63 protein-coding genes (2 of these 63 only partly in view) are annotated in these 54033 nt (G+C 63.3%); 50 read left to right on the top strand and 13 right to left on the bottom strand.

Features of this window, described 5'->3' with window-relative positions; all coding sequences use genetic code 11:
• The 32 genes from rplD to FJ414_RS21110 form a co-directional block, all read left to right on the top strand.
• A protein-coding gene (gene rplD / locus FJ414_RS21265; protein ID WP_140646283.1) for a 50S ribosomal protein L4 crosses the window boundary here: on the top strand, window positions 1-602 show its 3' portion. Its footprint begins 19 nt before the window's first position; the window shows 602 of its 621 coding nt (coding positions 20-621); the start codon falls outside the window, past its left edge; its stop codon occupies window positions 600-602.
• Window positions 599-892, top strand: a complete 294-nt coding sequence (locus FJ414_RS21260; RefSeq protein ID WP_040983033.1) for a 50S ribosomal protein L23 — start codon at window positions 599-601, stop codon at window positions 890-892. The genes rplD and FJ414_RS21260 overlap by 4 nt, the downstream gene beginning before the upstream one ends.
• A gap of 22 nt (window positions 893-914) precedes the next feature.
• A complete protein-coding gene (gene rplB, locus FJ414_RS21255) occupies window positions 915-1748 on the top strand; it encodes a 50S ribosomal protein L2 (protein WP_140646282.1) in 834 nt (277 codons plus the stop codon).
• A gap of 16 nt (window positions 1749-1764) precedes the next feature.
• The gene (gene rpsS, locus FJ414_RS21250) at window positions 1765-2043 is read left to right on the top strand and encodes a 30S ribosomal protein S19 (protein WP_015317982.1); all 279 of its coding nucleotides are present in this window, start codon (window positions 1765-1767) and stop codon (window positions 2041-2043) included.
• Between the two features lie 2 nt (window positions 2044-2045).
• Window positions 2046-2435 carry a 50S ribosomal protein L22 gene (gene rplV, locus FJ414_RS21245; RefSeq protein WP_006205462.1) on the top strand — a complete coding sequence of 130 codons (390 nt, stop codon included), beginning with the start codon at window positions 2046-2048 and terminating at the stop codon, window positions 2433-2435.
• The gene (rpsC, locus tag FJ414_RS21240) at window positions 2435-3169 is read left to right on the top strand and encodes a 30S ribosomal protein S3 (RefSeq protein WP_095765512.1); all 735 of its coding nucleotides are present in this window, start codon (window positions 2435-2437) and stop codon (window positions 3167-3169) included. The genes rplV and rpsC overlap by 1 nt, the downstream gene beginning before the upstream one ends.
• A gap of 27 nt (window positions 3170-3196) precedes the next feature.
• The gene (gene rplP / locus FJ414_RS21235; protein ID WP_027170364.1) at window positions 3197-3610 is read left to right on the top strand and encodes a 50S ribosomal protein L16; all 414 of its coding nucleotides are present in this window, start codon (window positions 3197-3199) and stop codon (window positions 3608-3610) included.
• Window positions 3611-3622: 12 nt separating this feature from the next.
• On the top strand, window positions 3623-3823 hold the full coding sequence (rpmC, locus tag FJ414_RS21230; protein ID WP_137934271.1) for a 50S ribosomal protein L29: 201 nt from the start codon (window positions 3623-3625) through the stop codon (window positions 3821-3823).
• 11 nt (window positions 3824-3834) lie between these two features.
• On the top strand, window positions 3835-4074 hold the full coding sequence (gene rpsQ, locus FJ414_RS21225; RefSeq protein ID WP_023675136.1) for a 30S ribosomal protein S17: 240 nt from the start codon (window positions 3835-3837) through the stop codon (window positions 4072-4074).
• Window positions 4075-4156: 82 nt separating this feature from the next.
• Entirely contained in the window at window positions 4157-4525 is a 369-nt protein-coding gene (gene rplN, locus FJ414_RS21220; RefSeq protein ID WP_006205457.1) for a 50S ribosomal protein L14, read from the top strand.
• Between the two features lie 12 nt (window positions 4526-4537).
• Entirely contained in the window at window positions 4538-4852 is a 315-nt protein-coding gene (gene rplX, locus FJ414_RS21215; RefSeq protein WP_095765510.1) for a 50S ribosomal protein L24, read from the top strand.
• Window positions 4845-5423 (top strand): 50S ribosomal protein L5, encoded by a 579-nt coding sequence (gene rplE / locus FJ414_RS21210; RefSeq protein ID WP_095765509.1) that lies wholly within the window; start codon window positions 4845-4847, stop codon window positions 5421-5423. Before rplX ends, rplE begins: the two co-directional genes overlap by 8 nt.
• A 26-nt stretch (window positions 5424-5449) precedes the next feature.
• Window positions 5450-5755 carry a 30S ribosomal protein S14 gene (gene rpsN / locus FJ414_RS21205; RefSeq protein ID WP_042642199.1) on the top strand — a complete coding sequence of 102 codons (306 nt, stop codon included), beginning with the start codon at window positions 5450-5452 and terminating at the stop codon, window positions 5753-5755.
• A 12-nt stretch (window positions 5756-5767) separates the two neighbouring features.
• Window positions 5768-6166 (top strand): 30S ribosomal protein S8, encoded by a 399-nt coding sequence (gene rpsH / locus FJ414_RS21200; protein ID WP_042642201.1) that lies wholly within the window; start codon window positions 5768-5770, stop codon window positions 6164-6166.
• 90 nt (window positions 6167-6256) lie between these two features.
• Window positions 6257-6790: a 50S ribosomal protein L6 gene (gene rplF / locus FJ414_RS21195; RefSeq protein ID WP_140646281.1), complete on the top strand. Its 534-nt coding sequence runs from the start codon at window positions 6257-6259 to the stop codon at window positions 6788-6790.
• A 138-nt stretch (window positions 6791-6928) separates the two neighbouring features.
• Complete coding sequence (gene rplR / locus FJ414_RS21190) at window positions 6929-7291, top strand: 50S ribosomal protein L18 (RefSeq protein WP_140646280.1); 363 nt, start codon at window positions 6929-6931, stop codon at window positions 7289-7291.
• Between the two features lie 148 nt (window positions 7292-7439).
• Entirely contained in the window at window positions 7440-8003 is a 564-nt protein-coding gene (rpsE, locus tag FJ414_RS21185; protein ID WP_032933400.1) for a 30S ribosomal protein S5, read from the top strand.
• Window positions 8004-8028: 25 nt separating this feature from the next.
• Window positions 8029-8226 carry a 50S ribosomal protein L30 gene (gene rpmD, locus FJ414_RS21180; RefSeq protein ID WP_027170355.1) on the top strand — a complete coding sequence of 66 codons (198 nt, stop codon included), beginning with the start codon at window positions 8029-8031 and terminating at the stop codon, window positions 8224-8226.
• Between the two features lie 22 nt (window positions 8227-8248).
• Window positions 8249-8722 carry a 50S ribosomal protein L15 gene (gene rplO / locus FJ414_RS21175; protein ID WP_140646279.1) on the top strand — a complete coding sequence of 158 codons (474 nt, stop codon included), beginning with the start codon at window positions 8249-8251 and terminating at the stop codon, window positions 8720-8722.
• Between the two features lie 258 nt (window positions 8723-8980).
• Window positions 8981-10321, top strand: a complete 1341-nt coding sequence (gene secY / locus FJ414_RS21170) for a preprotein translocase subunit SecY (RefSeq protein ID WP_140646278.1) — start codon at window positions 8981-8983, stop codon at window positions 10319-10321.
• Window positions 10318-10908: an adenylate kinase gene (locus tag FJ414_RS21165; protein WP_140646277.1), complete on the top strand. Its 591-nt coding sequence runs from the start codon at window positions 10318-10320 to the stop codon at window positions 10906-10908. The genes secY and FJ414_RS21165 overlap by 4 nt, the downstream gene beginning before the upstream one ends.
• 233 nt (window positions 10909-11141) lie before the next feature.
• Window positions 11142-11510, top strand: a complete 369-nt coding sequence (gene rpsM / locus FJ414_RS21160) for a 30S ribosomal protein S13 (RefSeq protein ID WP_140646276.1) — start codon at window positions 11142-11144, stop codon at window positions 11508-11510.
• Between the two features lie 141 nt (window positions 11511-11651).
• Window positions 11652-12041: a 30S ribosomal protein S11 gene (rpsK, locus tag FJ414_RS21155; protein ID WP_006205444.1), complete on the top strand. Its 390-nt coding sequence runs from the start codon at window positions 11652-11654 to the stop codon at window positions 12039-12041.
• Window positions 12042-12138: 97 nt separating this feature from the next.
• Window positions 12139-13149: a DNA-directed RNA polymerase subunit alpha gene (locus FJ414_RS21150; RefSeq protein WP_040983001.1), complete on the top strand. Its 1011-nt coding sequence runs from the start codon at window positions 12139-12141 to the stop codon at window positions 13147-13149.
• A gap of 104 nt (window positions 13150-13253) precedes the next feature.
• Window positions 13254-13685, top strand: coding sequence for a 50S ribosomal protein L17 (gene rplQ, locus FJ414_RS21145; RefSeq protein WP_140646275.1), 432 nt, complete (start codon window positions 13254-13256; stop codon window positions 13683-13685).
• Window positions 13686-13878: 193 nt separating this feature from the next.
• Window positions 13879-15366: a DegQ family serine endoprotease gene (locus FJ414_RS21140; RefSeq protein ID WP_140646274.1), complete on the top strand. Its 1488-nt coding sequence runs from the start codon at window positions 13879-13881 to the stop codon at window positions 15364-15366.
• A 47-nt stretch (window positions 15367-15413) separates the two neighbouring features.
• Entirely contained in the window at window positions 15414-16724 is a 1311-nt protein-coding gene (locus FJ414_RS21135) for a replication-associated recombination protein A (protein WP_140646273.1), read from the top strand.
• Window positions 16725-17022: 298 nt separating this feature from the next.
• Window positions 17023-17847, top strand: coding sequence for an aspartyl/asparaginyl beta-hydroxylase domain-containing protein (locus FJ414_RS21130; RefSeq protein WP_140646272.1), 825 nt, complete (start codon window positions 17023-17025; stop codon window positions 17845-17847).
• A gap of 151 nt (window positions 17848-17998) precedes the next feature.
• Complete coding sequence (locus tag FJ414_RS21125) at window positions 17999-18979, top strand: RluA family pseudouridine synthase (RefSeq protein ID WP_140646271.1); 981 nt, start codon at window positions 17999-18001, stop codon at window positions 18977-18979.
• A gap of 43 nt (window positions 18980-19022) precedes the next feature.
• Window positions 19023-19898: a DMT family transporter gene (locus FJ414_RS21120; RefSeq protein ID WP_140646292.1), complete on the top strand. Its 876-nt coding sequence runs from the start codon at window positions 19023-19025 to the stop codon at window positions 19896-19898.
• Between the two features lie 103 nt (window positions 19899-20001).
• A complete protein-coding gene (locus FJ414_RS21115; RefSeq protein ID WP_140646270.1) occupies window positions 20002-20793 on the top strand; it encodes an ATP12 family chaperone protein in 792 nt (263 codons plus the stop codon).
• A 195-nt stretch (window positions 20794-20988) separates the two neighbouring features.
• Window positions 20989-22878 (top strand): MFS transporter, encoded by a 1890-nt coding sequence (locus FJ414_RS21110; protein ID WP_140646269.1) that lies wholly within the window; start codon window positions 20989-20991, stop codon window positions 22876-22878.
• 82 nt (window positions 22879-22960) lie between these two features.
• On the opposite strand, the gene FJ414_RS21105 is transcribed toward FJ414_RS21110, so the two are convergent.
• Window positions 22961-23152 carry a DUF2735 domain-containing protein gene (locus FJ414_RS21105; RefSeq protein WP_140646268.1) on the bottom strand — a complete coding sequence of 64 codons (192 nt, stop codon included), beginning with the start codon at window positions 23150-23152 and terminating at the stop codon, window positions 22961-22963.
• A 313-nt stretch (window positions 23153-23465) separates the two neighbouring features.
• On the opposite strand from FJ414_RS21105, the gene FJ414_RS21100 reads away from it, so the two are divergent.
• Window positions 23466-24503, top strand: a complete 1038-nt coding sequence (locus FJ414_RS21100; protein ID WP_140646267.1) for a glutamine synthetase beta-grasp domain-containing protein — start codon at window positions 23466-23468, stop codon at window positions 24501-24503.
• A 120-nt stretch (window positions 24504-24623) separates the two neighbouring features.
• Here FJ414_RS21100 and FJ414_RS21095 read toward each other — a convergent pair whose 3' ends face one another.
• Both FJ414_RS21095 and FJ414_RS21090 read right to left on the bottom strand, forming a co-directional pair.
• Entirely contained in the window at window positions 24624-25790 is a 1167-nt protein-coding gene (locus tag FJ414_RS21095) for a P1 family peptidase (protein WP_140646266.1), read from the bottom strand.
• A gap of 30 nt (window positions 25791-25820) precedes the next feature.
• Window positions 25821-26423 (bottom strand): TetR/AcrR family transcriptional regulator, encoded by a 603-nt coding sequence (locus FJ414_RS21090; protein ID WP_140646265.1) that lies wholly within the window; start codon window positions 26421-26423, stop codon window positions 25821-25823.
• A gap of 146 nt (window positions 26424-26569) precedes the next feature.
• On the opposite strand from FJ414_RS21090, the gene FJ414_RS21085 reads away from it, so the two are divergent.
• Window positions 26570-27994: an APC family permease gene (locus tag FJ414_RS21085; protein WP_140646264.1), complete on the top strand. Its 1425-nt coding sequence runs from the start codon at window positions 26570-26572 to the stop codon at window positions 27992-27994.
• 160 nt (window positions 27995-28154) lie between these two features.
• Here FJ414_RS21085 and glnA read toward each other — a convergent pair whose 3' ends face one another.
• Window positions 28155-29564 (bottom strand): type I glutamate--ammonia ligase, encoded by a 1410-nt coding sequence (gene glnA, locus FJ414_RS21080; protein WP_140646263.1) that lies wholly within the window; start codon window positions 29562-29564, stop codon window positions 28155-28157.
• Between the two features lie 46 nt (window positions 29565-29610).
• Window positions 29611-29949 (bottom strand): P-II family nitrogen regulator, encoded by a 339-nt coding sequence (locus tag FJ414_RS21075; protein ID WP_018428041.1) that lies wholly within the window; start codon window positions 29947-29949, stop codon window positions 29611-29613.
• 348 nt (window positions 29950-30297) lie between these two features.
• On the opposite strand from FJ414_RS21075, the gene FJ414_RS21070 reads away from it, so the two are divergent.
• On the top strand, window positions 30298-31815 hold the full coding sequence (locus FJ414_RS21070) for an NAD(P)H-hydrate dehydratase (protein WP_140646291.1): 1518 nt from the start codon (window positions 30298-30300) through the stop codon (window positions 31813-31815).
• Window positions 31812-33818, top strand: a complete 2007-nt coding sequence (locus FJ414_RS21065) for a hypothetical protein (RefSeq protein ID WP_140646262.1) — start codon at window positions 31812-31814, stop codon at window positions 33816-33818. The genes FJ414_RS21070 and FJ414_RS21065 overlap by 4 nt, the downstream gene beginning before the upstream one ends.
• Before the next feature lies 1 nt (window position 33819).
• Here FJ414_RS21065 and waaF read toward each other — a convergent pair whose 3' ends face one another.
• The 4 genes from waaF to FJ414_RS21045 all read right to left on the bottom strand — a co-directional run bounded on the left by waaF (window position 33820) and on the right by FJ414_RS21045 (window position 37844).
• Complete coding sequence (gene waaF / locus FJ414_RS21060; RefSeq protein WP_246672455.1) at window positions 33820-34893, bottom strand: lipopolysaccharide heptosyltransferase II; 1074 nt, start codon at window positions 34891-34893, stop codon at window positions 33820-33822.
• A 6-nt stretch (window positions 34894-34899) separates the two neighbouring features.
• Window positions 34900-35841, bottom strand: coding sequence for a glycosyltransferase (locus tag FJ414_RS21055; RefSeq protein ID WP_140646261.1), 942 nt, complete (start codon window positions 35839-35841; stop codon window positions 34900-34902).
• 58 nt (window positions 35842-35899) lie between these two features.
• Window positions 35900-37432: an acyl-CoA carboxylase subunit beta gene (locus tag FJ414_RS21050; RefSeq protein WP_140646260.1), complete on the bottom strand. Its 1533-nt coding sequence runs from the start codon at window positions 37430-37432 to the stop codon at window positions 35900-35902.
• Between the two features lie 64 nt (window positions 37433-37496).
• Window positions 37497-37844 (bottom strand): hypothetical protein, encoded by a 348-nt coding sequence (locus FJ414_RS21045; protein ID WP_140646259.1) that lies wholly within the window; start codon window positions 37842-37844, stop codon window positions 37497-37499.
• Between FJ414_RS21045 and FJ414_RS21040 the strand changes: the two genes are divergently transcribed.
• Window positions 37843-39267 (top strand): DEAD/DEAH box helicase, encoded by a 1425-nt coding sequence (locus FJ414_RS21040; RefSeq protein WP_140646289.1) that lies wholly within the window; start codon window positions 37843-37845, stop codon window positions 39265-39267. The two genes, FJ414_RS21045 and FJ414_RS21040, sit on opposite strands and share 2 nt — an antisense overlap.
• 72 nt (window positions 39268-39339) lie before the next feature.
• Here FJ414_RS21040 and FJ414_RS21035 read toward each other — a convergent pair whose 3' ends face one another.
• Window positions 39340-40329 (bottom strand): alpha/beta fold hydrolase, encoded by a 990-nt coding sequence (locus FJ414_RS21035; RefSeq protein ID WP_140646258.1) that lies wholly within the window; start codon window positions 40327-40329, stop codon window positions 39340-39342.
• Window positions 40330-40398: 69 nt separating this feature from the next.
• Entirely contained in the window at window positions 40399-41247 is an 849-nt protein-coding gene (locus tag FJ414_RS21030; RefSeq protein WP_140646257.1) for an SDR family NAD(P)-dependent oxidoreductase, read from the bottom strand.
• 191 nt (window positions 41248-41438) lie between these two features.
• Between FJ414_RS21030 and FJ414_RS21025 the strand changes: the two genes are divergently transcribed.
• The 6 genes from FJ414_RS21025 (at window position 41439) to FJ414_RS21000 (ending at window position 45962) form a co-directional block, all read left to right on the top strand.
• The gene (locus tag FJ414_RS21025; protein WP_095765481.1) at window positions 41439-42473 is read left to right on the top strand and encodes a cysteine synthase A; all 1035 of its coding nucleotides are present in this window, start codon (window positions 41439-41441) and stop codon (window positions 42471-42473) included.
• Window positions 42473-43216: an alanyl-tRNA editing protein gene (locus FJ414_RS21020; RefSeq protein WP_140646288.1), complete on the top strand. Its 744-nt coding sequence runs from the start codon at window positions 42473-42475 to the stop codon at window positions 43214-43216. The genes FJ414_RS21025 and FJ414_RS21020 overlap by 1 nt, the downstream gene beginning before the upstream one ends.
• 32 nt (window positions 43217-43248) lie before the next feature.
• A complete protein-coding gene (gene sseA / locus FJ414_RS21015) occupies window positions 43249-44100 on the top strand; it encodes a 3-mercaptopyruvate sulfurtransferase (RefSeq protein ID WP_140646256.1) in 852 nt (283 codons plus the stop codon).
• The gene (locus FJ414_RS21010) at window positions 44100-44663 is read left to right on the top strand and encodes a GNAT family N-acetyltransferase (RefSeq protein WP_140646287.1); all 564 of its coding nucleotides are present in this window, start codon (window positions 44100-44102) and stop codon (window positions 44661-44663) included. The genes sseA and FJ414_RS21010 overlap by 1 nt, the downstream gene beginning before the upstream one ends.
• 129 nt (window positions 44664-44792) lie before the next feature.
• Entirely contained in the window at window positions 44793-45350 is a 558-nt protein-coding gene (locus FJ414_RS21005) for an OmpA family protein (protein WP_140646255.1), read from the top strand.
• Between the two features lie 144 nt (window positions 45351-45494).
• Entirely contained in the window at window positions 45495-45962 is a 468-nt protein-coding gene (locus FJ414_RS21000) for a DUF1203 domain-containing protein (protein WP_140646254.1), read from the top strand.
• A gap of 424 nt (window positions 45963-46386) precedes the next feature.
• Here FJ414_RS21000 and ald read toward each other — a convergent pair whose 3' ends face one another.
• Entirely contained in the window at window positions 46387-47502 is a 1116-nt protein-coding gene (ald, locus tag FJ414_RS20995) for an alanine dehydrogenase (protein WP_140646253.1), read from the bottom strand.
• Window positions 47503-47704: 202 nt separating this feature from the next.
• On the opposite strand from ald, the gene FJ414_RS20990 reads away from it, so the two are divergent.
• A complete protein-coding gene (locus tag FJ414_RS20990; RefSeq protein ID WP_140646252.1) occupies window positions 47705-48178 on the top strand; it encodes an Lrp/AsnC family transcriptional regulator in 474 nt (157 codons plus the stop codon).
• Here FJ414_RS20990 and FJ414_RS20985 read toward each other — a convergent pair.
• Window positions 48175-48831 (bottom strand): 5-formyltetrahydrofolate cyclo-ligase, encoded by a 657-nt coding sequence (locus FJ414_RS20985; RefSeq protein WP_140646251.1) that lies wholly within the window; start codon window positions 48829-48831, stop codon window positions 48175-48177. The two genes, FJ414_RS20990 and FJ414_RS20985, sit on opposite strands and share 4 nt — an antisense overlap.
• Window positions 48832-49004: 173 nt before the next feature.
• Here FJ414_RS20985 and FJ414_RS20980 point away from each other — a divergent pair, with 173 nt between their 5' ends.
• The 6 genes from FJ414_RS20980 to kdsA all read left to right on the top strand — a co-directional run.
• Window positions 49005-50270, top strand: coding sequence for an NAD(P)/FAD-dependent oxidoreductase (locus tag FJ414_RS20980; RefSeq protein WP_140646250.1), 1266 nt, complete (start codon window positions 49005-49007; stop codon window positions 50268-50270).
• Between the two features lie 140 nt (window positions 50271-50410).
• On the top strand, window positions 50411-52399 hold the full coding sequence (locus FJ414_RS20975) for a bifunctional 2',3'-cyclic-nucleotide 2'-phosphodiesterase/3'-nucleotidase (RefSeq protein WP_140646249.1): 1989 nt from the start codon (window positions 50411-50413) through the stop codon (window positions 52397-52399).
• A gap of 144 nt (window positions 52400-52543) precedes the next feature.
• Window positions 52544-52672, top strand: a complete 129-nt coding sequence (locus FJ414_RS32015) for a hypothetical protein (RefSeq protein WP_264296002.1) — start codon at window positions 52544-52546, stop codon at window positions 52670-52672.
• A 101-nt stretch (window positions 52673-52773) separates the two neighbouring features.
• Window positions 52774-53064 (top strand): Dabb family protein, encoded by a 291-nt coding sequence (locus tag FJ414_RS20970; protein ID WP_140646248.1) that lies wholly within the window; start codon window positions 52774-52776, stop codon window positions 53062-53064.
• Between the two features lie 70 nt (window positions 53065-53134).
• Window positions 53135-54019, top strand: a complete 885-nt coding sequence (locus tag FJ414_RS20965; RefSeq protein WP_140646247.1) for a VOC family protein — start codon at window positions 53135-53137, stop codon at window positions 54017-54019.
• Window positions 54016-54033 carry the beginning of a 3-deoxy-8-phosphooctulonate synthase gene (gene kdsA / locus FJ414_RS20960; RefSeq protein ID WP_140646246.1) on the top strand. It continues 828 nt past the right edge of the window, so the window shows 18 of its 846 coding nt (coding positions 1-18); the start codon lies at window positions 54016-54018; its stop codon lies off the right edge, out of view. The genes FJ414_RS20965 and kdsA overlap by 4 nt, the downstream gene beginning before the upstream one ends.

The following is a 54033-nucleotide window of genomic DNA, read 5'->3' as shown; positions in this document are numbered from 1 at the left end:
CGCTGGGCGGCAAGGACGCCGGCAAGGTGAAACTCTCCGAGGAGATTTTCGGCCTTGATCCGCGCGAAGACATCCTGCAGCGCGTCGTGCGCTGGCAGCTTGCAAAGAAGCAGCAGGGCACGCACAAGGCCAAGGGCCGCGCCGAAATCGCGCGCACCGGCGCCAAGATGTACAAGCAGAAGGGTACGGGCCGCGCCCGTCACCACTCGGCTCGCGCTCCGCAGTTCCGCGGCGGCGGCAAGGCACACGGCCCGGTCGTTCGCAGCCATGAGCACGAGCTGCCGAAGAAGGTCCGTGCGCTTGGCCTCAAGCACGCTCTCTCGGCCAAGGCCAAGAGCGCTTCGCTGATCATCGTCGACGAGCTGAAGCTCACCGAAGCCAAGACCAAGGCGCTGGTGGCGAACCTCGAGACGCTGGGGCTGACCAACGCCCTGGTTATCGGCGGCGCCGAGCTTGACCAGAACTTCAAGCTGGCCGCGACCAACATTCCCAACATCGACGTGCTGCCCATCCAGGGCATCAACGTCTACGACATTCTGCGCCGCGGCACGCTGGTCCTTTCGAAGGCCGCCGTCGAGGCTCTCGAGGAGCGCTTTAAATGACCGACCTCCGTCACTACGACGTGATCGTCTCGCCGGCGATCACCGAAAAGTCGACCATGGCTTCCGAGCAGAACCAGGTCGTCTTCAACGTCGCCAAGAAGGCGTCGAAGCCGGAAATCAAGGCTGCCGTGGAAGCTCTCTTCGGCGTCAAGGTGACGGCTGTGAACACGCTCGTCCGCAAGGGCAAGATCAAGCGCTTCCGCGGCACTGTTGGCCGCCAGGGCGACGTCAAGAAGGCGGTTGTGACGCTGGCCGACGGCCAGTCGATCGACGTCGCGACGGGTCTCTGAGCAAGGCCGCGAGGACAGGACAATGGCACTTAAGAAATTCAACCCGGTAACGCCGAGCACCCGCCAGCTGGTCATCGTCGACCGCTCGGGCCTCTACAAGGGCAAGCCCGTCAAGGGCCTGACCGAAGGCCTGACCAAGTCGGGCGGCCGCAACAATTACGGCCGCATCACGGCCCGCTTCATCGGCGGCGGTCACAAGCGTTCGTACCGCATCATCGACTTCAAGCGTAAGAAGTACGACGTCGTCGGCACGGTCGAGCGTATCGAATACGATCCGAACCGCACCGCCTTCATCGCGCTGATCAAGTATGACGACGGCGAGCTGTCCTACATCCTGGCCCCGCAGCGTCTTGCTGCCGGCGACAAGATCGTGGCCGGCGAAGCGGTCGACGTGAAGCCGGGCAACGCGATGCCGCTGGCCGCGATGCCGGTCGGCACGATCGTCCATAACATCGAGCTGAAGCCGGGCAAGGGCGGCCAGGTCGCCCGTTCGGCTGGCGGTTACGCCCAGCTCGTCGGCCGTGACCAGGGCATGGCGATCCTGCGCCTCAACTCGGGCGAGCAGCGTGTCGTGCACGGCTCCTGCATGGCCACCGTGGGTGCCGTGTCGAACCCCGACCACGGCAACATCAATGACGGCAAGGCCGGTCGCACCGTGTGGCGCGGCAAGCGCCCGCACAATCGCGGCGTGACCATGAACCCGGTTGACCATCCGCATGGCGGCGGCGAAGGCCGCACCTCCGGTGGTCGCCATCCGGTTTCCCCGTGGGGCAAGCCGACCAAGGGCAAGAAGACGCGGTCCAACAAGGCGACCGACAAGTTCATCCTGCGCTCGCGTCATCAGCGCAAGAGCTAAGAAGAGGTAACGCCAAGTGACTCGTTCGATTTGGAAAGGCCCCTTCATCGACGGCTACCTTCTCAAGAAGGTGGACAAGGTTCGTGAAGGTGGTCGCAATGAGGTGATCAAGATGTGGAGCCGTCGCTCCACCATCCTGCCGCAGTTCGTCGGCCTCACCTTCGGTGTCTACAACGGCCAGAAGCACGTTCCCGTCTCGGTGAACGAGGACATGGTCGGTCACAAGTTCGGTGAATTCGCTCCGACCCGGACCTATTACGGTCACGGCGCGGATAAAAAGGCGAAGAGGAAATAATCATGGGCAAGGCCAAAGCTCCGCGCAGGCTTGCTGATAACGAGGCGCGTGCCGTTCTGCGCACGATCCGCATCAGCCCGCAGAAGCTCAACCTGGTTGCCGCGCTGATCCGCGGCAAGAAGGTCGCGACAGCGCTTTCCGACCTCGAATTCTCGGCCAAGCGGATTTCCGGCACGGTCAAGAAGACGCTGGAATCGGCGATCGCCAACGCGGAAAACAATCACGACCTCGATGTCGACGCTCTGATCGTGGCGGAAGCCTATGTCGGCAAGTCGATCGTCATGAAGCGTTTCCACGCTCGTGGCCGCGGCCGCGCCAGCCGAATTGAAAAGCCGTTCTCGCACCTCACGATCGTCGTTCGTGAAGTCGAGGAAAAAGGGGAGGCCGCATAATGGGCCAGAAAGTCAATCCGATCGGGCTGCGTCTCGGCATCAACCGTACCTGGGATTCGCGCTGGTTCGCGAACACCGGCGAGTACGGCCAGCTGCTGCACGAGGACCTCAAGATCCGCAAGTATCTCGAGAAGGAACTCAAGCAGGCCGCGATCTCGAAGGTCGTGATCGAGCGTCCGCACAAGAAGTGCCGCGTCACCATCCACGCCGCGCGTCCGGGCCTCATCATCGGCAAGAAGGGCGCCGACATCGAGAAGCTTCGCAAGAAGCTGACCGAGATGACGAAGTCCGAAACGCACCTCAACATCGTCGAAGTGCGCAAGCCGGAAATCGACGCCACGCTGGTCGCCCAGTCGATCGCCCAGCAGCTCGAGCGCCGCATCGCGTTCCGCCGCGCCATGAAGCGTGCCGTTCAGTCGGCCATGCGTCTCGGCGCCGAAGGCATCCGCATCAACTGCTCCGGCCGTCTCGGCGGCGCCGAAATCGCGCGCATGGAGTGGTACCGCGAAGGCCGCGTGCCGCTGCATACGCTGCGCGCCGATGTCGACTACGGCACGGCCGAGGCGAACACGGCCTACGGCATCTGTGGCGTCAAGGTGTGGGTGTTCAAGGGCGAGATCCTCGAGCATGACCCGATGGCTTCCGAGCGCCGTGCAACCGAAGGCGATGCCGCGCATGGTGGCGGCGGTGCTGGCGGTGAGCGCGAACGCGGCCGCCGTCGCGAGAACGCCTGAGACATTTGAGAATTTGGAGTTAGAACGATGCTGCAGCCAAAGCGCACAAAGTTCCGCAAGCAGTTCAAGGGCCGTATCCACGGTACCGCCAAGGGCGGCACCAATCTGGATTTCGGCGGTTTCGGGCTGAAGGCGCTTGAGCCGAACCGCGTCACCGCGCGCGAGATCGAGGCGGCCCGCCGCGCGATCACCCGCGAGATGAAGCGCGCCGGCCGCGTCTGGATCCGGGTGTTCCCGGACCTGCCGGTCACCTCGAAGCCGACCGAAGTCCGCATGGGTAAGGGCAAGGGCGCCGTCGACTACTGGGCGGCGCGCGTCAAGCCCGGCCGTATCATGTTCGAGATCGACGGCGTCAGCGAGGAGACCGCTCGTGAAGCGCTGCGTCTCGGCGCCGCCAAGCTCTCGGTCAAGACGCGCTTCGTGCAGCGCATCGCAGAATAAGGACAGGCGATCATGAAAGCCGAAGACATCCGGACCAAGACCCAGGATCAGCTGACCGACGACCTGGCGGCCCTCAAGAAGGAGCAGTTCAACCTGCGCTTCCAGAAGGCCACCGGCCAGCTCGAGAAGACCGCGCGCGTGAAGCAGGTCCGCAAGGACATCGCGCGCATCAAGACCATCGCCGCGGAAAAATCCGCGGCCAAGAAGGCTTAAGGACGAGAACCATGCCAAAGCGCATCCTGCAGGGCACCGTCGTCAGCGACAAGAACGAGAAGACGGTCGTGGTCAAGGTCGAGCGTCGCTTCACCCATCCGGTGATGAAGAAGACCGTGCGCATGACCAAGAAGTACAAGGCGCACGACGAGAACAACGCCCACAAGGTCGGCGACCAGGTGTTCATCCAGGAATCGAAGCCGATTTCCAAGGACAAGCGCTGGGTTGTCGTCTCTTCGGATCAGGCTTGATCCGGGCGAACGAACCGAATTTTGGACAGACCGGGGAGGGGTGAAGAACCCGTCCCGTTAGAAAAGAAGAAGGCGGCCAGTCATGATTCAGATGCAAACAAACCTCGACGTCGCGGACAATTCCGGCGCCCGTCGTGTCATGTGCATCAAGGTGCTGGGCGGCTCGAAGCGGAAATATGCCTCCGTCGGCGACATCATCGTGGTGTCGATCAAGGAAGCCATTCCGCGCGGCCGCGTTAAGAAGGGCGATGTGATGAAGGCGGTCGTGGTTCGCACGGCCAAGGACATCCGCCGCCCGGACGGCAGCGTGATCCGTTTCGACAAGAACGCGGCCGTTCTCGTCGACAATAAGAAAGAGCCGATCGGCACCCGTATCTTCGGACCGGTTCCGCGCGAATTGCGCGCCAAGAACCACATGAAGATCATCTCGCTCGCGCCTGAAGTGCTGTAAGGAGCCGGACCAATGCAAAAGATCAAAAAAGGCGACAAGGTCGTCGTGCTTGCCGGCAAGGACAAGGGCCGTTCGGGCGAAGTCCTGTCGGTGCAGCCGAAGGAAGACACCGCGGTCGTCCGCGGCGTGAACCTCATTCGCCGTCACCAGAAGCAGACCCAGTCCCAAGAGGCCGGGATCATCACCAAGGAAGCGCCGATCCACCTGTCGAATATCGCGCTGGCCGACCCCAAGGACGGCAAGCCGACCCGCGTCGGCTTCACCATCCAGAAGGATGGCAAGAAGGTGCGCGTCGCCAAGCGTTCGGGAGAAGTCATCAATGGCTAAGGCTGAAACCAAGCAGGCAACTGCCAAGAACGAGCCGCGCCTCAAGAAGGTCTACAACGAGACCATCCGCAAGGCGATGCAGGAGCAGTTCGGCTACGACAACGACATGCAGGTTCCGCGCATCGACAAGATCGTGCTGAACATGGGTGTCGGGGAAGCAACCGCAGACTCCAAGAAGCCCTCGGTCGCGGCCGAGGATCTCGCGCTGATCGCCGGCCAGAAGGCCGTCGTCACCCGCGCCCGCAACTCGATTGCCGGCTTCAAGGTGCGCGAGAACATGCCGATCGGCGCCAAGGTCACGCTGCGCAAGGAACGCATGTACGAGTTCCTGGACCGCCTCGTGAACATCGCGCTGCCGCGCGTTCGCGACTTCCGCGGACTGAACCCGAAGAGCTTTGACGGCCGTGGCAACTATGCCATGGGCATCAAGGAGCACATCGTGTTCCCGGAGATCAACTACGACAAGGTTGATCAGGTCTGGGGCATGGACGTCATCGTTTGTACGACGGCGAAGACGGACGACGAGGCAAGAGCACTGCTCAAGGCCTTCAACTTCCCCTTCCGCCAGTAACGGCAGCGAAAAAGGAAACATCTGAAATGGCAAAGACCAGCTCAGTCGAGAAGAACAACCGGCGCCGCAAGCTCGCCGACCAGTATGCCGCCAAGCGCACGGCGCTCAAGGCCATCATCATGGATCAGTCCAAGCCGATGGAAGAGCGTTTTCGCGCCCAGTTGAAGCTTTCGGCGCTGCCGCGCAACTCGGCCAAGATCCGCATCCGCAACCGCTGCGAAGTGACGGGCCGTCCGCGCGCCTATTATCGCAAGCTGAAGCTTTCGCGTATCGCGCTTCGCGATCTGGGCAATACCGGCCAGATCCCGGGCCTGGTCAAGTCGAGCTGGTAAGGAGACACTGAGATGTCATTGAGCGATCCTCTCGGCGATATGCTGACCCGCATCCGCAACGCCTATGGCCGCAAGAAGTCGAGCGTTTCGACCCCGGCCTCGCGTCTGCGCGCCCGCGTCCTCGAAGTGCTGAAGTCGGAAGGCTATATCCGCGACTACAGCCAGACCGATTTCGAAAACGGCAAGTCCGAAATCGAGATCGAGCTGAAGTATTTCGACGGCGCTCCGGTCGTGCGCGAAATCGAGCGCGTCTCGAAGCCCGGCCGCCGCGTCTATGTCTCGGCCAAGTCGATCCCGCAGGTCGCCAACGGCCTCGGCATCGCCATCCTTTCGACGCCGAAGGGCGTCATGGCCGACCATGAAGCGCGCGAGCAGAATGTCGGCGGCGAGATCCTCTGCCAGATCTTCTGATCCGGCGCGAGATTGATGAATGGGCTTCGGTTCTCGGGATCGCGCCCGGGAACTGGAACCTGAAACGAAAGAAGTGACGAGGACAACAAAATGTCTCGTATCGGAAAGAAACCCGTTTTGCTGCCGCAGGGCGTGACCGCGTCCGTCAACGGCCAGACCGTGACGGCGAAGGGCCCCAAGGGCGAGCTGAAGTTTGTGGTGAACGACGAAGTGCTGGTCAAGATGGAGAACAACGAGATCTCCGTCGAGCCGCGCGACCAAACCAAGAACGCCCGCTCCAAGTGGGGCATGTCGCGCACGCAGATCGTCAACATCCTGCAGGGCGTGAGGGACGGCTTCGAGAAGAAGCTCGAGATCACCGGCGTCGGCTATCGCGCGGCATTGCAGGGCAAGAACCTGCAGCTGGCGCTCGGCTTCAGCCACGACGTGGTGTATCAGACGCCGCAGGGCATCACCATTACGGTGCCGAAGCCGACCGAAATCACCGTCTCGGGCATCGATAAGCAGCAGGTTGGCCAGGTCGCCGCCGAGATCCGCGAATATCGCGGCCCCGAGCCCTACAAAGGCAAGGGCGTGCGCTATGCCAACGAGCGCATCGTGCGCAAGGAAGGCAAGAAGAAGTAATAGGCGTGGCCCCGAAAAGTTGCAGACTTTTCGCAAAGGGCCAAGCCGCAGAAGTGTAACGCCGCGGGGAGCGGCCGCGGGAGGCTTGGCCTACCGCACAGGGTTGCCCCCGTTTTCTGAAGGCAAGGAACTGACATTATGGCAAGTCCCAAAGAAACTATCCAACGCCGCGCGCAGCGCGTGCGCCGCCAGCTGAAGAAGGTCGCCGGCGAGCGTCCGCGGCTTTCGGTGCACCGCACCTCGAAGAACATTTACGTCCAGGTCATCGACGACGCCAACGGCCACACGCTGGCCGCCGCCTCGACGCTGGAGAAGGACCTCAAGGGTTCGCTCAAGACCGGCGCCGACACCTCTGCCGCCGCCGCGGTCGGCAAGCTGATCGCCGAGCGCGCCACAAAGGCAGGCGTCAAGGAAGTCGTCTTCGACCGCGGCCCGTATATCTATCATGGCCGCGTCAAGGCGCTGGCCGAGGCTGCCCGCGAAGGTGGTCTCAGCTTCTAATGCATGATCCCAAACCGGGAAGTCCGCGCAGCGAAAAGTTGCAGACTTTTCGGGTAAGATCATGCAAAGGAAAAATTCGCCGCTGACGACCCCAAGCGGCGTCGGCAAACAGCAACCCGTGCTTCCGGAAAAGAACAAGGACTAGGATATGGCACAGGAACGTAGAGAAGGCGGCCGCGGCCGCGAGCGCGAAGAGCGTGACGACGGCATGGTGGACAAGCTCGTCCACATCAACCGCGTCGCCAAGGTGGTGAAGGGCGGCCGTCGTTTCGGCTTTGCCGCTCTCGTCGTCGTCGGCGACCAGAAGGGCCGCGTCGGCTTCGGCCACGGCAAGGCGCGCGAAGTGCCGGAAGCGATCCGTAAGGCGACCGAGTCGGCCAAGCGCGACATGATCTTCGTGCCGCTGCGTTCGGGCCGCACGCTGCATCACGACGTCGAGGGCCGTTGGGGCGCTGGGCGCGTTCTGCTGCGCGCCGCCAAGCAGGGTACCGGCATCATCGCCGGCGGCCCGATGCGCGCCGTCTTCGAGACGCTCGGCATGCATGACGTGGTCGCCAAGTCGATGGGGTCGTCGAACCCCTACAACATGGTTCGCGCCACCTTCGACGCGCTGAAGAGCCAGATGCATCCGAAGGATGTGGCTGCCGCGCGTGGCATCAAGTACTCGACCCTTCAGGCCCGCCGCGGCACCGCCGTTGCGGCTGAAGAATAGTCGACGCTGACCAGGGATTTCGATCATGGCCAAGAAAGCTACCAAGACCATCACCGTCGAGCAGATCGGCTCGCCGATCCGCCGGCCGAAGGAGCAGCGCGCGACGCTGGTCGGCCTCGGCCTGAACAAGATGCACAAGCGGCGCACGCTGGAAGATACCCCTTCGGTGCGCGGCATGATCGCCGCCGTCCAGCACCTCGTCCGCGTCGTGGACGAGGCCTGAACGGAAGCGCAGGAGAAGAAACATGAAACTCAACGATCTGCGTGACAAGGACGGCGCCACGCACTCCAGGAAGCGCCTCGGTCGCGGCATCGGCTCCGGCTCGGGCAAGACGGCCGGTCGCGGCGTCAAGGGCCAGAAGGCCCGCTCGGGCGTCGCCATCAACGGCTTCGAGGGCGGCCAGATGCCTCTCTACCGGCGCCTGCCGAAGCGTGGCTTCAACAACATCTTCGCCAAGAGCTTCACCGTCGTGTCGCTGGCTCGTATCCAGGCCGCGATCGATGCCAAGAAGCTCGACGCCAAGGCGACCGTTACGGCCGAGGCCCTGGTTGCCGCCGGCGTCATCCGCCGCGCCAAGGACGGCGTGCGTGTGCTGTCCGACGGCGAACTCAAGGCCAAGCTCTCCTTCGACGTCGCCGGCGCCTCCAAGGCCGCGATCGAGAAGATCGAGAAGGCCGGCGGTTCGGTGAAGCTGCCGGAAGCGGCCGCCGCCGAGTAACGGCCAGTTGAAGCGCGGCCGGCCGGGATGATTTCGCATTTTCCGTCGAACCGCGCTTTGACCAGATGAATTGGGCGGCCGCGTCAACGCGGCCGCTTGCATGTTTACGGTCCGGAGCTTATCTCGTGGGCTTCGGTGACACGCGCCGCCTGAGCTGCGGGCATCGAGCGTGACATGGAAATCAAACGAAGTAGAGCATGATATCGTCCGAAAACCGCTCCACACTTTTCGGCATCATGGTCTAGCGGAGAATCAGGCATGGCCTCGGCTGCTGAACAACTAGCCTCCAATCTGAATTTCGCGGCCTTCGCCAAGGCCGAGGACCTCAAGAAGCGCATCTGGTTCACCATCGGCGCGCTGCTCGTCTACCGCCTCGGCACCTATATCCCGCTTCCCGGCATCAATCCCGACGCTTTCGCCCAGGCCTTCTCCTCGCAGAGCAAGGGCGTGCTCGGCATGTTCAACATGTTCGCCGGCGGCGCCGTGCAGCGCATGGCGATCTTCGCGCTGGGCATCATGCCCTACATCTCCGCCTCCATCATCATGCAGCTGATGACCTCGGTCATCCCTTCGCTGGAGACGCTGAAGAAGGAGGGCGAGCAGGGCCGCAAGATCATCAACCAGTACACGCGCTACGGCACGGTGCTCCTGGCGCTGGTCCAGGCCTACGGCATTTCGGTCGGCCTCGAGGGCGGCAACGGCATCGTCAACGATCCCGGCATGTTCTTCCGCATCTCGACCGTCGTCACGCTGGTCGGCGGCACCATGTTCCTGATGTGGCTCGGCGAGCAGATCACCGCACGCGGCATCGGCAACGGTATTTCGCTGATCATTTTCTCCGGCATCGTCGCCGGCCTGCCCCGCGCGATCTCCGGCACCCTGGAACTCGGCCGCACCGGCGCGCTGTCGACGGGCCTCATCCTCGCGATCATCGTGCTGGCCATCATCGTCATCGCGCTCATCGTCTTCTTCGAACGCGCGCAGCGCCGCCTGCTCATCCAGTATCCGAAGCGCCAGGTCGGCAACCGCATGTTCCAGGGCGATACCTCGCATCTGCCGCTGAAGCTCAACACCTCTGGCGTCATCCCGCCGATCTTCGCGTCCTCGCTGCTGCTTCTGCCGGCAACCGTCGCGGGCTTCTCGCAGGCGACCAACCTGCCGGCCTGGGCCAGCACGATCCTCGCTTCGCTCGGTCACGGCCAGCCGCTCTACATGATCTTCTATGCGGGCATGATCGTCTTCTTCGCCTTCTTCTACACGGCGATCGTCTTCAACCCGAAGGACACGGCCGACCAGCTCAAGAAGCACTCCGGCTTCATCCCGGGCTATCGTCCGGGCGAGCGCACCGCCGATTATATCGACTATGTTCTGACGCGCATAACCGTCATCGGCGCCATTTACCTGGTGCTGGTCTGTCTGCTGCCGGAGTTCCTGATTTCGGCGACTGGCGTACCTTTCTACCTCGGTGGCACATCGCTTCTGATCGTGGTCAGTGTCACGCTCGACACGGTGGCGCAGATTCAGGGTCACCTGATCGCGCACCAGTATGAGGGGCTGATCAAGAAGTCGAAGTTGCGCGGGGGGAAGAGGAGCAGATGAGGCTGATATTGCTTGGGCCGCCAGGAGCGGGCAAGGGGACGCAAGCACAAAGACTGGTAGAAAAACACGGCATCCCTCAGCTCTCGACGGGTGACATGCTGCGTGCCGCCGTCCAGGCCGGAACCGAGGTCGGCAAGCGTGCCAAGGCGGTGATGGATGCCGGTGAGCTGGTCTCGGATGCGATCGTCAACGCCATCGTCGCCGAACGCATCGATCAGCCGGATTGCGCCAAGGGTTTCATCCTCGACGGTTATCCGCGCACGCTGGTCCAGGCAGACGCGGTCGAGGCGATGCTCGCCGAGCGCGGCATAGCGCTCGACACCGTCATCGAGCTCGTCGTCGACGACAAGGCGCTCGTAGGCCGGATCGTCAAACGCGCCGACGATGCCAAGGCCGCCGGCCAGCCAGTGCGCAAGGACGATAACCCGGCGGTGTTCGAAGAACGCCTGCGCGAATACTACAAGAAAACGGCGCCGCTGATCGGCTACTACTACGCCAAAGGCAAGCTCAAGACCGTCGACGGCATGGCCAGTATCGATGCGGTGACCGCCGAGATCGGCAAGGTCCTCGCGGCTGCGGCGAAGTAGGCCGGGCCGACAATTGAAGATTGCGCTTGGCGACAATTGAAGATTGCGCTTGACTGGAATAGGCCGCTGGGGTATGGCGGCCCGTCTTCCTATCAGGCATGGACTTTGCTTGCCCTTGCGGGCAAGGCGGTCGCTTTGAACCAGGAAACTCCCGCAAGGGCCGGCCTCCACCGGACGCGGGGCAACATCGACAGCGCCGGGCATGCCCGGCCCACATGGAGAAAGAGAAGAAAATGGCTCGTATAGCCGGCGTCAACATTCCGACCAACAAGCGCGTCGTCATCGCGCTTCAGTACATTCACGGCATCGGCAAGAAGTTTGCCCAGGAGATCGTCGACAAGGTCGGCATCCCGGCGGACCGCCGTGTCAACCAGCTGACCGACGCGGAAGTGTTGCAGATCCGCGAGGCGATCGACCGCGATTACCAGGTCGAAGGCGACCTGCGCCGCGAAGTCTCGATGAACATCAAGCGGCTCATGGACCTCGGCTGCTACCGCGGCCTGCGTCACCGCCGCTCGCTGCCGGTCCGCGGCCAGCGCACGCATACCAATGCGCGCACCCGCAAGGGTCCGGCCAAGGCGATCGCCGGCAAGAAGAAGTAATTTAGGGGAGTAAGGGAGTAGGGCAGTAAGGCAATAGGGATTGTGTTTTCCATACTCCCTTACTGCCTTACTCCCCTACTGCCTTCCCAAGGTGGAGCCGCTGGCATTACGGCGGTGTAGAGATCAACTGAAAGGACTACCATGGCCAAGGAAGCCGCTCGTGTTCGCCGTCGCGAACGCAAGAACATTTCGTCGGGCGTTGCCCACGTCAATTCGACCTTCAACAACACCATGATCACCATCACCGACGCGCAGGGCAATTCGATTGCCTGGTCATCGGCTGGCGCGCAAGGTTTCAAGGGTTCGCGCAAGTCGACCCCGTTCGCCGCCCAGATGGCTGCCGAGGACGTCGCCAAGAAGGCCCAGGAACACGGCATGCGCATGCTCGAGGTCGAGGTCTGCGGACCCGGCTCCGGCCGTGAATCGGCGCTCCGCGCGCTGCAGGCGGCGGGCTTCACCATCACCTCGATCCGTGACGTGACGCCGATCCCGCACAATGGCTGCCGTCCGCGCAAGAAGCGCCGCGTCTGATTTTTAAGCGCCGCGCGAACGCCACGGCGTTCCTCCGCGGTTTTCCGTGTCGCCCGCCACGATTGGATGGTGGCGGGGCAAAGGAAGGAAGACATTTATGATCCAGAAAAACTGGCAAGAACTGATCAAGCCGAACAAGATCGAGTTCTCGTCGAAGAAGAAGACGCTGACCACGCTGGTGGCCGAGCCGCTCGAGCGCGGCTTTGGCTTGACGCTGGGCAACGCGCTGCGGCGCGTGCTTCTGTCTTCGCTGCGCGGCGCGGCCGTCACCGCCGTGCAGATCGACGGCGTGCTGCATGAATTCTCGTCCATCGCCGGCGTGCGCGAGGACGTGACCGACATCGTGCTCAACATCAAGGAAATCGCCATCCGCATGGAAGGCGATGGTCCCAAGCGCATGGTCGTTCGCAAGCAGGGCCCGGGCGCCGTGCTCGCCGGCGACATCCAGACCGTGGGTGACGTCGAGATCCTCAACCCCGACCACGTCATCTGCACGCTGGACGAGGGCGCCGAGATCCGCATGGAGTTCACCGTCGACACCGGCAAGGGCTATGTGCCGGCAGAGCGCAACCGCGCCGAGGACGCGCCGATCGGCCTGATCCCGGTCGACAGCCTCTACTCGCCGGTCAAGAAGGTCTCCTACAAGGTCGAGAATACCCGCGAGGGCCAGGTGCTCGACTACGACAAGCTGACCATGACCATCGAGACCAACGGCTCGATCTCGGGCGAGGACGCGGTGGCTTTCGCCGCCCGCATCCTGCAGGATCAGCTTGCGCTCTTCGTCAACTTCGACGAGCCGCAGAAGGAAGTCGCCGCCGAAGCCGTCACCGAGCTCGCCTTCAACCCGGCGCTGCTCAAGAAGGTCGACGAGCTCGAGCTTTCGGTGCGTTCGGCCAACTGCCTGAAGAACGACAACATCGTCTATATCGGCGACCTGATCCAGAAGACCGAAGCCGAGATGCTGCGCACCCCGAACTTCGGCCGCAAGTCGCTGAACGAGATCAAGGAAGTGCTGGCGGCCATGGGCCTCCATCTCGGCATGGAAGTGCCGGACTGGCCGCCGGAAAACATCGAAGACCTCGCCAAGCGTTACGAAGACCAATATTGAGCATGAATTCCAAGGATCGGCGGCGAGAGCCGCTCGATCCGACGGTCATGCGGAAAACCATCAGAGGCCGTGGCCTCTTGAACAACTGAAGAAGGAAAAGAGCCATGCGCCACGGTTTCAAAGGCCGTCGCTTCGCCCGCAGCGTAAGCCACCGCAAGTCAATGTTCGCCAACCTCGCCGTGTCTCTGATCGAGCACGAGCAGATCCTCACCACCCTGCCGAAGGCGAAGGACCTGCGTCCGATCGTCGAGAAGCTCGTCACGCTCGGCAAGCGCGGCGACCTGCACGCCCGTCGTCAGGTCATCGCCCAGATCGGCAATGAAGGCGTCGTCAAGCGCCTGTTCGAAACCCTCGCCCCGCGCTACGCCACCCGCAACGGTGGCTATCTGCGCATCATGAAGGCGGGCTTCCGCAAGGGCGACAACGCCGCGATGGCGGTCATCGAATTCGTCGACCGCGACACCTCGGCCAAGGGCGCCGCCGACCGCGCCCGCCTCGAGGCCGAGGGCGCCAACGAGGAAGCCGCGGCCGCCTGAGGTCAAGCGTTTTCGTCAATGACTTCAAGGGGCCTGCGGGCCCCTTTTTGCATTTGCCGGAGGGGCGGCAGGCGTGCGGATTTTTCGCCCTTGCGCGAACGCTTTTGCGCGACAAGTGTCGCATTTGTGTGCATTAGCCTTTCATTCTGCACAATCGTCGGGACAATGGCGCCCTATCCGGAGGGATTCGAGAATGCACCTCAAACGACTGTTTCTTGTTGCCGCGCTGGCGGTCTTCGCCGCGGCACCGGCCGCAAGACAGGCTTTTGCCGAGGATGCCGCCAAGCCGGCCGATCCGGGCCTCTCCGATGTGCTGACCGATCTCCTGCATGGCGTCGAGGGCGAGAACGGCACGTCCGGCCCCGACAAGCGCGTGCCGTTCGGCCGCGAGGAGGTGCAGCTCTCCTTCGCGCCGCTGGTCAAGCAGACGGCCCCGGCCGTCGTGAATGTCTATGCTTCGCAGACCGCAAAGGTGACGTCGCCTTTCGAGGGCGATCCCTTCTTCGAGGAGTTCTTCGGCCGTGCCCAGCCGCGCGCGCAGTCCTCGCTGGGCTCCGGCGTGCTGGTCGATCCGAGCGGCGTCATCGTCACCAACTTCCACGTCATCAAGGATGCGGACGAGGTGAAGGTCGCGACCGCCGACGGACGCGAGTTCACCTCCAAGGTCATGCTCAAGGACGAGACGCTCGATCTCGCCGTGCTCAAGATCTCGGCCGACAAGCCGTTCCCGGTGATTGCCATCGGCGATTCCGACGCGCTCGAGGTCGGCGACCTGGTGCTCGCCATCGGCAACCCGTTCGGCGTCGGCCAGACCACCACCAGCGGCATCGTCTCGGCGCTTGCCCGCAGCCATATCGGCGTCTCCGATTCGGGCTATTTCATCCAGACCGATGCCGCCATCAATCCCGGCAACTCGGGCGGCGCGCTGATCAACATGGGCGGCCAGCTGGTCGGCATCAACACCGCGATCTACAGTCGCAGCGGCGGCTCGATCGGCATCGGCTTCGCCATTCCCTCGAACATGGTGCGCGCCTTTGCCGACGCCGCCAAGGCCGGGCTCGACTTCTTCGAGCGCCCCTATATCGGCGCCGAGTTCGAAATGGTGACGCCGCAGATCGCCGAATCTCTCGGCATGGAGAAGCCGACCGGCGCCCTGGTGTCGTCCGTGGACGCGACCGGGCCCGCGGGCAAGGCCGGCTTGAAGCCTGGCGACGTCATCCTGTCGCTCAACAACACGCCGGTTGAAAGCATCGAGGCGCTCGACTATCGCATGGCGACGCTGTCGATCGGCACCAAGGCGACGTTTGCCGTGCTGAGCAAAGGGCAGCAGGCGACGTTGGAGATTCCGCTGGAGCGCGCGCCGGAAGGCGCCAAGCCCAGCGAAGTCACCTTGCGCGGCCGCAGTCCCTTTTCCGGCGCCAAGGTCACGGAGCTGTCGCCCCGGCTTGCCCAGCGCCTTGGCCTTCGCACGGATATCAAGGGCGTCACCGTCATCGATATCAGCCGCGATTCGCCGGCCGCCGATTTCGGCTTCCAGCCCGGCGATATCGTGCGCGAGGTCAACGGCACCACCATCGACACTGCGGCGACGCTGGCGCAGGTTGCTCAGCAGGACACGCGCTGGTGGCGCTTTACCGTCGAGCGCGGCGGGCAGATACTGCGCCAGGTGTTGCGCTACTGAGGCGGTCTTCCCATCTTTGAAGATCGCTTTTCAACCAAAAGACATGCATGGCCGATCTGTTCAGTTCCGATGAACCGGAGAAAGTGGCGCCCGGGCGACCGCTTGCCGACCGGTTGCGCCCCAAAAACCTCGGCGAGGTCGTGGGCCAGGAGCATCTGACGGGTCCCGACGGCGCCCTGACCAGGTTGATCGATTCCGGTTCGCTCGGCTCGATGATCTTCTGGGGGCCGCCCGGCACCGGCAAGACGACGGTGGCGCGGCTGCTCGCCGGCGAGACCAATCTTGCCTTTGAGCAGATTTCGGCCGTGTTTTCCGGTGTCGCGGACCTCAAGAAAGTCTTCGAGGCAGCGAAGCTGAGGCGCGCCAATGGCCGCCAGACGCTGCTCTTTGTCGACGAGATCCATCGCTTCAACCGCGCCCAGCAGGACGGTTTTTTGCCGGTGATGGAAGACGGCACCGTGGTGCTGGTCGGCGCCACGACAGAGAACCCGTCCTTTGAGTTGAATGCAGCACTTCTGTCGCGAGCGCGTGTGTTGGTGTTCCGTTCGCTGGGCGAGGAAAGCATCGCCAAGCTTCTGGCCCGGGCGGAAGAAACCGAGGGCAGGGCGCTGCCGCTCGATGAAGAAGCGCGCGCCATGCTGATCCGCATGGCGGATGGCGACGGCCGCGCCTCGCTGACGCTCGCCGAGGAAGTCTGGCGCGCCGCCAAGAAGGGCGAGGTGTTCGGCCCGGAGGGCCTGCAGCGCGTCATCCAGCGCCGCGCCCCGATCTACGACAAGGGCCAGGACGGCCATTACAATCTGATCTCGGCGCTGCACAAATCGGTGCGCGGCTCCGACCCGGATGCCGCGCTCTACTATCTTGCCCGCATGTTCGATGCCGGCGAGGATCCGCTCTATCTCGGTCGCCGGCTCGTGCGCATGGCAGTGGAGGATATCGGGCTCGCCGATCCACAGGCGCTTGTCGTCGCCAATGCGGCCAAGGACGCCTATGACTATCTTGGTTCGCCCGAGGGCGAGCTCGCCTTCGCACAGGCCGCCGTCTATCTCGCCACGGCGCCGAAATCGAACGCGGTCTACACCGCCTTCAAGGCTGCGACCGCGGCCGCTAAGGAGTTCGGCTCGCTGCTGCCGCCCAAACACATCCTTAATGCGCCGACCAAGTTGATGAAGCAGGAGGATTACGGCGCCGGCTATCGCTACGACCATGACGAGCCGGACGCGTTTTCAGGCCAGGACTATTTTCCGGAGAAGATGGGCCGGCGCACTTTCTACGATCCGCCGGAGCGCGGTTTCGAGCGCGATATCCGCAAGCGGTTGGAATACTGGGCAAAGCTGCGCGGCGAACGGAGCAGCTGAGTTGCGCGGCCCGGCGGTCGGCACGCTTCGTCGCGAAGCCGCGCCATGGCGAAAGCGTCGTCGGCTTCGAATTCCTGATTGACGATCCGATCCCTAGGGAAAGATGGGACGAGCTTGGTTTGCCGGTCGTGCATTGAGTTGAAGTGGAGTAACATACTCCAAATATTCGTCCGGGCCGACCACCGGGACCGTGCGCGGCATTGTGCCGGGAAACAAAAAATCTTATCAAGACGCACGGCGGGCGGGGGTCGCCGTGATTTGGCAAACGGAACAGGATCGCGCTCCCGCGCGAATGACAATGACAAAGAAAACCGTCAAGACGCTACGCAAGGCTGCGATTGCAGTCGTGGTTCTCGCGCTCGCCGTCTACTTCATCCCGATCCTGACCGCCATCTGGGTCGTTTTCGGCCTGATCGACGTCATGCGCAACGACCAGAAGAACCGGAACCTGTTCGAGCGCTATTTCCTCGGCAATGGCCTTTTCACCTGGCTGCTGTCGCCGTTCAACCTGATCGTCGACCTTCTCTGCTACCGCAACCCCGGCGTCTGGAAGCCCGAGCAGTTCCCTGAGGACTATCAGCGCGAGATCAACGAGGTGCTGGGCGTCTTCAACGCCCGCAAGGACGAGATCATCGCCGATATCGACGCCAATTTCGGCACCAGCCGGCGCGGCATGTATGTCTACCAGTGGTACGGCAAGCACAAGATCGACAACGTTCCCGAATTCAACAAGGATTACAAATACATCAAGACGATCGCGGTATCCGTTTTCAGCAAGCGCGAATCCACGTCCTGGCATTTCGGACCGCTCCGGCTCAGCCTGCGCATCCTCTACAACCTGATCCCGGTGAAGGCGGAGATCTTCGTCCAGTGCGGCAGCAAGAAGAACTACTGGTACGACAACCCGCTGTTCATCTTCGACGACACGCTCTTCCACCGCTCGGTCAACGAATATGACGGCCGCCGCTATTGCGTCTTCATCGACATCATCCGTCCGTCTCCGTTCCCGAGGCTGATCGCTGGCCTTCTCTCGATCGTCTCGGTCAGCGTGGAGCGCATCAATTCCGTCTTCTACAAGAACTGGAAGATGATCGGCTCGTCCAAGCCGAAGGCTGCCAACTGACTACGGCCCCGCTTCAATCCAAGGTCGGCCAGCGTGCGGCCGAACCTCGGATGGCTGCGATTGGGGCAATCGTCGCGCTTTGTTGGGTCTTTGGCTCGCACAATGCCTGCCTTAGTGCTATGGCGCCGCTTTCAAACGGAAAAGCGTATCCATGGCGGGTGTTGAACAGATCACGATTGAGGCCGGCGAGGCGGGCATGCGGCTCGACCGCTGGTTCAAGGTCCATTATCCGGGCCTCGGCTTCGGCCATCTGCAGAAATTGCTTCGGTCCGGCCAGATCCGCGTCGATGGCGGCCGGGTGAAGGCCGACACGCGTGTCGAGCCCGGCCAGTCTGTCCGCGTTCCGCCGCTCGACGTCGATAAGAAGGGCGACGCGCCGCTCACCGGTCACTCGATCCGCAACCAGGGCGATGCCGACGTGCTCGCCAAGATGCTCTTGCATGAGGACCCGAAGGTTTTCGTCTTCAACAAGCCGGCCGGCTTGGCGGTGCAGGGCGGCTCCGGCGTCACCCGCAATGTCGACGATATGCTCGAGGCCTGGCGCAATCAGAAGGGCGAGAAGCCGCGCCTCGTCCACCGCCTCGACCGTGACACGTCCGGCGTGCTGGTGGTTGCCCGCACCCGTCTTGCGGCAATGAAGCTGTCGGAAGCGTTCCGGGCGCGAGAGACCAAGAAAACCTACTGGGCGCTGGTCAAGGGCGTGCCGCCCAAGCGCGAGGACAAGATCTCGACCTGGCTGATCAAGGAGCCGACGGAGGATGGCGACCGCGTGCGCGTGGCCGCGCATGGAGAGAAGGGCGCCGACCACGCCGTCTCCTACTACCGCGTCATCGAGCAGGCGGCGCAGACGATGACCTGGCTGGAGATGGAGCCCTATACCGGCCGCACCCACCAGCTTCGCGTTCACGCCGCCTATATAGGTTGTCCGATCATCGGCGACCCAAAATATTTCGAGGCAGATACCAACTGGGATTTCCCGGGCGGCATTCAAAACCGCCTGCACCTGCATGCGCGCCGCATTATCATCCCGCATCCGGACCAGGGCGTCATCGACGTCACGGCGCCGATGCCGCCGCATATGCGCCAGAGCTGGAACCTGATCGGCTTCGACGACCAGAGCGCGGAGGACTGACTTGGCTGTCGCCCCCGCATTGGATCGTCGCGATGCAGTCGACATGGCCGCGGCTGTCATCATGGTCGGACTGACCTTTTCCTGGGGCCTGAACTACGTCGCCGCCAAGGTCTCATACGCAGGCTACGACCCTGTCTTCGTCTCGGTCGCACGATCGCTCATTGGGGGAGCCTGCGTGCTTGGCTGGTGCCGGCTGCGCGGCATCAAGCTGTTCGAAGCGGATGGGACTTTGCCCGCCGGCATCGTCGTCGGCGTGCTCTTCGGCGTCGAGTTCCTGTGCCTCTATATCGGGCTCGAATACACCACCGTTGCCCGCAACACGCTCCTGGTCAACACCATGCCGTTCTGGGTCCTGATCGGCGGCCATTTCCTGCTTGGCGAGCGCATCAATCCGCGCAAGCTCGGTGGGCTTGTTCTCGCCTTCTGCGGCCTGGCGGCGGTTTTCTCCGACGGCATCACTGCCGGCAGCGACGCGACGCTGACGGGTGACCTGCTCAGTCTCGGCTCGGGCATTCTCTGGGCGGCGACCAGCATCTTCATAAAGCGGTCGAAACTGGTGGAAACCAACGCCGAAAAGCTTCTGCTCTACCAGCTGGCGGGTGCAACTGTCGTTGGCCTGCTTGTGATGCCTTTCGCCGGCCCGCCGATCCGTGCGCTTGCCGCCTTGCCGACACTGGCGCTGCTCTTCCAGTCTTTCTATATCGTCGCCTTCACCTATGTGTTGTGGTTCTGGCTGCTCACGCGTTATCCGGCCGCCGGTCTGTCGAGCTTCGCCTTTCTGTCGCCGGTGTTCGGCGTCCTGTGCGGCGCGGTGCTGTTGGGCGAGCTGCCGACGACCAGGATTTTCCTGGCGCTCGGCCTGATCGCCGCCGGTCTGATCATCGTCAATCGCCCGGCGCGCAGGCAGCCCGCACCATAGATCAGCTCGCCGAACGGCAAGCTGCTCCATCTCTTTGTTTTGACGCAATTCCGGACGGAAAACCGCTTCACACTTTTCCCGGAATTGCTTTAAGGAGTTCGGCATGCGCGACATCCTCGAAGACCTCGAAGCCGGAAAGCTGCTTTCCGACCCCGATCCCGTGCGTCGCGCCCAGATCCAGATGAAGACGCCGCTGCCGAAGCGTTTCTACAAGGCTGTTTCGGTGGCTCCCGTCGAGAATGGCTTTGCCGTTCATCTGGACGGCCGGCCCGTGCGCACGCCGGGCAAGGCTGTGATGGTGCTGCCGACCGAAAACGCCGCGGCGCTCGTTGCCGATGAATTCAGCGCGCAAGGCGAGGTCATCGATCCCGTGACGATGCCTGTCATGCGGCTCGTCAACACCGCCATCGACGGCGTCGCCTCGGATCCGCAGGCGGTGCTGGAGGACGTGCTGCGCTTCGCCTCGTCCGATCTTTTGTGCTACCGCGCCGATGGCCCGCAGGGACTGGTCGATCGCCAGAACAAGTTCTGGGATCCGGTGCTGGACTGGGCACGCGGCAGCCTCGGCGCGCGCTTCAACCTTGCCGAAGGCGTCATCCATGTCGAGCAGCCGCGCGAGGCGATCGCCGTGCTCGGCGCGCATCTTGGCCAGCGTGTCGAGCCGATGCGGCTGGCCGCCATTCATGTCATGACCGCGCTGACCGGTTCGGCGCTGCTGGCTTTGGCCGTCGATTTCGGTCACCTCGACGGCGAGGAAGCTTGGGCTGCCGGCCATGTCGACGAGGACTGGCAGATCGAGCATTGGGGCCAGGATGCGGAGGCCGTTGCGCGCCGCTCGGCACGCAAGCGCGACATGATGGCGGCGGTCAGCCTGCTCGAAGCGCTGCAGGCCTAGAGCAATTCAAGCGCGGCGCCGCTTTCGCAGCGCACCTAATACCAAAGTCATAATCCCATCGTCGCGGTGCCTTTCGCCCGCCCTTTCTGTCATTTTTTCCTTCGTTGGCTGCGTCTTTGAGTCCGCGTTCGGAGGAGCGCGGACGGTGGCGCGCAGCCATCGAGGACAGACGGGATCTCACGGGAGGATACATCAATGGCAATGGCTTCGACCGCCGGCGGAACCAGCCGCGGCATGACGCGGGAGGAGAAGAAAGTCATCTTCGCCTCCTCGCTCGGCACCGTTTTCGAATGGTACGATTTCTATCTCTACGGCTCGTTGGCCGCCTTCATCGGCTCGACCTTCTTCAGCCCGGCGATTCCCGAGGCAACGCGCAACATCTTTGCGCTGCTTGCCTTTGCCGCCGGCTTCCTTGTCCGACCGTTCGGCGCGCTGCTTTTCGGCCGCATCGGCGATCTCGTCGGCCGCAAATACACCTTCCTCGTCACCATGACGATCATGGGTCTGTCGACCTTCCTGGTCGGCCTGCTGCCCGGCTACGCAACCTTGGGCATACTGGCTCCAGTGATCCTGATCGGGCTGCGCATGTTGCAAGGCCTGGCGCTCGGCGGCGAATATGGCGGTGCTGCGACCTATGTCGCGGAGCACGCGCCTGACGACCGTCGCGGTTTCTATACGTCGTGGATCCAGACGACGGCGACGCTCGGCCTTTTCCTGTCGTTGATCGTCATCCTGATTGTTCAGGGCTCGCTCAGCAAGGAAACCTACGCTTCCTGGGGCTGGCGCATTCCCTTCATCGTTTCTTTCGTGCTGCTTGCCGTTTCGATCTGGATCCGGCTGTCGCTATCGGAGTCGCCGACCTTCCAGCGCATGAAGGAAGAGGGCAAGGGCTCCAAGGCACCGCTCTCGGAAGCCTTCGGTCAATGGAAGAACGCCAAGATCGCGCTGCTGGCGCTGCTCGGCCTCACCGCTGGCCAGGCCGTGATCTGGTACAATGGTCAGTTCTATGCGTTGTTCTTCCTCACGAACGTGCTCAAGGTCGACGCGCAGTCGGTCAACATCATGATCGCTATTGCGCTCGCCATCGGCTCGATCTTCTTCGTCGTGTTCGGCTGGCTGTCCGACAAGATCGGCCGCAAGCCGATCATCATGGCAGGCCTTGCGCTCGGCATCGTCTGCACCTTCCCGCTGTTCAAAGCGCTGACCTGGTCCGCCAATCCGGCACTGGCCACCGCGCAGCAGAACACCCGCGCGACGGTGACGGCAGCGCCCGGCGACTGCAAGTTCCAGTTCAACCCGGTCGGCACGGCGAAGTTCACGACATCCTGCGATATCGCGACTTCGTTCCTGACCAAGAACTCGGTGCCTTATGATGTGGTGACCACGGCAGCCCCAGGCACCGCAGCCTCGGTCAAGATCGGCAACGAGACGGTGGAATCCTATGACGCCGTCGCCGCCGGCGATCAGGCCAAGGCCAAGGACGCGGCCTTCGCCAAGGCGGTGAACATGTCGCTTCAGGACGGCGGCTATCCGTTGAAGCGCGCCGCGGCCAAGGTGGCGGACCAGAAGCTCGACGCCTTCATCGCGGCCAATCCCGAGCTGAAGCTTGACGCGGCGGCCATCCGCGGCGGCGAGAAGGCGGCGGTTCCGACCGACAAGGCGATCGCCGACAAGATCCTGACCAAGGACGAGGTAGCCGGTGCGCCGGAAGTCACCGTCTACACCGTCCCGGGCGGTGGCGCCTTCGCCATGACTGCGGATCCGGCAGCGATCAACTGGCCGCTCACGATCGGTATCCTGTTCATCCTGGTGCTGTTCGTCACCATGGTCTACGGGCCGATCGCCGCGATCCTGGTCGAGATGTTCCCGACCCGCATCCGCTACACCGGCATGTCGTTGCCCTATCACATCGGCAATGGCTGGTTCGGCGGCCTGCTGCCGGCGACGGTGTTCGCGCTCAGCGCCTATAAGGGCGATATCTACTACGGCCTCTGGTACCCGGTGATCATCGCGGCGATGTCGCTCATCATCGGCATGATCTTCGTCAGGGATACGCTCGGCACCGACCTCCACGCCAAGGACTGACCTCGATCGTCCGCTCAAAGGAAGAAAGCCCGGCGCCAGTGGTCGCGCCGGGCTTTTCCGTTCATGAAGCTCAAAGAGGCGATCAGCTCTTGCGCTGATTTTCTTCTTCGACGGCTGCTTCGTGGTACCAGCCGTCAAAGTCGGCATGCTCGCCGCGAAGCGCCGCAAGCTCTGCCGCGAATTTGGCCTTGGCGCCTAAATTTGAGGCAGACTTGCGTCCTGCCAGCGGGAACATCAGGATTTTTGCCGACGGACGCGGCTGCACGACTTGCATTGGCGACCTCCTTGCTTGTCCGGGGACTTGCCGATTCAACTTATCAAGCAAGATAGGTTCTGCGATTCGTTTAGGCAATATGCCTACAAAAAGATCATTATTTGCCAATTATTTATGCAGGAATATCGATTGAGCGATCCGAGCGCAGTAGTGAGGCGGCTGAGCAAAATCAACGCCTTGCCATGACCATTTTGCCGCACCCGCCGAAGGCGGAGTGGCATACGAATTGCTTTTTAACGATCGGCAGGCCGGCAAGCCCGGCCATGCGTTGACGCCGCCCACTTGCGGCGCCCAAGCAACGAGAGGCACTGGAATGACCAAATACAAGCTCGAGTATATCTGGCTCGACGGATACGTCCCGACCCCCAGCCTGCGCGGCAAGACCCAGATCAAGGAATTTGCCGAGTTCCCGACGCTGGAGCAGCTGCCGCTGTGGGGCTTCGATGGCTCGTCCACCAACCAGGCCGAGGGCCACAGCTCCGACTGCGTGCTGAAGCCCGTCGCCGTCTATCCGGATCCGGCCCGCACCAATGGCGTGCTGGTCATGTGCGAAGTCATGATGCCCGATGGCGTGACGCCGCATGCCTCCAACAAGCGCGCCACCATCCTCGACGACGAGGGCGCCTGGTTCGGCTTCGAGCAGGAGTATTTCTTCTACAAGGACGGCCGTCCGCTCGGCTTCCCGGAGAGCGGCTATCCGGCGCCGCAGGGTCCTTACTACACCGGCGTCGGCTACAAGAATGTCGGCGATGTCGCGCGCAAGATCGTCGAGGAGCATCTCGACCTGTGCCTCGCCGCCGGCATCAACCATGAAGGCATCAACGCCGAAGTGGCGAAGGGCCAGTGGGAATTCCAGATCTTCGGCAAGGGCTCCAAGAAGGCCGCCGACCAGATGTGGATGGCCCGCTACCTGCTGCTGCGCCTGACCGAGACGTATGGCATCGACATCGAGTTCCACTGCAAGCCGCTCGGCGACACCGACTGGAACGGCTCGGGCATGCACTGCAACTTCTCCACCTCCTACATGCGCGAAGTCGGCGGCAAGGCCTATTTCGAGGCGCTGATGGCCCAGTTCGACAAGAACCTGATGGATCACATCGCCGTCTACGGCCCGGACAACGACAAGCGCCTGACCGGTAAGCACGAGACCGCGCCGTGGAACAAGTTCAGCTACGGCGTCGCCGATCGCGGCGCTTCGATCCGCGTGCCGCACTCCTTCGTCAAGAACGACTATAAGGGCTATCTGGAAGACCGCCGCCCGAACTCGCAGGGCGACCCCTACCAGATCGCCTCGCAGGTCCTGAAGACGATCTCCGAGGTTTCGACCGCCGCCGTTTCGGCTGCCGCCTGATTGTTTCGACGTCACAGGCTTAAGCCTGTGACAGGACGAGAACGACAAAAAAGCCCCGGCGGGTCAATGCCGGGGCTTTTTGCATGGCAACTACCAGCGAGAAATCTCCGCCGACTATCGTCAACTGGTGATGACGCCACGCGATTTAAGCGCCGCCACCACCCGGCCGTGCGGCAGGGCGGGGGTGCGGTTGCCGTCACGACCGACCATATCCTCGTTGGCGACCAGCGCGTTGAGCACGGCCTCCTCGGTGGCCTGCACGACGGCCGTGTAGAAGTCGTCCATGCGGCCCCAGGGAACGAAGTCCATATGGCTGTAGCTCTCCGCGGTCGGCGCGCCTTTCGGGAAGCGGCCGTTGAGCGCATTAGGGTTGGCAGTCGAGAAGGCGAGGAAGATGTCGCCGGAAAAATGCGAGCCAGCGGTGCCGGTGCGCGCCAGCCCGAGCGGCACGCGCCGCGCCAGCGCCTTGCACTGTCCAGGCAGCAGCGGCGCGTCGGTGGCGACGATGCCGATGCAGGAGCCGGCGCCCGTCGGCCGACCGCCGAAATACGCCTCCATTGGATTGTCGGCGGTAAGCTCGTGCCCGAGCGGAACGCCAGCGATGCTGATCTCATGTCGCGAACCGAAATTGGCCTGCAGGAAGACGCCGACCGTGTAGGCGCGGTGGCCATAATCGACGATCCGCGACGCTGAGCCGGAGCCGCCCTTGAAGGCGTAGCAGTTCATGCCCGTGCCGCCGCCGACGGATCCTTCCTCGATGGCGCCGGCGGCCGCATTCTCGATCGCCTCGATCGCGTGGTCGACGGTGACATGCGAGCCGTTGATGTCGTTGAGATAGCCGTCCCAGGTCTCGGCCACCACCGGCAGCAGCCATTGGTTCGCCACCTCGGGCTTGTTGCGCGCTACCCAGTCGATGATGCCGCGATGGCAGGGGCCGACGGCGTGCGTGTTGGTGATCAGGATCGGCATGGAGAGGCTGCCGGCCTCTTCCAGCCATGAAGCGCCGGTCATCTCGCCATTGCCGTTGAAGGAATGATAGCCGGCAGCCAAAGCCACGCCGATGCCGTCACGGCCGAGCGGCAGGATCGCGGTGACGCCGGTGCGGACTGGCCCGTGACCCATGTTGAGCTTACCGTCGCCCTTGATCAGCGTTGAATAGCCGACGAGCACGCCATCGACATCGGTGATGGCATTGGCAGGTCCCGGCGTGCCCGGCAGGGGAATGCCGAGGCCGCGGGCGCGCGTCTTGCCGGCCGGCGTGGCGGTCAAGTCTATTCGTTGATCCATGCTGAGGATGCTCCGTTGATGAAAGCCGGCTCAGCGTAGGCTGCAGCCGGTCGCGAGTTCGGCGTAACCGGTGAGGATCGCCATTGCCGAGGCGTGGTCGACAGCCGGCACGACGTTGACGAGGTGAAGGCCGAGCCCGTCTTCCAAGACGACGAGGCTGCGGGCGATGACTTCGCTCGCAGCATTGAGCACGAAGACGCCGGTGGCCGCGCCCGCTTCGAGGATGCCGACATAGATCGCCACTTGGCGCTCGAACAGCGTGATGTGTCGGGCGGCATAGCTTGCGTCCGAGCGCGAATAGGCGCCGAGCTCCAAGAGAAGTCGGCAAAGCTGGTCGCCCGGGTCGGTCGGCAGGCCGCTGTCGAGCATTGTTTTCAGGCGCGCCCTCGGATCGGCGATTGTTGCGACCGCTGCCGCGCGCTGCGTGCAGAAGCGCTCGACCGCTTTTGCCTGCACGTCGTCCAGCAGCTCCTTGAGGCCGGGATAGTAATAGAGCAGGGCGCTCGAGCTCATGCCGGCCTCGTTGGCCACGTCGCGCAAGGTGACGGCGGCGAGGCCGCGTTTGGCGATCATCGATTCCGCAGCCGCTACCAGGATCAGGCGGCGATCGGTCTGTGTCTTGGGTCTGCCCATTTCATTTTCCTGAATACGATTCAATAAAAACTGGCCTGTAGATTTTTGCAAGCCGACATATCGCATATTTGTTGACGCTATGTGTCGACGCGGCTAGCTTCCGTTACGGATAGTAATTTTTATCAAATTAAAAAAAGGGGAGGACAATGTCCACAAACGAAGCCACTACGGCGGCCACGGACAAGGCCGCGCCCGGCGCCAAGGGTCTCGACCGGGCGCTGAACGCGCTGGGCACGCTGATGATCGTGCTATCGGCGGTGACGCCGGCATCATCCGTCTTCATCATTATGCCGGGCGTCATTGCGCTGGCCGGCACCGGCTCGTTCCTGAGCTTCGTGATCGCGGCCGTCATCGGCCTGTTCATGGCCTTCGTCTATGCCGAGCTTTCCTCGGCCTATCCGATGGCCGGCGGCGAATACACCATGATCGGCCGCACGCTCGGGCGCTTCTGGGGTTTCGTCACGCTGGTGCTCGTGTTCGTGTCGATCGTGCTCATCGTCGCGGTCATCGCGCTCGGCGTCGGCACCTATCTCGGCGTCCTCATTCCCAATCTCAGCCCGCAGTGGGTGGGTGTGGTGACCATCATCCTGGCCGGCGCCGTCGCCGCCATGCGCATCAAGCTCAACGCCTTCGTCACCGGCATCTTCCTCGGCATCGAGATGCTGGCGCTGCTGGTCCTGATCTGGCTCGGCTTCACCCATATCGAGCGGCCGCTCACCAGCCTTTTCACCGCGCCGCAACTGCTCGACGCCACGACCAACACGCTGGTTCCGGTCTCGGCCGCCATCATCCTCGCATCCACCGCCGTGTCGCTCTTTGCCTATAACGGCTACGGCGCCGCCGCCTATTTCGGCGAAGAGACGCACGACGCCAAGCGCAACATCGGCAAGGTGGTGCTCTGGGCGCTGGTGATCACGGTCGCCGCCGAGCTCATTCCGCTGACCGCGGTGCTGCTCGGCGCCCCAGATCTCGTCGGCCTGCTCTCCGCACCCCAGAAGATCGAGTATTTCCTCGAGGCGCGCGGCGGCCATTGGCTGACGGTGGCGATCAGCCTGGCGATTGCGGTGGCCATTTTCAACGCTGTCATCGCCATCATCCTGCAGGCGGCGCGGCTGTTGTTCAGCTCAGGGCGCGACAAGACCTGGTTCGGGCCGATCAACAACGCGGTCGCGTCGGTCCACGGTACCTATGCCTCGCCGTGGATCGCCACCATCGTGGTGGTGATGCTGGCAGCGCTTGCCTGCTTTATCGACCTCAACCTCTTGCTGGTGGTCAGCGGCACCTCGCTGGTGGTGATCTATGCACTGCTCTGCGTCGCGGTTTTCGCCGGTCGCCGCAACGGCACCACCTCGGGCGGCCACTATCGTATGCCGCTGTTTCCGGTGCCGGCGATCCTCGCCTTCGTGGCGCTGGTCTATGTCGCCTACCAGAACTGGCTCGACGCCGCCTTCGGACGCCCGAGCCTGATTGCGACGCTGGCGATCATGGCCGTCGCCGCGATCTATTTCCTGCTGTTCCTGTCGCGCCGAGCCGACTGGATGCTGCACGGCCCCGACGAGCTTGCGGGATAGGCGTCAGCCCTCCGACACCTGTCCATGCGAGAACCCCGGCAAAACGCCGGGGTTCTTTTTTGCCCGATGGAAAGCGTGGACGCGAAAACCCGTCTTCAGAAATGAAAAGCCCTTGGAAGTGAGAGCCTTCCAAGGGCGAAACTTTCATTCGATCAGACGCTTAGACCGAATAGTACATGTCGTACTCGACGGGGTGCGGGGTCATTTCGAAGCGCATGACCTCGGCCATCTTGAGCTCGATGTAAGAATCGATCTGGTCGTCGTCGAAGACACCGCCGGCCTTCAGGAAGCCGCGATCCTTGTCGAGGCTCTGCAGCGCTTCGCGCAGCGAGCCGCAGACGGTCGGGATCTTTTTCAACTCCTTCGGCGGCAGATCATAGAGGTCCTTGTCCATCGGCTGCCCCGGATGGATCTTGTTCTTGATGCCATCGAGACCGGCCATCAGCATGGCGGCGAAGCCGAGATAGGGGTTCGCGCCCGGATCGGGGAAGCGGACCTCGACGCGCTTTGATTTCGGCGAGTTGCCGAACGGAATGCGGCACGAGGCCGAGCGGTTGCGCGCCGAATAGGCGAGCAGCACCGGCGCCTCATAGCCGGGCACCAGACGCTTGTAGGAGTTGGTGAGCGGGTTGGTGAAGGCGTTGATCGCCTTGGCGTGTTTGATGATGCCGCCGATATAAAACAGGCAGCTCTCCGACAGGCCGGCATATTCGTTGCCGGCGAAGGTCGGCTTGCCGCCCTTCCAGATCGACTGGTGGACGTGCATGCCCGAGCCGTTGTCGCCGAACACCGGCTTCGGCATGAAGGTGGCCGTCTTGCCGTAGGCATTGGCGACCTGGTGCACGACATACTTGTAGATCAGCATCTTGTCGGCGTTGCGTACCAGCGTGTCGAACTTGATGCCGAGCTCGTGCTGTGCGGCGGCGACCTCATGGTGGTGCTTTTCGACCCGCACGCCCATTTCGGCGAGCACGGTCAGCATCTCGGAGCGCATGTCCTGGCAGGAATCGATCGGCGGCACCGGGAAATAGCCGCCCTTGATGCGCGGACGATGGCCGAGATTGCCGGTCTCGTAGTCGGTGTCGTCGTTGGACGGCAGTTCGGTCGAGTCGAGACGGAAGCCGGTGTTGTAGGGATCGGCCTTGTACTTGACGTCGTCGAACACGAAGAACTCGGCCTCCGGGCCGACATAGATCGTGTCGCCGATGCCTTCGGACTTCATGTAGGCTTCGGCCTTCTTGGCGGTGCCGCGCGGATCGCGGTTATAGGCTTCGCCCGAGACCGGATCGAGGATGTCGCACAGGATGACCATGGTCGACTGGGCGAAGAACGGATCCATGTGGACCGTATCCGTGTCCGGCATCAGCACCATGTCGGACTCGTTGATCGCCTTCCAGCCTGCGATCGAGGAGCCGTCGAACATGACGCCGTCGGCAAACATGTCTTCCTCGACCTCGACGACATCCATCGTCACATGTTGCAGCTTGCCCCGCGGATCGGTGAAGCGCAGGTCGACGAATTTCACGTCGTTGTCCTTGATCTGCTTCATGATGTCTTTGGCTGTCGTCATGTCATTTCTTCCCTGTGTGATGACGTCCGGAATGATTGAAGGTCGGTCAGATGGCGTCGATGCCGGTTTCGCCGGTGCGGATGCGCACGACTTCCTCTATGTTGGAGACGAAGATTTTTCCATCGCCGATGCGGCCGGTCTGCGCCGCCTTGCGGATGGCCTCGATGGCGCCTTCGACGGCCTCGTCGCCGAGCACCACTTCGATCTTCACCTTGGGCAGGAAGTCGACGACATATTCGGCGCCTCTATAAAGCTCCGTGTGTCCCTTCTGGCGGCCGAAACCCTTGGCCTCGGTGACGGTGATGCCTTGCAGTCCGGCCTCCTGAAGCGCTTCCTTCACTTCGTCCAGCTTGAATGGCTTGATGATCGCTTCGATCTTTTTCATGTAAAAAGTGGCCTCCACTGCCAAGAAGACGGGTTGTGTGGCCCGCTTGCGCCTCCATCAAGCACGAACCGTGCCAATCCTGAGGAGCGCAGGCGGCGAGGGGCGTTTTCGAGCCCATGCTGCGTCCGGATGCACATTCGCGTCATCCGCTGCATCGGATGCGTCATGGACGCCCAAATCCTATACATCGCTCCTCCTTACGCCCGCACAAAAAATAGGCAGGCAGCCCAATTTGCAGGCGGAACCCCTCCCGGATGCGACCGCCTTGGCAAGATGATACCCGGTTGCGCTGGTTTGCTTCGAACCGAAAACTGGACAATGCTTGATCGTATGGAGATCGGCAATCCCATGTACAATGAACTTCTATCGCCGGCCGAAATGGCCGAAGCCGACAGACTGGCAATCGCGGCCGGTCCGCTCGACGGCTATCGCTTGATGCAACGTGCCGGCGAGGCGGTCGCTGCCGTCGCGCTGGCGCGTTATCCGGCCGCAACGAGGGTGCATGTATTGTGCGGTCCCGGCAACAATGGCGGCGACGGCTATGTCGTGGCGCGGCTGCTGGCCGAGGCGGGCGTGGATGTAGCTCTGTGGACATCCGGCGAACCGCGGGCAGGCAGCGATGCCGCGCTTGCGGCGGCTGACTGCACTCTGGAACGGCACCTGCTTTCGGCCTTCTCCGCGGAGGCTGGCTCGCTGGTTGTCGATGCGATCTATGGCGCAGGCTTGTCGAAGCCGCTATCCGGCGACGCCAAAGGCGCGGTCGACATCGTGACGGCGATGAACCTGCCGGTTGTCGCGATCGACCTGCCTTCGGGCGTCTCCGGCGAAAGCGGCGAAGTCCTCGGCCCGGCATTTCGCGCGCTCCTCACGGTGACGTTCGCGCGAAAGAAGCCCGGGCACCTGCTTCTGCCGGGCCGAGAGCGATGCGGCGAGATCGTGTTGGCCGACATCGGCATTCGTGACGAGATTATCGACGCTGTCGCGCCGCGAGCCTTCGAGAATCGACCCGCGCTCTGGATCGCGACCTTTCCCGCGCCGGCCATCGACGCGCACAAATACAAGCGCGGCCACACGAGCGTCTTTTCGGGCGGACCATCCGCGACGGGCGCGGCGCGCCTTTCGGCGCTTGCGGCAGCCCGAAGCGGGGCAGGGGTTGTCACCGTGCTCTCACCGGCGAACGCCATGCAGGTCAACGCGGCGCATCTGACCTCGATCATGCTGCGCAAGGTCGATGCGATCGAAGATGTGCATGACCTTATCGGCGATCGCAGACCATCCGCCTTCGTCCTCGGCCCCGGCTTCGGCATCGGCGACAAGGCGCGCGATTTCACCCTTGCCGTGCTCGCCAAAAACCGCCAGGACGGCGGCGTCGAGGGCCTCGTGCTCGACGCCGACGGCATCACGTCTTTTCGCAACGCGGCCGCGACGCTGTTCGAGGCAGCCGGCAGGCCGGACGCACCGGCGTTGATCATGACGCCGCATGAGGGCGAGTTCGGCAGGCTGTTTGCCGACATTGCGGGTGACAAGGCTCTGTCCAAACTGGCCAAGGCGCGCGAAGCTGCGCGACGCGCCAACGCAGTGATCGTCTACAAGGGCGCCGACAGCGTGATCGCCTCGCCGGATGGCCGCGCCGCGATCAACAGCAATGGCGCGCCCTGGCTCGCCACCGCCGGCTCGGGCGACGTGCTGGCGGGCATCATTGCCGGGCTTCTCGCGCAAGGCATGCCGGCCTTCGAAGCGGCTTGCGCCGGGGTCTGGATCCACGCCGAGGCCGGCAGCCGTTTTGGGCCGGGTTTGATAGCCGAGGACCTGCCTCTGGCCATGGTGCCGGTTCTTCGCGAACTGGCGGAGAGCGCGGTCCGATGAAACGGCTGGTGCTCGCTATCGTAGCCCTTCTCCTGGCTCTATTCGCTACGCAGTCGGCGCGCGCCGCCGACCGCCCGATCACCATCGTCGACGACCCGCGCATCCTCGCCACGCTCGACGCCAGGGGATACGGTTTCGCCGGCCTGTTCGGCGTCGACGGCAGCGACGACCTGAAATCCCTATACGACGAGGCGCCCGCCTACCACGCCATCGTCGACACGGTGGCCGGCGACGTCGCCGCGTTGCGCGGCGACATGAAGGCTGGCGGCCGCACTCTCTATGAAGTGACCGACGGCAATGTCGGCCGCATCATCGACATGCGCTGGCTGAAGACGAACGCCGCGCGCTTCCGCCTTGTCGGCGTCGTCAACCGGCTCGACCGGCGCGATTTCGCAGCACTTGGCAACGAGACGAGCTGCGGCGAGGTGCGGTTCATCTATCGGCTGGCCTACAGCTTCAAGAAGAACGGCAGGCAACTGGCCTCGCGCCTGCCGTTCAACTTCAGCGCGATATACCGCGTCGCTCAAGACGCCGATGGTGGCTGCGTGGGCGCTGCCGGCCGCTGGACGCCGCAGCTCGACGAAACGGTCGATGCCGGCTGGCTGACCGGCGGGCCGCTCGAGAAGACGAGCCTTTCCTTCAAGCAGCTCGAGCTCAACGCGCAGGTTGTGCGCTTTCCTTCGGGCCAGGAAACCGAGTTCGGCGGACAGGCCGCTTACCTGATGCGCATCTTCGGCATCGATGGTTCGGCGGTCGGCGAGAAGCCGCTGGAAAATACGCCGGACACGGCCCGGCTTGCCGAGGATGCTGAGCTCAAGGCACGGCTTGCCGACTATGTTCGCGCCAATGCCGCGGCGGTCGATCTCGGCGTCTACGAAATCCCGGATGAATTTCTCGCCCGAAAAGTCATCTCATGGTCGACCTTCGGCAGCGCCAGGCACGCCAACCACCCCTTCACGCCGCTCTTCGACCCGAAGGACTTTGCCGGGCTCGACTATTCCAAGCTGAAACTGGTACGCACGCCGGAAGCTCTGGTCGAGCGGCTCGACAACGGTGCCTGCCAGGGCTGCCATCAGGCGGGCTCGACCGCCGGCTTCCATTTCATCGGTCTGGACGACGCCACGACCTCGCCGTTGAACCGCCTCGAGGTCGGCATCTCGCCGCATCTCCATGCCGAGATCCCGCGCCGCGAGGCGTGGCTCAAGGCGACCGCCGAGGGCAAGGAGCCCAACCCCTTCCGCCCGCTCTCCTTCGCCCCGCCGGCCGCTTGGAAAGATGCAGGAGAGGTCGATTACACGCCGGCCGAAACGGCGATGCCATGCCTGATGCCGGAAGACGCAAGTCGCTTCGGCGGCACCTGGCAATGCGGCGCCGGCACGGTTTGTATGCCGGTCGCCACCGCTTCGGGCGTAAGAACCAAATTGGCGCAATGCCTGCTGCCCAGGGAGAGCGACAAAATATTTTCCGGCCACCCATGCCTGACCGGAACTATCGCCAGCAACAGCGCACAGCCTTTCAACGACCGCTACAAGATCACCGGCCAGTTCGCCGCCTTCGCGCCGGCGATCTCGCGCACCGCCTATACCTGCCGGCCGCCGAAGATCGGCGTTCCAGGCGGCTTCGCCTATCGCGCCTGCGATGACAAGGATCGCGCCTTCGCCGCCTTCAAACCCGGCAAGCCGATGCCCAGCGAGATCTGCGGACTGGTCGGCGGCAAGAAGTTCGACATCTGCGTGGCCACCAACAATTTCGACCAATGTCTCGGTGGCGCCGTCAACCGCGGCAACCGCCCGGCGTGCTCGGCCGATCATTTCTGCCGCGAGGACTATATGTGCCAGTCGCTGCCGGCGGACACGCCGGGCGCCGCCAAGGTCAAAGGTATAGGTTTCTGCTCGCCGACCTATTTCATTTTCCAGATGCGCATCGACAACCATGCGACGCCATGGGCGACCACGGCTCGCGCGAGCCTAGGCGCGGGTTTCGGAGCGGCGGCCGAGGAATAAGTCAGGCGAATTGCGGCGCGTTTTTTCGGACCGCCGCCGCGAGCGCCTCACGAACCCTGTCTTCAGTCACTGCGCGCGTGTTCTCCACCCAACCCGGCGTCGAAATCGGCGGCTCGAGGAAGATCACCTGCCCGTTGACCGGACCGTGCACATAGGCTCGGTTCGAACCGTAGATGAGCACGCACGGACCGCCCAGCGCGCCGGCGGCATGGGAAATGCCGCCGTCGACGCCGAGAAAGACGGTCGAGGCCGCGATCTGGCACATCGCTTCCGCAATATCGGGTGTGGAGGTGAAATCGATCGCCTCAGGCAGTCGCGCCTTTACTTCCGCCGCGGCCTGCCGCTCGCGCGGCCCGCCGATGAGCCAAACCGACCAACCGCGGGCAGCATGGTCGCGCGCGATCGAGACGAAGCGTTCGATCGGCCATGAGCGCTTGTTGGCAAAATCCGAAGTGTAAAGCGCGAGCGCCGGCCTGTCCGGGTCGACGCCGTTGCGCCGACGCCAACCGGAAAGCTCCTCGGCGGAGACCACCAATTGCGGAGCCGGCAACGACCCGTCTTCGGCCGGCGTTTTGCCGAGACGTGCGATTGCGCAGACCTGTTCCGCCAGCCGCGTCTTGCGCGGACCGAAGGCCACCATCGCTTTCAGCCAGCCGGCGGGCAGGCGGTTGACGATGCCGAACTGAAACTCGCGCGGATAGCCGACGCGTTCCGGTATTCCGGCAAGCCACGGCACCAGCGAAGCCTTGGTGCTGCTGGTGAGCATATAGGCCGCCTGATAATCCTCTTCGCGCAGTTTTCGCGACAGGCGCGCCCGCTCTTTCAGCCCTGGCTTCCAGTCCTTCTCCGCTATCCAAACCTTGCGAACATGCGGCATCAGCCGCGCCAGCGGCGCGGCGATCCTCGAGGTGATGATATCGATCGGCTGCCCCGGGAATCTCTCGGCGATGATCTGGATGGCCGCATGGCAGCGGATGAAGTCACCGATCGCCGGCAGACAGAAAACCAGGATGGGACGCAATGCGCGATACCTTCTCGATCCGGAATGGCCATCGCCGACGGGAAATGCCTGCATGATTTGTCACGGAAGCGCTTCGCCATCAAGAATGCGGTGGTAGAGCTCGACATAGGCTTTTGCGGCCTTCTCGATCGGAAACCTGTCTGCCGCGGATTCGCGGCATCTTTGTGCCGGCAAACCGCCAATTTCGCCGAAACCGCGCGCAAACTCCTCATCCGTGCCGAAGAAACGGCCGGTGTCGGCATCGACGGTTTCGGGGAGCGCGCCGCGCGCCGTCGTGAGGACCGGCGTGCCGCACAGCATGGATTCGATCGGCGCATTGCCGAATGGCTCTTCCCACGAAATCGGGTTCAGAAAGGCCTTGGTCTCGCCCAGCAGGCGCACCTTCGGTTCGCCATCGACCATGCCGTGATAGCGGAAGCGGGACGACAGGCTTTTGAAGAAGACACCCTCGCGGCGGGTCTTGCTGCGGCCAAGCAGCTTCCAGCGCGAGCCGCCGGCGATATCGAGCTTGAAATCGTATTTTTTCGCGAGGTCCACCGCGCGGTTGAGACCCTTTCCGGCCCGCGCGATGGCCGCCATAAAAAACAGATGGTCGTTCTTCGACGGCGCCAGGCGATAGGCATCGACCGGAAAGCCGTTGTAGACGAAGGTCTTGCGGCCATGCAGCTCGGCATGGCGGGCGCTGATGAAGCTCCAGTTCGGCTGCGGCCTCGGATAGTCCGGCAGGTGGCCGCGCTCGGTATTGAGCGTCGGAAAGGGGACCTCGACCTTCCAGGCATGGAGATGGACGATGTCAGTGTCCTTGGGAACGGCCGCGCGGCACTCGTCATTGGTGACCGCGTGGCGGACCTCGCACATCGGATGCGACGACCCCGGGCCGGCGATCAGCGTCACCTGATGCCCCATTTTGACCAATTCCGTGGTCAGCCATTCGACCTGCCGCTGGATCCCGCCATAGCCCTTGCACGGAATAAGGCCCTGGGCCGCAAGTGTTATTCGCATTTCGTCTCCGCGCTCATGCTAGCGGTTGTTTTCCTCTCGGCTGATGGAGGAGGCATTCTCACAGCGGAATGTTGTCGTGCTTCTTCCAGGGATTCTGCATGTCCTTGTTGCGCAACATGCGCAGCGCCCGCGCGACGCGGCGCCGGGTCGAATGCGGCATGATCACCTCGTCGACATAGCCGCGTTCGGCGGCGACGAAAGGCGACAGGAAGCGATCCTCGTAAGTCTTTGTATGGGCGGCGATTTTTTCCGGATCGCCGATGTCCTTGCGATAGATGATCTCGACCGCGCCCCTGGCGCCCATCACGGCGATCTGTGCCGTCGGCCAGGCATAGTTCATGTCGCCGCGCAGATGCTTCGACGCCATCACGTCATAGGCGCCGCCATAGGCCTTGCGGGTGATCACGGTGATCTTCGGGACGGTCGCCTCGGCATAGGCGAAGAGCAGCTTCGCGCCATGCTTGATCAGCCCGCCATATTCCTGCGCGGTGCCCGGCAGGAAGCCCGGCACGTCGACGAAGGTGACGATCGGGATAGAAAAACAATCGCAGAAGCGCACGAAGCGCGCCGCCTTGCGGCTGGCGTCGGAATCGAGCACGCCTGCCAGCACCATCGGCTGGTTGGCGACGAAGCCCACCGTGCGGCCGTCGACCCGGCCGAAGCCGGTGACGATGTTTTTGGCAAAGCTCTGCTGGATCTCGAAGAAATCGCCCTCGTCGGCAACCTTCAGGATCAGTTCCTTGATATCATAGGGTTTGTTGGCATTGTCCGGGATCAGCCGGTCGAGCGACAGATCGTGATCCGTCACCGACTGGTAGCACTCGACCTCGGGAATTTCGGCGGTGTTGGAGGCCGGCAGCAGATCGACCAGCCGGCGCATCTGCAAGAGCGCCTGGACGTCGTTGTCATAGGCGCCGTCGGCGATCGAGGACTTGGTGGTGTGGACGGAAGCGCCGCCGAGGCTTTCGGCGGTCACCGTCTCGTTGGTCACCGTCTTGACCACGTCCGGCCCGGTGACGAACATGTAGGAGGTGTCGCGCACCATGAAGATGAAATCGGTCATGGCGGGCGAGTAGACATCGCCGCCGGCGCAGGGGCCCATAATCAGCGAGATCTGCGGAATGACCCCGGAGGCGAGAACGTTGCGCTGGAATATCTCGGCATAGCCGCCGAGAGCCGCCACACCTTCCTGGATGCGCGCGCCTCCGGCGTCATAGAGGCCGACGATCGGCGCGCGATTGCGCAGCGCCATCTCCTGGACTTTGATGACCTTCTCCGCATGCGCCTCCGACAGCGAGCCGCCGAACACGGTAAAATCCTTGGCGAAGATATAGATCGGGCGACCGTTGACGGTGCCCCAGCCGGTGACAACGCCGTCGCCGGCGATCTTGGTCTTCTCCATGCCGAAATCGGTCGACCGGTGCTCGACATACATGTCGAACTCTTCGAACGAGCCCTCGTCGAGGAAGACCTCGATGCGCTCGCGAGCGGTGAGCTTGCCCTTCTTATGCTGCGCCTCGATGCGGTCCTTGCCGCCGCCCATGCGGGCAATCTCGCGGCGGCGCTCGAGTTCCTTCAGCACGTCTTTCATCGCTGGTCCCCAAAACGGATAAGTGATTTGTGGTAATCGCCGGGATAGGGGAGCGCAAGCGCCCTCATTTTTGTTGCACTGCAACATGAAGCCCCTTGCATTTCGGGCCAGACTCGGCCATATGCAGCGGCATAGGCGCTTGGGCCGGGAACGAATCCGGCCTTCTCGACGAATGAGACTGGTTGCGTCTGTTTTCCCTCTTTCCGGCAAATCGGCCCTGGTCGATCGGCAAGCTGGCGAAAAAGCCCCGAGGCATGATGCTTGCGGGCACGACAGCGCAGCCGCGCGGACGATCGTCCGCCGCCTTGTCGTTCCATGATAATTTATCCGACGGCAGGTTGCGCCCTGCCGCCATTGATGTTTGCGGCCACAAGGCCGCGTGAAAGAAGAATATTTTGACCAACGAAAACATGGCGGAACTGAATGGTTTCGCCGCACTTGGAATTTCGGGCGCGTTGCTGAAGGCCACTCATGCCGCCGGCTTCGCCGATCCCAAGCCGATCCAGATGCAGGCGATCCCGCCGCAGTTGGAAGGCCGCGACATTTTTGGCATCGCCCAGACCGGCTCCGGCAAGACCGCGGCCTTTGCGTTGCCGATCCTGTCCAAGATCATCGGGCTCGGCACCAAGCGCCGGCCGAAGACGACGCGTGCGCTCATCCTGGCGCCGACGCGCGAGCTCGCCGTGCAGATCGAGGACACCATCAAGATCCTCGCCAAGGGCGCGCATGTCTCGACCGCGCTGGTTCTGGGCGGCGTCTCGCGCTTCAGCCAGGTGAAGAAGGTTGCGCCCGGCGTCGACATTCTGATCGCCACGCCCGGCCGCCTGACCGACCTGGTGCGCGAGGGCGATCTCATCCTCGCCGACACCAAATGGCTCGTCCTCGACGAGGGCGACCGCATGCTCGACATGGGCTTCATCAACGACGTCAAGCGCATCGCCAAGGCGACCGCGCCGGACCGCCAGACGGCACTGTTCTCGGCCACCATGCCCGATGAGATCGCAGAGCTTGCCAAGGGCTTGCTGAAGAACCCCGTCCGCATCGAAGTTTCGCCGCAAAGCACCGCGGCAGTCGAGATCGTGCAGAGTGTGGTGCTCGCCCGCACCAAGCAGAAGCGCCAGGTGCTGTCCAAGATGCTCGCCGACGAGGCAATGCGCTCGGTGATCGTGTTCTCGCGCACCAAGCATGGCGCCGACCGCGTCACCAAGGACCTGGCCCGTGACGGTTTCGAGGCTGCCGTCATCCACGGCAACAAATCGCAGAATGCGCGCCAGAAGGCGCTCAACGATTTCCGCGATGGCTCGGTTCGCATCCTGGTCGCCACCGATATTGCGGCGCGCGGCATTGACGTTCCCGGCATCAGCCATGTCGTGAATTTCGACCTGCCGGATGAGGCGGAAAGCTACGTCCACCGCATCGGCCGCACCGGCCGCAACGGCAGGGACGGCATTGCCATCACGCTTTGCGATCCTTCGGAGAACGCCAAGCTGCGGCAGGTCGAGCGTATCATCCGCATGAAGCTGCCGGTTGTTGCCGACCATCTCGGCAGCCCGGATCCGCAGCGCGATCCCAGGGAAAAGACCGAGCGTCATTTCGAACCGGCCAATGATCGCGAACATCACGGCGCCCGCCGCGATGGCCGCCGTCCTGGCAACGGTGGCGACAACAAGCGTTTCGGCGGCAAGCCTCATGGCGAACGCGCTCCGAAGCCGCAGGGCGAACGCCCGACTGCGGCCAAGCCGAATGGCTCGAGCAAGCCTGACGGCTTCAAGCGCTTCAAGGGCAACAACAAGCGCCGCTTCGGCGGCAAGCGTCCGGCGAACCGGGCCGCTTAAGCCCAGCAGAACCACGCGAACAGGAACGGCCGGAGCGATGCTTCGGCCGTTTTTCATTTCACTGGCCTGACTTCACTCGCCTGACTGCTGCTGCATCAGCGCCTTCACCCACACCACGATGCGCTGGGTGAGAAAGGCCGTGGTCTGCGGCGACAGCACATCGCCGGCGATGACGTGATTGTCCGGATCGCCGGTATCGTCGACCGGCACCAGCTCGTGCGGAGCTCCCCAGCGTCCGGCAATCTCGCGCGTCCGGTCGGGTCGCACCACCTTGTCGGAATCGGAGAAGATGAACAGGGCCGGGACCGTCGCCTTCTCGACCGGCGCGCCATAAGCGAGTTCCATGAGCGCGGCCATCGGCAGCACCGCCTTCATCGGATATCTGGTGGTCCAGAATTTTTCGTGGAGCGCGTTGCGCGGGGGGAAACTGCGCTCCTTGCCGCCAACGAGCTCGGCGAGTTGCCCGCCCCAGGGCATGGTCAGCAACTCGGCGCCGGAGGCCTTGACGCCGAAATTGGGCGATATGAACGCGATCGCGGCGACATCGTCCGAAGCGCCCGGCTGCGTTGCGGCCCACGCCGCCAGCGAGCCGCCGGTCGAGGTCCCGATGACGATCACCTTGTCGCCGATGGCGCGGCCGATGGCCAACGCCTCCTCATAGTCGTTGATCCAGGCATTGACGCTGCCTTGCGCCATTGCCGCGCCATCCTGACCGTGGCCGGTCAGGCGCGTGTAGAAGAGGTTGGCGTCCAGTTCATCCGCAATGTCGTCCGGCAAGGGGCGGACCTCGCCCTTGGAGGCGGAAAAGCCATGGATATAGACGATGGCCAAGGGCGTCTTGGCATGGACCATCGGGTTCGCCCAGATGATCTCCTTGTCGAGCCCGTCGCGGATATTGGGCACGGCAGCCTCTTCACGCGCCAGATAGGCCTGCGGATCGTCGCCGATCAGCGACGGATTGAAACGGATTGTCGTATCGACCGACACGCGCGGGCCAAGGAAGAAACCGGCGACCAGGACGACTGCAAGGCCAAGCACCGCAAGCACGATCCGCCGCCCCATTACAGTCTCCAAGCAATGATTCTCAACCTATGGCCGTCCCCGCCGGCAGGCAATCGCCGTTTCGCCGGCTTATGTCGCCTTGTCGCGGGGCGGATCTTTTTTGCCGGGCAGCCTGCGGTCGAAATGCAATGGCCGCCCCCACCAGTGGGTAGTGAGACCAATGACGAACCGGCAGATCGGCCGCGGCAGCAGGCTGAGCAGTTTCAGGGGCAAGCTTACGTGGTACGGGAAGGTGACTTCGAAGCCGCCCTTCCTGATGCCGCGCGCCATGCGGCGTGACGCGCGATGTACAGGCATCAGGCCCGGCATCGGCAGCTTGTTCTTTTCGGTCAGCGGCGTGTCGACGAATCCCGGATTGATGACCTGAACGCGGATGTTCATCTTGTCGAAGTCGTATTTCAGCGACTCCGCCAGGATGTTGATCGCGGCCTTGGTGCCGCCATAGGCCGCCGTGGTCGGCCAGCCGCAATAGGCGGTGACCGATCCGACCAGGACGACATGGCCGCGTCCGCGCACGCGCATATGCTCGACGACCGGCACCACGCCGTTGACGATGCCGAAATAGTTCACGGCGAAGGAGTGATGGAAATCGCGCACCACCAGGTTCTCGCCGGGTGTGGCGATATAGTTGCCGGCGTTGAAGACGGCAAGCACGATCGGCCCCATCTGTTCTTCGATCGCGGCGGCCGCGCGCGCCATGCCCTGCTCGTCGGTCACGTCACAGGGAAAGGACTTCACATGTCCGGACATCTGCGCCGTTTCGACGATCAGCGTGTCGGCTGGATCTTCCGGCAGCGACGTCACCGCGACGGCATAGCCTTGATTGGCGAGATCCTTGGCCAACGCCCGGCCAAGGCCGCTGCTGCCGCCCGTGATCCAGGCGACACCGTCTTTCGGATTGGCCCGGTAGAGTGCCATGGGATGTCCTGCGAATGTTCCGGTTTGCTCTAGCGGCGGAGAAATCGGTTGAAAAGAGCGGTTTTGCGCATGACGTTGAAATGATCGCGAGCACTGCACCATCCGGAATGCGACTGGACCAGGCAAAATCTTGCCTTGAAACCGCGGCTTCCGGTTTTTAGGGTCTCGCCGCACACATGAAGGAATCCCGCATGCCCCGTTCTGTGATCGAAGCGATCGGCAACACGCCCCTGATCCGGCTCAACAAAGCTTCGGAAGCGACCGGCTGTGAGATCCTCGGCAAGGCCGAGTTCATGAATCCCGGGCAATCGGTAAAGGATCGGGCCGGCCTTTTCATCATCCGCGATGCCGAGCAGCGCGGCCTGCTCAAGCCCGGGGGGCTGATCGTCGAAGGCACTGCCGGCAACACCGGCATCGGTTTGACGTTGGTCGCCAAGGCGCTTGGCTACCGCACCGTCATCGTCATCCCCGACACGCAGAGCCAGGAAAAGAAGGACACGATCAAGATCCTGGGCGCGGAGCTGATCGAAGTGCCGGCGGTGCCCTACAAAAACGCCAACAATTACATAAAACTGTCCGGCCGCCTTGCCGAGCAACTGGCGCGCTCGGAGCCGAACGGCGCGATCTGGGCCAACCAGTTCGACAATGTCGCCAACCGCGACGGCCATGTCCGCACGACTGCCCAGGAGATATGGGCCCAGACCGGCGGCAAGATCGATGGCTTCGTCTCGGCCGTCGGCTCCGGCGGCACGCTTGCGGGTGTCGCTCTCGGGCTCAAGGGCAAGAGCAAGGACGTCAAGATCGCGCTCGCCGACCCGCTGGGTGCCGCCCTCTACAGTTTCTACACCAGCGGCGAGCTGAAATCCGATGGCAGCTCGATCACCGAAGGTATCGGCCAGGGCCGCATCACCGCCAATCTGGAAGACTTCACGCCGGATTTCTCCTACCAGATCCCGGACGAGGAAGCTTTGCCGATTATCTTCGACCTGATCCAGGAAGAGGGGCTCTGCGTCGGCGGCTCGACCGGCATCAACATCGCCGGAGCCGTCCGACTGGCGCGCGAGCTCGGACCAGGCCACACCATCGTGACGATCCTTGCCGACTACGGCACGCGCTACCAGGCCAAGCTCTTCAATCCGGAGTTCCTGCGCGGCAAGAATCTTCCGGTGCCGGGCTGGATGGAAGAAAAAGCCGATATTTCAGTGCCGTTCGAAAAGGTGGCATGATGGCGTACAAAACCGAGGCGCGGTTTCGCGACGACGCCTATCAGAAGACGGCGGAGGCCGAGGTCGTCGCGATCAACGATCGTGGCGGCATCCTCCTCGATCGGACAGTCTTTTATGCAACGTCCGGTGGGCAGCCGGGCGACACCGGGATATTTGAGCGCGCCGATGGCGGCCGCATCGCGATCGCCGCCACCATCACCGGCGAGACCAAGGACGAGATCGTCCATGTGCCGGCACCGGAGCACGCGCTGCCCGCTGTCGGCGAAAGGCTGAAGCTCTTGATCGACTGGGAGCGGCGGCACCTTCTGATGCGCATGCATTCCGCCTGCCACCTGCTGACGGTGGTCTGTCCGTTTCCGATCACCGGGGCGGCGGTTGCCGAGGACGACAGCCGCGTCGACTTCGATATTCCCGACGCCGGCTTCAGCAAGGAGGATGTGACGGCGAGGCTGATGGAGCTGGTGCGCGCCGATCATCCGATCTTCACAAGGCTGATCACCGACGAGGAACTCGCCGCCAATCCCGGCCTGGTGAAATCGAAGAACGTCCGCCCACCCGTCGGTACAGGAAAAATCCGTCTGGTCTGCATCGGCGACAACGGCTCGATCGACAGCCAGCCCTGCGGCGGCACACATGTGAAGTCGACAGGCGAGGTCGGCGAGATACATATCGGCAAGATCGAGAAGAAAGGCCGCGAGAACCGGCGCTTCCGTATCCGCTTCGGATCTATACCGGCGAATTGACGTTGAGGCGAGGCGGGGCAGGAAGAACAAAAATGGCGCAGGACAGCCCTTTCATCGTCGACGCCGACTGGCTGGAAAAACAGCTTGGCGAGCCAGGTCTCACCATCATCGACGCCTCCTGGTACCTGCCGGCGCAAAAGCGCGACGCCCGCGCCGAATACGATGCCGCTCACATTCCCGGCGCACGCTTCCTCGACCAGGATGCGGTTTCCGATCCGGATTCGAAACTGCCGCACACATTGGCCTCGCCACAGCACTTCGCCCAATATGTCGGCGCCATGGGCGTTTCGGCCGACGACACGATCGTCGTCTATGACGGTCCAGGCCTGTTCTCGGCGCCGCGCGCCTGGTGGATGTTCCGCGTCATGGGCGTCTTCCAGATCTACATCCTTAACGGCGGCATCGACCGCTGGAAGGCCGAGGGGCGACCCGTGACGGCTGAGCCGACGAAGATCGCGCCAAGCGTCTTCCACGCCGATTTCGACGCGGGCCGGGTTGTCGGGCTCGACGAGATGCGCAGGATCGTCGGCGACCGGAAGAGCCAGATCGCCGACGCGCGCTCTTCAGGCCGCTTTGCCGGCACCGATCCGGAGCCGCGCCCAGGCGTCCGTTCGGGCCATATGCCTGGCGCGCGTAATGTTCCGATCACGGCGCTTGCCGAGAATGGCGAGTTGCTACCCAAGGACCGCTTGCGCAAGGTGATCGAGGGCGCCGGCATCGACCTGTCGAAGCCGGTCGTCACGTCCTGCGGCTCGGGCATCACCGCGGCGGCGATCACGCTGGCGCTGGAGACGCTCGGCCATACCGACAACCGGCTCTACGATGGTTCCTGGACAGAATGGGGCGGTCTCGGCGACACGCCGGTGGTGACGGGGAAAGAATGATGGAAAACGGCGCGCTGCAAGATATCGATGTCACGGTCACGTTCCTGGAGATGCATGCGGCGCCGGCGGTTTCGCCGCCGATCCCCTACAACCGCCAGATCGCGCTGCTGAAGACGAAAGATATCCCACTCCATTTCTATCGCTATCTGATGGATCGCGTCGGGCGCAAATGGCACTGGGTCAATGTGCTGAGGCTGAGCGACGAGGAGCTTGCCGCCGGCCTGCACCGCGAGGATCGCGACATCAGGGTGCTCTATCTCGACGGCGCTCCCGCCGGCTTCTTCGACCTCAAGCCGCATCTGCCGGACGAGGTGGATCTCGCCTATTTCGGCATGATGGAGCATGCGCACGGCCAGGGCATCGGCCGCTGGTTCCTTGGCGCCGCGATCTCGGCGGCCTGGGCGCATGGGCCAAGGCGCGTCACCGTGCAGACCTGCACGCTCGACCATCCGGCGGCTCTCCCGCTGTACCAGAAGCTCGGCTTCACGCCGGTGGCGCAGAAGAAGGAGGTCGTGCATCCGCTGAGCTTCGCCGAGCGCTCGGCCAGCGTCATGCGAGGCTAAGCCGTTCAAGCAATTCCGAACGGCAAACTATAACGTCTCACCGCCTGAACGCCTCGTTCATCGCCGCTTCAGACTGTCTTTGCCATTGTCCCGGCCGCATTACGAGGCCGGGCTTGTAGGAGAAAAGACATGCTGACCCGACGTACATTCGCCGTAGCCATGATCGCGGCAATTGCCATGCCGAGCCTGGCATCCGCGCAGGCGACCACGCCTTCGGCTGCCACGATCGAGCGCCAGCTCGACGCCGCGCCCAGGAAGAAGCTACGCCCGAACGAGCGCGTCACCATTCGCGAGTTCAAGCGCCGGCCCGATCTGCGGCGCATGGCGCGCTCGATCGACATCCAGTCGATCAATTTCGAATTCGGCTCGGCCGCCATCGCCCCTTCGCAATACGGCAAGGTCGAAATCATTGCCGACGCGCTCCATCGCATCTTGCGGCGCGACCGCGGCGCCCGCATCCTGATCGAAGGCCATACCGACGCCGTGGGTTCTTTCGAATCGAACCAGGTCCTGTCCGAACGCCGCGCCGCGTCGCTGAAGCGGACGCTGGTGGGTGAGTTCGGCGTGCCCGCTTTCGCGCTGGACACCGTCGGCTATGGCGAGGAATTCCTGCTTGTGCAGACCCAACAGGAGAACTGGCGCAACCGGCGCGTGACGCTGCGCCGCTTCGACGATTTCGTGCGGTGAAGCTGAGCCGATAATGCCGACGACGGAGCCCGGCCTGTTCAAGGCGGCCGGGCTCTTTCACTTGTGCGCGGCGTCAGTCAGGAATCGGGTGGGAGACGCCGTCGCACAGGCATAATTTCCGGAAATCGACACCGGAGATTTGCCATGGGCATCCAGTTCCAAGCCTTGCCGACCGAAGCCGTGCGCGCCCTGCAGCGGGGAGGGCCCGATGCCTATGGCCGCACCCCGGAGCACCGGATCTCCGATGGCGACGGCGTACCCTGCAGGCACTGCATGAAGAATGTCGCCGCAGGCAAAGGCTACCTGATCGTGGCTTACCGGCCGTTCCCGCAACTGCAACCTTATGCCGAAACCGGCCCGATCTTCCTCCACGCCGAGGAATGCGAGCGCGCCGCCGAGGGCGATGCGCTGCCGGAGATGCTCGAAAGCAGCGACTATATCGTCAGGGGCTATGGCGAGGACAATCGCATCGTCTATGGCAGCGGCGCCGTCACGCCGACCGGCGAGATTGCCGCCCGGGCGCGGACGCTGTTTGGGCGCGACGACATCGCCTACATCCATGTCCGCTCGGCCCGGAACAATTGCTATCAATGCCGCATCGAGCGGGCATGACCCAAAAAAAAGCCCGCCGATGGTCAGGCGGGCCGTTGGAGGGTCTGACAGAAGCTGTCGGCCAGTGCTGTGCGGGCCGGACTTGTCCGACCCGGCAGGCTCAGGCCGCCAGTAACGGTCCGTCTCTAGGCGTCTTTCTTGTCGAGCGAATGTGAAGCATTTCACACAAGGGCGCATATTGGCGGAAGACGAGAAAAGGCGCATTTCGAGACTGTCGTATTCCCGTCGCACTACAGCGCTAGAATGTAGTTGTTGATGATTTGCCGACCGCGGATGGACCGGCGGCAGGTCGCAACATTCGAGGAAGCGGGGCTTTTGCTCCGCTTTTTTGTTGCCCGGTTTTCTTGACGCGACCAGTTTGCGCTCAAGAAAAAGCCCGCCGGAGTGACCCGGCAGGCGACAGAAGGAAATCTCTGCGAATTTATCAGGCGGCAAGAACCGCCTTCGGTTCGACCATTTCGTAGCCGAGCGCTTCGGCGACGGCGCGGTTGGTGATCTTGCCCTTATGGACATTGAGGCCGTTGCGCAGGTGATGGTCGTCGACCAGCGCCTTGAGGCCCTTGTCGGCGAGTTGCAAGCCGTAATGCAGCGTCGCGTTGTTGAGCGCGTGCGCTGAAGTGACCGGCACGGCGCCGGGCATGTTGGCGACGCAATAGTGGATCACGCCGTCGACCTCATAGGTCGGATCGGCATGCGTCGTGGCATGCGAGGTCTCGAAGCAGCCGCCCTGGTCGATCGCGACGTCGACCAGCACCGAGCCCTTCTTCATGCCGGAAAGCATTTCGCGGGTCACGAGCTTGGGCGCGGCGGCGCCCGGGATCAGCACGGCGCCGATCACGACGTCGGCCGAAAAGCATTCTTCCTCCAGCGCTTCGACGGTCGAGTAACGCGTATGCACGCGGCCGCCAAAAATGTCGTCGAGCTGGCGCAGACGCGGGATCGAGCGGTCGATGATGGTGACATCGGCGCCGAGGCCGGCCGCCATCTTGGCCGCATGCAGGCCGACGACGCCGCCACCGAGCACGGTGACCTTGCCGGGCAGCACGCCGGGCACGCCGCCGAGCAGCACGCCGCGGCCGCCATTGGCCTTCTGCAGCGCCGTCGCGCCGGCCTGGATCGAAAGGCGACCGGCGACTTCCGACATCGGGGCGAGCAGCGGCAGGCCGCCGCGATCGTCTGTCACGGTCTCATAAGCGACCGCGGTCACGCCCGAGCCAAGAAGACCCTTGGTCTGCTCCAGATCGGGAGCGAGGTGCAGATAGGTGTAGAGGATCTGGCCGTCGCGCAGTTGGACCCATTCGTTGGGCTGCGGCTCCTTGACCTTGACGATCATGTCCGACTTGGCGAACACGTCGGCGGCCGTCTTGGCGATGGTCGCGCCGGCGGCGCGGTAGGCGTTGTCGTCGGCGCCGATACCGGCGCCAGCGCCTGTCTCGACCAGCACTTCGTGGCCATGCGCGACATATTCGCGGACCGAGCCGGGCGTCAGGCCGACGCGATATTCATGGTTCTTGATTTCCTTGGGGCAGCCGACACGCATCTTTTTTCTCCTGTCCGCGCCCTTCAAGGGCGGTCTCCCTATCATTGGTGCATGCCACCGGCTCCAAATTCGGAGGTGGACACGCAGTAACCGCAGTCAACCACGAATCGTTCCGTATGTGTTTGCGAATGCACTTGCGGCAACGGTCGCTCTTCGATAATTATTGCGCGAAATCGCTAGAAATTCGCAGGAACCACGAAAAATGCCGCTCGACAGGATTGATATCGCCATTCTGGAGACTTTGCAGAAGGATGGGCGGATACCCAATGCGGCGCTTGCCGAGAAGGTCGGGCTGTCGCAGTCGGCCTGTTCGCGCCGGCTCGACAATTTGGAAAAGGCCGGGACCATCCGCGGCTATCACGCCAGGCTGTCCAATTCCGCGCTCGGCCACCAGATGACGGCGATCGTGCACATATCGCTGTCGGGGCAATTCGAAAAGACGCTGTCGGATTTCGAGGCGGCGATCAAGCGCTGTCCGAACGTGCTCTCCTGCCATTTGATGTCGGGCGAATACGATTATATTCTGCGCATCGCGGCGAAGGATCTCGTCGACTATGAGCGTATCCACAAGGAATGGCTGTCGGCCATGCCGCATGTGACGAAGATCAACTCATCCTTCGCGCTGCGCGAGATCGTCGATCGCACGGCGCTCGGGCTGCGGCCAGAGATGGCTTAGGCGCTAGCCTCCGTAACCACAGTCGTCATCGGAATGTCGTGCGGCTGCGGGTAGATGGTCGCAATGCGCTGCAGTTCGTAACCGACGCCGACGACCAACGGCCTGAACGGCATGGCCGCCAGCGTGCGGTCGAAGAAACCGCCGCCATAGCCCAACCGATAGTTGCCGGGATCGATGCCGACGATCGGCGAAATCACGATGTCGGGCAGCACCGGATCGCCTTCGGCAGGGATCGGAATGTTCCAGACGCCCTTTTCCAGCCGGTCGCCCGGTCTATAGGCGCGAAACACCAGCGGCTGTCCCTTCTCGATGACGACAGGCAGTGCGGTGCGGCCACCACGATCGTTGATCGAGGTCATCCAGCCACGCAGATCCGGCTCGCCGCGAAACGGCCAGTAGAGGCTGACCATCCGGCCGGCTATGTCTCCGATCAGCGCGTCGAGGCCGTCCGCGATGCGCGCGGACATGGCCGTGCGCGCATCGGCTGAGACGACAAGGCGGGCGCCAATGAGCCGCTCGCGCTCGGCCTTGCGCCAGCGTCTGACATCCGTCCAGTCGGAGAGCGGCTCCCGGTATTCCGGGTCGAGTTCATGCATAAAGCAGGGCGGCGAGGCGTATTGCGCCGGCCCTTCGTCGTCACGGTTGTCGGCCATGCTTGGCTCCTGTCGATTTGTTTCACGCTATACTCATGGCCATGCGGTCGCATGTGCATTCACGACGCCGCGCGACGACTCCCGGGCATGGTTATTGCCCGATCCAACATTGTTGCAGTGCACAAAAATACTTACATCATGGGTGACGGTTACACTTGGCGAGGCGGAATGAAATGAGCGAAACCGAGCATAACGTCGTTGTCGTCGGCGCCGGCTTCGGCGGCCTCGAACTCACGCGTGCGCTGGCGGGAGCTCCGGTGCGCATCACCATGATCGACAAACGCAACCACCATCTTTTCCAGCCGCTGCTTTACCAGGTGGCGACGACGTCGCTTGCGACCTCTGAGGTTGCCTGGCCGATCCGTCATCTGCTGCGCAGGCGCAAGGACGTGACGACGCTTCTCGGCAATGTTACCGGCGTCGACCGCGCCGGCAAACGCGTGCTGCTCGAAGACGGCAGCTCGGTTCCTTATGACACGCTGGTGCTCGCCACCGGCGCGCGCCACGCCTATTTCGGTCATGACGAGTGGGAGCCGTTCGCGCCGGGGCTGAAGACGCTCGAGGACGCCACGACGATCCGGCGACGCATCCTGCTGGCCTTCGAGCAGGCGGAACGCGAAACCGACCCGGCGAAGCGCCAGGCGCTGCTGACGCTGGTCATTGTCGGCGGCGGGCCGACCGGCGTCGAACTCGCAGGCACTATTGTCGAGCTCGCGCATGACACGCTGCGCGGCGAGTTCCGCAACATCGACACCCGACAGGCGCGCGTCGTGCTGATCGAGGCTGGCGAACGGATCCTGGCCAATTTCGCGCCGCAGCTTTCCGACTATGCCCGCAAGGCGCTGGAACGGCTGGGCGTCACCGTCGAGCTCGGGCGCCCTGTCACGAAACTCGATGCCGAAGGCGTCGTCTTCGGCGACGCGCACCTGCCGGCAAGGACGATCATCTGGGCGGCGGGCGTTGCCGCTTCGCCCGCGGCCGAATGGCTGGGGGCTGCGGCCGACCGGGCGGGCCGGGTGCTGGTCGAACCCGACCTCACTGTGCCTGGCAATCCAGACATTTTCGTCATCGGCGACACCGCGCATGTGCTGCGGCCGGATGGCAAGCCGGTACCGGGTGTGGCGCCGTCGGCCAAGCAGGAGGGCAAACACGTCGCCGCGACGATCAAGGCGCGGCTGGCCGGCGATAATGCACCGCGTCCTTTCCGCTACAAGCATGCCGGCGACCTGGCGACGATCGGCAAGCGCGCCGCCGCCATCGATTTCGGTTGGATCAAGCTCACCGGCTGGCCCGCCTGGTGGCTCTGGGGCATAGCGCACATCTATTTCCTGATCGACTTCCGCAACCGCCTGGCGGTCTCGCTTAGCTGGCTATGGATATATCTTACCGGCCAGCGCAGCGCGCGGCTGATCACCCAGGGCGACGACGACAAGAGCTGATTTCCTCGCCGTCATCGGCTTCATCGAGACGTCACCTTCTCGTGATCGAAAGGCCTTTCGCGCGCGTGGACTCGAAGCCTCATCAGCGCCATGCTCCATGCTTGGGCAGGGGTCGTCGCGTTGTCGAAGAGGAGAAGAAAATGTCACGGCTGCCCGTCTTCCGCCCCGAATTCTCCCGTCGCGAATTCCTGGCTGGCGCCGCTGCCGGCGGCGCGCTGATCATGCTGCATCCGTTCTCCGCCCGCGCCGCGGCCAATCAGGCGCATCTCAGGATCATGGAGACGACCGATATCCATGTGAACCTGCTGCCTTACGATTATTACGCCGACAAGGCGAACGACACGATGGGCCTGTCGCGCACCGCCTCGCTGATCGACGCGGTGCGCAAGGAAGCCGTAAATTCGATGCTGATCGACAATGGCGACTTGCTGCAGGGCAGTCCGATGGGCGACTATATCGCCTACGAGAAAGGCATGAAGGACGGCGATCTGCACCCCGTCATGAAGGGCATGAACGTGCTCGGCTATGAATGCTCGACGCTCGGCAACCATGAATTCAATTACGGGCTGTCCTTTCTCGACAAGGTGTTAGCCGGCGCCAACTTTCCCTTCGTCTGCGCGAACCTGATCCGCGGCACCACGCTTGCCGCGAACCCGCGCGACGACAAGCTCTATCTCAAGCCCTATGTCATCCTCGACAGGAAGATCAAGGACGGGTCAGGGGCCGAGCAACCGATCAGGATCGGCGTCATCGGCTTCGTGCCGCCGCAGATCATGGTCTGGGACCTGAAAAACCTCGAAGGCAGCGTCCAGACGCGCGATATCGTCGAGGCGGCCAAGGCCTGGGTGCCGCAGATCAGGGAGGAAGGCGCCGATATCGTCATCGCGCTTTCGCATTCCGGCATCGATATCAAGCAGGGTGACAAGATGGAGAACGCCTCGTTCTTCGTCGCCGGCGTCGAGGGCATCGACGCGGTCTTCACCGGCCACCAGCATCTGGTCTTCCCCGGCAAGAAGGATTTCCAGGCGCTCGCAGGCGTCGACACCGAGAAGGGCACGCTGCAGGGCAAGCCGGCGGTCATGGGCGGCTTCTGGGGTTCGCATATGGGTCTGATCGACCTGCTTCTGGAGCGCGACGGCTCGAAGTGGCGGATCGTCTCGGCCACCTCCGAGGCGCGGCCGATCTATGAGCGCGTCGACAACAAGAGCAAGGCGACCGTTGGCGACGACAAGCGCATCATCGCGGCGCTCGAGCAGGACCACGAGGCAACCCTTGCCTATGTCCGCCGCCCCGTCGGCAAGACATCGGCGCCGCTTTACTCCTATTTCGCCCTGGTGGCCGACGATCCGTCCGTGCAGATCGTCAACCAGGCGCAGACCTGGTATCTCAAGGACATATTGAAGAGCACTGAGTGGAAGGACGTGCCGCTCCTGTCGGCGGCGGCGCCCTTCAAGGCCGGCGGCCGCAACGGCGCCGACTACTATACCGACGTTCCCGCGGGCGATATCGCCATCAAGAATGTCGCCGACCTCTATCTTTACCCGAACACGGTGCGCGCCGTCGAAATCACCGGCACCGAGGTAAAGGAATGGCTGGAGATGTCCGCCGGCATCTTCAACCATATCGAGCCGGGTAAAGCGGATCAGCCGCTGATCAACACCGACTTCCCATCCTATAATTTCGACGTCATCGACGGCGTCACCTACCGGATCGACCTGTCGCAGCCGCCGAAATACGATGCCAAGGGCGGCGTCGCGAACGCCGGTTCCAATCGCATCGCCGACCTGAAATTCAACGGGAAACCGATTGATCCGGCAGCGAAATTCGTCGTTGCCACCAACAATTACCGCGCTGGCGGCGGCGGCAATTTCCCCGACATCGACGCCTCGAAGATCATCTACGAAGCGCCGGACACCAACCGCGACGTGATCGTGCGCTACGTCGTCAGCGAGGGCACGATCAACCCTTCGGCGGACGACAACTGGTCCTTCGCGCCGCTGCCCGGCGCCAGCGTCGTCTTCGAGACCGGACCGGGCGCCAAGGATTTCATCGCCGACGTGAAATCCTTGAAGATAGAGCCTGCCGGCGATGGCGAGGCGGGCTTTGCCAGATATCGCATCACGCTTTGACGTCGTGCCGCGTCGACGCGGCTGCCTAGGCGGCCGCCCGCGCCGCCGCTGACGGGAAAGCGCTTCAGGCAAAAAGCAGTGAACTGCCAAAATCGCTGCCCCGGCCGCTCTGGTTCCGGCTGTCCGCATGGGATAGTTTTAGCCATGCGTTATGTGATCGTCATCGCCGCCATCACCTTCTTCCTGTTCTGGGACGGCCTCTACAATCGCGGCCACTACCTCGACGCGACCGTACGGGAAGTGTCACGCATCGTGCGCTACGTCACCGGGTAAGGTCTCGCCGCTTTCGCATCGCGGCGCGACATCGTTGCCGGTTGACGCCCGGGCGTTGCTCCCACAGAAACACCGCTGAACCGAAGACCAGGGAGGCTGGCTTGATCCGGCACATCGTTTTCTTCAGCGTGCGGCGCAGGGAAGATGTCGAGGCTGTGCGCTCGGGCCTGCTGGCGCTCGGCAAGATTCCGCACTCGAAGCATTTCGAGGTGACGCTCAACACCAAGGTCGATCTGTTTTCCAACGCGATCGATGTCGTCGTCTATGCCGAGTTCGAGGACGAGGCGGCCCTTGCCGCCTACAAGGCGGATCCCATCTATGCGGACACGACCAGCAAGGTGAAGCCGCTGCGCGAACTGCGCTATTCGGCGGATGTCGTGGCCGCGGCCTGAAGCGGCAGAGCACGTTCCTTCGGTCCGCCGCTCTTGAACAGCCGGCCGGAATGGGGCACACCGCGCCGGCATGATCAAAAGCTCCGCCCATCCGCTCGACCACCTCGTGCTGCCTACCGGAAGCCTCGATGCCGCGCGGTCGCGTCTGGCCTCGCTCGGCTTTGTCGTCGCGCCCACGGGCATCCACCCTTTCGGCACGCAGAACGCCTGCGTCTTTTTCGCCGACGGCACCTATCTCGAGCCGCTGGCGGTGGGAAATGAACAGGCAGCAGGACAAGCAATCGCGGCCGGCAATGTCTTCATAGCGCGCGACCGCCTTTATCGCGAGCGGCTGGGCGAGGAGGGTTTTTCGGCCGTCGTGCTTGGAGCCGGCAATGCCGACGCCGACCATACGCGCTTTGTCGAAGCCGGCCTGTCGGCCGGCGACATGCTTAGTTTCTCACGCGTGTTCACCGACGCGAACGGAAAGAGCGATACGGCGTCTTTCAAGCTGGCCTTCGCGGCCGCCAAGGAGGCGCCGGACGCCTTCCTCTTCGCCTGCGAGCGCGTCAACGCGCCGAAGATCGATCGCACGGCGCTTCAGGCGCATGCCAATGGCGTGACCGGCATCGTCGAAGTGGTTGCGGTCAGCGACGCGCCTTCCGCGCAGATCGGGCTGATCTCTATCGCCGTCGGCGCGAGTGCTGACGACCTTGGGGCGGGCGACGTGGTGCGGTTGCCGAACGCGATACTGATCGTCGTCACGCCTGAAACCTACGCGCGGCGCTTCGGCCTGGTGGCCAAGCCGTCGTCGCATTTCCGGTTCGAGGCGATTGTTTTCTCGATCCGCGACAAAGCTTCAGTTGCGCACGTGCTTGCGGCCGGCGCCGTCGATCACGACATGAGCGGCAATGATGTCGTCGTTCCGCCGGCGCCCGGGCAGGGCGCCGCCTTCATCTTCCGGGAGATCCCATGAGCAAGCCCCTGGCG

Source organism: Mesorhizobium sp. B3-1-6, from assembly GCF_006439555.1.
Lineage (GTDB): Bacteria > Pseudomonadota > Alphaproteobacteria > Rhizobiales > Rhizobiaceae > Mesorhizobium.
The sequence above is the reverse complement of the archived record's forward strand: the minus strand, read 5'-3'. Positions and strand labels throughout refer to the sequence as shown.

Excerpts from the sequence above, each read along its gene's own strand:
- rpsK (WP_006205444.1), top strand. The coding sequence starts at position 11,652 with ATGGCCAAGGAAGCCGCTCGTGTTCGCCGTCGCGAACGCAAGAACATT.
- FJ414_RS21115 (WP_140646270.1), top strand. The coding sequence starts at position 20,002 with ATGCGCGACATCCTCGAAGACCTCGAAGCCGGAAAGCTGCTTTCCGAC.
- rplP (WP_027170364.1), top strand. The coding sequence starts at position 3,197 with ATGCTGCAGCCAAAGCGCACAAAGTTCCGCAAGCAGTTCAAGGGCCGT.
- rplQ (WP_140646275.1), top strand. The coding sequence starts at position 13,254 with ATGCGCCACGGTTTCAAAGGCCGTCGCTTCGCCCGCAGCGTAAGCCAC.
- FJ414_RS21075 (WP_018428041.1), bottom strand. The coding sequence starts at position 29,949 with ATGAAAAAGATCGAAGCGATCATCAAGCCATTCAAGCTGGACGAAGTG.
- FJ414_RS21095 (WP_140646266.1), bottom strand. The coding sequence starts at position 25,790 with ATGGATCAACGAATAGACTTGACCGCCACGCCGGCCGGCAAGACGCGC.
- rpsE (WP_032933400.1), top strand. The coding sequence starts at position 7,440 with ATGGCACAGGAACGTAGAGAAGGCGGCCGCGGCCGCGAGCGCGAAGAG.
- FJ414_RS21010 (WP_140646287.1), top strand. The coding sequence starts at position 44,100 with ATGGAAAACGGCGCGCTGCAAGATATCGATGTCACGGTCACGTTCCTG.
- FJ414_RS20985 (WP_140646251.1), bottom strand. The coding sequence starts at position 48,831 with ATGGCCGACAACCGTGACGACGAAGGGCCGGCGCAATACGCCTCGCCG.
- rplB (WP_140646282.1), top strand. The coding sequence starts at position 915 with ATGGCACTTAAGAAATTCAACCCGGTAACGCCGAGCACCCGCCAGCTG.
- rplX (WP_095765510.1), top strand. The coding sequence starts at position 4,538 with ATGCAAAAGATCAAAAAAGGCGACAAGGTCGTCGTGCTTGCCGGCAAG.
- FJ414_RS21055 (WP_140646261.1), bottom strand. The coding sequence starts at position 35,841 with ATGCGAATAACACTTGCGGCCCAGGGCCTTATTCCGTGCAAGGGCTAT.
- rpsM (WP_140646276.1), top strand. The coding sequence starts at position 11,142 with ATGGCTCGTATAGCCGGCGTCAACATTCCGACCAACAAGCGCGTCGTC.
- FJ414_RS20965 (WP_140646247.1), top strand. The coding sequence starts at position 53,135 with ATGATCAAAAGCTCCGCCCATCCGCTCGACCACCTCGTGCTGCCTACC.
- FJ414_RS20990 (WP_140646252.1), top strand. The coding sequence starts at position 47,705 with ATGCCGCTCGACAGGATTGATATCGCCATTCTGGAGACTTTGCAGAAG.
- FJ414_RS21000 (WP_140646254.1), top strand. The coding sequence starts at position 45,495 with ATGGGCATCCAGTTCCAAGCCTTGCCGACCGAAGCCGTGCGCGCCCTG.
- FJ414_RS20975 (WP_140646249.1), top strand. The coding sequence starts at position 50,411 with ATGTCACGGCTGCCCGTCTTCCGCCCCGAATTCTCCCGTCGCGAATTC.
- sseA (WP_140646256.1), top strand. The coding sequence starts at position 43,249 with ATGGCGCAGGACAGCCCTTTCATCGTCGACGCCGACTGGCTGGAAAAA.
- rpsC (WP_095765512.1), top strand. The coding sequence starts at position 2,435 with ATGGGCCAGAAAGTCAATCCGATCGGGCTGCGTCTCGGCATCAACCGT.
- FJ414_RS21110 (WP_140646269.1), top strand. The coding sequence starts at position 20,989 with ATGGCAATGGCTTCGACCGCCGGCGGAACCAGCCGCGGCATGACGCGG.
- rplF (WP_140646281.1), top strand. The coding sequence starts at position 6,257 with ATGTCTCGTATCGGAAAGAAACCCGTTTTGCTGCCGCAGGGCGTGACC.
- secY (WP_140646278.1), top strand. The coding sequence starts at position 8,981 with ATGGCCTCGGCTGCTGAACAACTAGCCTCCAATCTGAATTTCGCGGCC.
- rplN (WP_006205457.1), top strand. The coding sequence starts at position 4,157 with ATGATTCAGATGCAAACAAACCTCGACGTCGCGGACAATTCCGGCGCC.
- FJ414_RS21090 (WP_140646265.1), bottom strand. The coding sequence starts at position 26,423 with ATGGGCAGACCCAAGACACAGACCGATCGCCGCCTGATCCTGGTAGCG.
- FJ414_RS21065 (WP_140646262.1), top strand. The coding sequence starts at position 31,812 with ATGAAACGGCTGGTGCTCGCTATCGTAGCCCTTCTCCTGGCTCTATTC.
- rpsQ (WP_023675136.1), top strand. The coding sequence starts at position 3,835 with ATGCCAAAGCGCATCCTGCAGGGCACCGTCGTCAGCGACAAGAACGAG.
- FJ414_RS21005 (WP_140646255.1), top strand. The coding sequence starts at position 44,793 with ATGCTGACCCGACGTACATTCGCCGTAGCCATGATCGCGGCAATTGCC.
- FJ414_RS20980 (WP_140646250.1), top strand. The coding sequence starts at position 49,005 with ATGAGCGAAACCGAGCATAACGTCGTTGTCGTCGGCGCCGGCTTCGGC.
- FJ414_RS21085 (WP_140646264.1), top strand. The coding sequence starts at position 26,570 with ATGTCCACAAACGAAGCCACTACGGCGGCCACGGACAAGGCCGCGCCC.
- FJ414_RS21020 (WP_140646288.1), top strand. The coding sequence starts at position 42,473 with ATGGCGTACAAAACCGAGGCGCGGTTTCGCGACGACGCCTATCAGAAG.
- FJ414_RS21100 (WP_140646267.1), top strand. The coding sequence starts at position 23,466 with ATGACCAAATACAAGCTCGAGTATATCTGGCTCGACGGATACGTCCCG.
- FJ414_RS21135 (WP_140646273.1), top strand. The coding sequence starts at position 15,414 with ATGGCCGATCTGTTCAGTTCCGATGAACCGGAGAAAGTGGCGCCCGGG.
- rplR (WP_140646280.1), top strand. The coding sequence starts at position 6,929 with ATGGCAAGTCCCAAAGAAACTATCCAACGCCGCGCGCAGCGCGTGCGC.
- waaF (WP_246672455.1), bottom strand. The coding sequence starts at position 34,893 with ATGCAGGCATTTCCCGTCGGCGATGGCCATTCCGGATCGAGAAGGTAT.
- rpsH (WP_042642201.1), top strand. The coding sequence starts at position 5,768 with ATGTCATTGAGCGATCCTCTCGGCGATATGCTGACCCGCATCCGCAAC.
- FJ414_RS21025 (WP_095765481.1), top strand. The coding sequence starts at position 41,439 with ATGCCCCGTTCTGTGATCGAAGCGATCGGCAACACGCCCCTGATCCGG.
- FJ414_RS21030 (WP_140646257.1), bottom strand. The coding sequence starts at position 41,247 with ATGGCACTCTACCGGGCCAATCCGAAAGACGGTGTCGCCTGGATCACG.
- FJ414_RS21070 (WP_140646291.1), top strand. The coding sequence starts at position 30,298 with ATGTACAATGAACTTCTATCGCCGGCCGAAATGGCCGAAGCCGACAGA.
- FJ414_RS21165 (WP_140646277.1), top strand. The coding sequence starts at position 10,318 with ATGAGGCTGATATTGCTTGGGCCGCCAGGAGCGGGCAAGGGGACGCAA.
- rplE (WP_095765509.1), top strand. The coding sequence starts at position 4,845 with ATGGCTAAGGCTGAAACCAAGCAGGCAACTGCCAAGAACGAGCCGCGC.
- FJ414_RS21120 (WP_140646292.1), top strand. The coding sequence starts at position 19,023 with ATGGCCGCGGCTGTCATCATGGTCGGACTGACCTTTTCCTGGGGCCTG.
- FJ414_RS21050 (WP_140646260.1), bottom strand. The coding sequence starts at position 37,432 with ATGAAAGACGTGCTGAAGGAACTCGAGCGCCGCCGCGAGATTGCCCGC.
- FJ414_RS21035 (WP_140646258.1), bottom strand. The coding sequence starts at position 40,329 with ATGGGGCGGCGGATCGTGCTTGCGGTGCTTGGCCTTGCAGTCGTCCTG.
- FJ414_RS21045 (WP_140646259.1), bottom strand. The coding sequence starts at position 37,844 with ATGTTTTCGTTGGTCAAAATATTCTTCTTTCACGCGGCCTTGTGGCCG.
- FJ414_RS21105 (WP_140646268.1), bottom strand. The coding sequence starts at position 23,152 with ATGCAAGTCGTGCAGCCGCGTCCGTCGGCAAAAATCCTGATGTTCCCG.
- rplV (WP_006205462.1), top strand. The coding sequence starts at position 2,046 with ATGGGCAAGGCCAAAGCTCCGCGCAGGCTTGCTGATAACGAGGCGCGT.
- ald (WP_140646253.1), bottom strand. The coding sequence starts at position 47,502 with ATGCGTGTCGGCTGCCCCAAGGAAATCAAGAACCATGAATATCGCGTC.
- FJ414_RS21260 (WP_040983033.1), top strand. The coding sequence starts at position 599 with ATGACCGACCTCCGTCACTACGACGTGATCGTCTCGCCGGCGATCACC.
- rpmC (WP_137934271.1), top strand. The coding sequence starts at position 3,623 with ATGAAAGCCGAAGACATCCGGACCAAGACCCAGGATCAGCTGACCGAC.
- FJ414_RS32015 (WP_264296002.1), top strand. The coding sequence starts at position 52,544 with ATGCGTTATGTGATCGTCATCGCCGCCATCACCTTCTTCCTGTTCTGG.
- FJ414_RS21140 (WP_140646274.1), top strand. The coding sequence starts at position 13,879 with ATGCACCTCAAACGACTGTTTCTTGTTGCCGCGCTGGCGGTCTTCGCC.
- FJ414_RS21150 (WP_040983001.1), top strand. The coding sequence starts at position 12,139 with ATGATCCAGAAAAACTGGCAAGAACTGATCAAGCCGAACAAGATCGAG.
- FJ414_RS21130 (WP_140646272.1), top strand. The coding sequence starts at position 17,023 with ATGACAAAGAAAACCGTCAAGACGCTACGCAAGGCTGCGATTGCAGTC.
- rpsN (WP_042642199.1), top strand. The coding sequence starts at position 5,450 with ATGGCAAAGACCAGCTCAGTCGAGAAGAACAACCGGCGCCGCAAGCTC.
- glnA (WP_140646263.1), bottom strand. The coding sequence starts at position 29,564 with ATGACGACAGCCAAAGACATCATGAAGCAGATCAAGGACAACGACGTG.
- FJ414_RS21125 (WP_140646271.1), top strand. The coding sequence starts at position 17,999 with ATGGCGGGTGTTGAACAGATCACGATTGAGGCCGGCGAGGCGGGCATG.
- FJ414_RS21040 (WP_140646289.1), top strand. The coding sequence starts at position 37,843 with ATGGCGGAACTGAATGGTTTCGCCGCACTTGGAATTTCGGGCGCGTTG.
- rplO (WP_140646279.1), top strand. The coding sequence starts at position 8,249 with ATGAAACTCAACGATCTGCGTGACAAGGACGGCGCCACGCACTCCAGG.
- rpmD (WP_027170355.1), top strand. The coding sequence starts at position 8,029 with ATGGCCAAGAAAGCTACCAAGACCATCACCGTCGAGCAGATCGGCTCG.